The organism is Anaeromassilibacillus sp. An172 (assembly GCF_002160515.1).
Taxonomy (GTDB): domain Bacteria; phylum Bacillota; class Clostridia; order Oscillospirales; family Acutalibacteraceae; genus Limousia; species Limousia pullorum.
In genome coordinates, this window is the sequence record NZ_NFKS01000014.1 from 1 (window position 1) to 57,671 (window position 57,671).

The 57,671-nt window shown below is 40.7% G+C and carries 50 protein-coding genes (1 of these 50 running past the window's edge); 24 read left to right on the plus strand and 26 right to left on the minus strand.

Features of this window, described 5'->3' with window-relative positions; all coding sequences use genetic code 11:
- Window positions 1-456 precede the first annotated feature (456 nt).
- Both B5F08_RS07645 and B5F08_RS07650 read right to left on the minus strand, forming a co-directional pair.
- Window positions 457-1,398, minus strand: coding sequence for a SufB/SufD family protein (locus B5F08_RS07645; RefSeq protein ID WP_242968348.1), 942 nt, complete (start codon window positions 1,396-1,398; stop codon window positions 457-459).
- Entirely contained in the window at window positions 1,395-2,126 is a 732-nt protein-coding gene (locus tag B5F08_RS07650; RefSeq protein WP_087377999.1) for an ABC transporter ATP-binding protein, read from the minus strand. Before B5F08_RS07650 ends, B5F08_RS07645 begins: the two co-directional genes overlap by 4 nt.
- A gap of 288 nt (window positions 2,127-2,414) precedes the next feature.
- Here B5F08_RS07650 and B5F08_RS07655 point away from each other — a divergent pair, with 288 nt between their 5' ends.
- From B5F08_RS07655 to B5F08_RS07675, 5 genes are all read left to right on the plus strand, one after another.
- Complete coding sequence (locus B5F08_RS07655; RefSeq protein ID WP_158096253.1) at window positions 2,415-3,083, plus strand: Crp/Fnr family transcriptional regulator; 669 nt, start codon at window positions 2,415-2,417, stop codon at window positions 3,081-3,083.
- Window positions 3,084-3,094: 11 nt separating this feature from the next.
- A complete protein-coding gene (locus tag B5F08_RS07660) occupies window positions 3,095-3,610 on the plus strand; it encodes a CYTH domain-containing protein (protein WP_087378003.1) in 516 nt (171 codons plus the stop codon).
- A gap of 234 nt (window positions 3,611-3,844) precedes the next feature.
- On the plus strand, window positions 3,845-4,504 hold the full coding sequence (locus B5F08_RS07665) for an HAD family hydrolase (RefSeq protein ID WP_087378005.1): 660 nt from the start codon (window positions 3,845-3,847) through the stop codon (window positions 4,502-4,504).
- Window positions 4,505-4,619: 115 nt separating this feature from the next.
- Window positions 4,620-5,678, plus strand: a complete 1,059-nt coding sequence (locus B5F08_RS07670; protein WP_087378007.1) for a glycosyltransferase family 2 protein — start codon at window positions 4,620-4,622, stop codon at window positions 5,676-5,678.
- A complete protein-coding gene (locus tag B5F08_RS07675; protein WP_087378009.1) occupies window positions 5,675-6,157 on the plus strand; it encodes a GtrA family protein in 483 nt (160 codons plus the stop codon). The genes B5F08_RS07670 and B5F08_RS07675 overlap by 4 nt, the downstream gene beginning before the upstream one ends.
- A gap of 101 nt (window positions 6,158-6,258) precedes the next feature.
- Here B5F08_RS07675 and ymfI read toward each other — a convergent pair whose 3' ends face one another.
- Window positions 6,259-6,990 carry an elongation factor P 5-aminopentanone reductase gene (ymfI, locus tag B5F08_RS07680; protein WP_087378011.1) on the minus strand — a complete coding sequence of 244 codons (732 nt, stop codon included), beginning with the start codon at window positions 6,988-6,990 and terminating at the stop codon, window positions 6,259-6,261.
- Window positions 6,991-7,135: 145 nt separating this feature from the next.
- On the opposite strand from ymfI, the gene B5F08_RS07685 reads away from it, so the two are divergent.
- The 6 genes from B5F08_RS07685 to B5F08_RS07710 all read left to right on the plus strand — a co-directional run bounded on the left by B5F08_RS07685 (window position 7,136) and on the right by B5F08_RS07710 (window position 14,596).
- Complete coding sequence (locus B5F08_RS07685) at window positions 7,136-7,690, plus strand: TIGR00730 family Rossman fold protein (RefSeq protein ID WP_087378013.1); 555 nt, start codon at window positions 7,136-7,138, stop codon at window positions 7,688-7,690.
- Window positions 7,691-7,877: 187 nt separating this feature from the next.
- A complete protein-coding gene (locus B5F08_RS07690) occupies window positions 7,878-10,475 on the plus strand; it encodes a heavy metal translocating P-type ATPase (RefSeq protein ID WP_087378015.1) in 2,598 nt (865 codons plus the stop codon).
- Between the two features lie 34 nt (window positions 10,476-10,509).
- On the plus strand, window positions 10,510-10,770 hold the full coding sequence (locus B5F08_RS07695; RefSeq protein WP_087378017.1) for a metal-sensing transcriptional repressor: 261 nt from the start codon (window positions 10,510-10,512) through the stop codon (window positions 10,768-10,770).
- A gap of 363 nt (window positions 10,771-11,133) precedes the next feature.
- The gene (locus B5F08_RS07700; protein WP_087378019.1) at window positions 11,134-12,411 is read left to right on the plus strand and encodes a hypothetical protein; all 1,278 of its coding nucleotides are present in this window, start codon (window positions 11,134-11,136) and stop codon (window positions 12,409-12,411) included.
- A 21-nt stretch (window positions 12,412-12,432) separates the two neighbouring features.
- The gene (locus tag B5F08_RS07705) at window positions 12,433-12,948 is read left to right on the plus strand and encodes a hypothetical protein (RefSeq protein ID WP_087378021.1); all 516 of its coding nucleotides are present in this window, start codon (window positions 12,433-12,435) and stop codon (window positions 12,946-12,948) included.
- Between the two features lie 259 nt (window positions 12,949-13,207).
- Complete coding sequence (locus tag B5F08_RS07710; protein WP_242968353.1) at window positions 13,208-14,596, plus strand: MATE family efflux transporter; 1,389 nt, start codon at window positions 13,208-13,210, stop codon at window positions 14,594-14,596.
- Between the two features lie 315 nt (window positions 14,597-14,911).
- Here the strand turns inward: B5F08_RS07710 and B5F08_RS07715 are convergent, their stop codons facing one another.
- From B5F08_RS07715 to B5F08_RS07765, 11 genes are all read right to left on the minus strand, one after another.
- Window positions 14,912-15,862 (minus strand): TPM domain-containing protein, encoded by a 951-nt coding sequence (locus B5F08_RS07715; protein WP_087378023.1) that lies wholly within the window; start codon window positions 15,860-15,862, stop codon window positions 14,912-14,914.
- Window positions 15,859-16,977: a hypothetical protein gene (locus tag B5F08_RS07720; RefSeq protein WP_087378025.1), complete on the minus strand. Its 1,119-nt coding sequence runs from the start codon at window positions 16,975-16,977 to the stop codon at window positions 15,859-15,861. The genes B5F08_RS07715 and B5F08_RS07720 overlap by 4 nt, the downstream gene beginning before the upstream one ends.
- A 393-nt stretch (window positions 16,978-17,370) precedes the next feature.
- Entirely contained in the window at window positions 17,371-18,612 is a 1,242-nt protein-coding gene (locus tag B5F08_RS07725; RefSeq protein ID WP_087378027.1) for an SPFH domain-containing protein, read from the minus strand.
- Window positions 18,613-18,925: 313 nt separating this feature from the next.
- Complete coding sequence (locus tag B5F08_RS07730; RefSeq protein WP_087378029.1) at window positions 18,926-19,672, minus strand: zinc ribbon domain-containing protein; 747 nt, start codon at window positions 19,670-19,672, stop codon at window positions 18,926-18,928.
- Between the two features lie 105 nt (window positions 19,673-19,777).
- Window positions 19,778-21,565: an aspartate--tRNA ligase gene (aspS, locus tag B5F08_RS07735; protein WP_087378031.1), complete on the minus strand. Its 1,788-nt coding sequence runs from the start codon at window positions 21,563-21,565 to the stop codon at window positions 19,778-19,780.
- A 439-nt stretch (window positions 21,566-22,004) separates the two neighbouring features.
- The gene (hisS, locus tag B5F08_RS07740; RefSeq protein ID WP_087378033.1) at window positions 22,005-23,300 is read right to left on the minus strand and encodes a histidine--tRNA ligase; all 1,296 of its coding nucleotides are present in this window, start codon (window positions 23,298-23,300) and stop codon (window positions 22,005-22,007) included.
- 138 nt (window positions 23,301-23,438) lie between these two features.
- Complete coding sequence (locus tag B5F08_RS07745; RefSeq protein WP_087378035.1) at window positions 23,439-23,834, minus strand: methylglyoxal synthase; 396 nt, start codon at window positions 23,832-23,834, stop codon at window positions 23,439-23,441.
- 96 nt (window positions 23,835-23,930) lie between these two features.
- Entirely contained in the window at window positions 23,931-24,671 is a 741-nt protein-coding gene (locus tag B5F08_RS07750; RefSeq protein ID WP_158096254.1) for an AAA family ATPase, read from the minus strand.
- Between the two features lie 144 nt (window positions 24,672-24,815).
- Complete coding sequence (gene dut, locus B5F08_RS07755) at window positions 24,816-25,256, minus strand: dUTP diphosphatase (RefSeq protein WP_087378038.1); 441 nt, start codon at window positions 25,254-25,256, stop codon at window positions 24,816-24,818.
- 208 nt (window positions 25,257-25,464) lie between these two features.
- Complete coding sequence (locus B5F08_RS07760) at window positions 25,465-27,531, minus strand: U32 family peptidase (RefSeq protein WP_087378040.1); 2,067 nt, start codon at window positions 27,529-27,531, stop codon at window positions 25,465-25,467.
- On the minus strand, window positions 27,518-28,039 hold the full coding sequence (locus tag B5F08_RS07765) for a cell division protein ZapA (RefSeq protein ID WP_158096255.1): 522 nt from the start codon (window positions 28,037-28,039) through the stop codon (window positions 27,518-27,520). The genes B5F08_RS07760 and B5F08_RS07765 overlap by 14 nt, the downstream gene beginning before the upstream one ends.
- Before the next feature lie 622 nt (window positions 28,040-28,661).
- Here B5F08_RS07765 and B5F08_RS07770 point away from each other — a divergent pair.
- On the plus strand, window positions 28,662-31,061 hold the full coding sequence (locus tag B5F08_RS07770) for a glycogen/starch/alpha-glucan phosphorylase (RefSeq protein WP_087378044.1): 2,400 nt from the start codon (window positions 28,662-28,664) through the stop codon (window positions 31,059-31,061).
- A gap of 85 nt (window positions 31,062-31,146) precedes the next feature.
- A complete protein-coding gene (locus B5F08_RS07775) occupies window positions 31,147-33,012 on the plus strand; it encodes a glycoside hydrolase family 13 protein (protein WP_087378046.1) in 1,866 nt (621 codons plus the stop codon).
- Between the two features lie 364 nt (window positions 33,013-33,376).
- Here the strand turns inward: B5F08_RS07775 and B5F08_RS07780 are convergent, their stop codons facing one another.
- The 12 genes from B5F08_RS07780 to dnaA all read right to left on the minus strand — a co-directional run bounded on the left by B5F08_RS07780 (window position 33,377) and on the right by dnaA (window position 45,931).
- The gene (locus tag B5F08_RS07780; protein ID WP_087378048.1) at window positions 33,377-33,733 is read right to left on the minus strand and encodes a hypothetical protein; all 357 of its coding nucleotides are present in this window, start codon (window positions 33,731-33,733) and stop codon (window positions 33,377-33,379) included.
- A gap of 191 nt (window positions 33,734-33,924) precedes the next feature.
- Window positions 33,925-34,533: a hypothetical protein gene (locus B5F08_RS07785; protein WP_087378050.1), complete on the minus strand. Its 609-nt coding sequence runs from the start codon at window positions 34,531-34,533 to the stop codon at window positions 33,925-33,927.
- Between the two features lie 362 nt (window positions 34,534-34,895).
- Window positions 34,896-37,412, minus strand: a complete 2,517-nt coding sequence (gyrA, locus tag B5F08_RS07790) for a DNA gyrase subunit A (RefSeq protein ID WP_087378052.1) — start codon at window positions 37,410-37,412, stop codon at window positions 34,896-34,898.
- Between the two features lie 431 nt (window positions 37,413-37,843).
- Window positions 37,844-38,272 carry an acyl-CoA thioesterase gene (locus B5F08_RS07795; protein WP_087378054.1) on the minus strand — a complete coding sequence of 143 codons (429 nt, stop codon included), beginning with the start codon at window positions 38,270-38,272 and terminating at the stop codon, window positions 37,844-37,846.
- Window positions 38,273-38,629: 357 nt separating this feature from the next.
- Complete coding sequence (gyrB, locus tag B5F08_RS07800; protein WP_087378114.1) at window positions 38,630-40,582, minus strand: DNA topoisomerase (ATP-hydrolyzing) subunit B; 1,953 nt, start codon at window positions 40,580-40,582, stop codon at window positions 38,630-38,632.
- A gap of 79 nt (window positions 40,583-40,661) precedes the next feature.
- Window positions 40,662-41,009 (minus strand): hypothetical protein, encoded by a 348-nt coding sequence (locus tag B5F08_RS07805; protein WP_087378056.1) that lies wholly within the window; start codon window positions 41,007-41,009, stop codon window positions 40,662-40,664.
- A gap of 6 nt (window positions 41,010-41,015) precedes the next feature.
- Window positions 41,016-41,411 carry a hypothetical protein gene (locus B5F08_RS07810; protein WP_087378059.1) on the minus strand — a complete coding sequence of 132 codons (396 nt, stop codon included), beginning with the start codon at window positions 41,409-41,411 and terminating at the stop codon, window positions 41,016-41,018.
- Window positions 41,408-41,677, minus strand: a complete 270-nt coding sequence (gene remB / locus B5F08_RS07815) for an extracellular matrix regulator RemB (protein ID WP_087378061.1) — start codon at window positions 41,675-41,677, stop codon at window positions 41,408-41,410. Before remB ends, B5F08_RS07810 begins: the two co-directional genes overlap by 4 nt.
- 26 nt (window positions 41,678-41,703) lie before the next feature.
- A complete protein-coding gene (recF, locus tag B5F08_RS07820) occupies window positions 41,704-42,825 on the minus strand; it encodes a DNA replication/repair protein RecF (RefSeq protein WP_087378063.1) in 1,122 nt (373 codons plus the stop codon).
- Window positions 42,822-43,046, minus strand: a complete 225-nt coding sequence (locus tag B5F08_RS07825; protein ID WP_087378065.1) for an RNA-binding S4 domain-containing protein — start codon at window positions 43,044-43,046, stop codon at window positions 42,822-42,824. The genes recF and B5F08_RS07825 overlap by 4 nt, the downstream gene beginning before the upstream one ends.
- A gap of 130 nt (window positions 43,047-43,176) precedes the next feature.
- The gene (gene dnaN / locus B5F08_RS07830; RefSeq protein WP_087378067.1) at window positions 43,177-44,277 is read right to left on the minus strand and encodes a DNA polymerase III subunit beta; all 1,101 of its coding nucleotides are present in this window, start codon (window positions 44,275-44,277) and stop codon (window positions 43,177-43,179) included.
- 325 nt (window positions 44,278-44,602) lie between these two features.
- Entirely contained in the window at window positions 44,603-45,931 is a 1,329-nt protein-coding gene (gene dnaA / locus B5F08_RS07835) for a chromosomal replication initiator protein DnaA (RefSeq protein ID WP_087378069.1), read from the minus strand.
- A 440-nt stretch (window positions 45,932-46,371) separates the two neighbouring features.
- Between dnaA and rpmH the strand changes: the two genes are divergently transcribed.
- From rpmH to B5F08_RS07890, 11 genes are all read left to right on the plus strand, one after another.
- Window positions 46,372-46,506: a 50S ribosomal protein L34 gene (gene rpmH / locus B5F08_RS07840; RefSeq protein WP_087378071.1), complete on the plus strand. Its 135-nt coding sequence runs from the start codon at window positions 46,372-46,374 to the stop codon at window positions 46,504-46,506.
- A 139-nt stretch (window positions 46,507-46,645) separates the two neighbouring features.
- Window positions 46,646-46,987 (plus strand): ribonuclease P protein component, encoded by a 342-nt coding sequence (gene rnpA, locus B5F08_RS07845; protein ID WP_087378073.1) that lies wholly within the window; start codon window positions 46,646-46,648, stop codon window positions 46,985-46,987.
- Window positions 46,988-47,044: 57 nt separating this feature from the next.
- Window positions 47,045-47,281: a membrane protein insertion efficiency factor YidD gene (yidD, locus tag B5F08_RS07850; RefSeq protein WP_087378075.1), complete on the plus strand. Its 237-nt coding sequence runs from the start codon at window positions 47,045-47,047 to the stop codon at window positions 47,279-47,281.
- Window positions 47,282-47,299: 18 nt separating this feature from the next.
- Window positions 47,300-48,217: a YidC/Oxa1 family membrane protein insertase gene (locus tag B5F08_RS07855; protein WP_087378077.1), complete on the plus strand. Its 918-nt coding sequence runs from the start codon at window positions 47,300-47,302 to the stop codon at window positions 48,215-48,217.
- 122 nt (window positions 48,218-48,339) lie between these two features.
- Complete coding sequence (gene jag, locus B5F08_RS07860; RefSeq protein WP_087378079.1) at window positions 48,340-49,155, plus strand: RNA-binding cell elongation regulator Jag/EloR; 816 nt, start codon at window positions 48,340-48,342, stop codon at window positions 49,153-49,155.
- Window positions 49,156-49,691: 536 nt separating this feature from the next.
- Window positions 49,692-51,122: a tRNA uridine-5-carboxymethylaminomethyl(34) synthesis GTPase MnmE gene (gene mnmE / locus B5F08_RS07865; protein ID WP_242968356.1), complete on the plus strand. Its 1,431-nt coding sequence runs from the start codon at window positions 49,692-49,694 to the stop codon at window positions 51,120-51,122.
- A gap of 891 nt (window positions 51,123-52,013) precedes the next feature.
- A complete protein-coding gene (gene mnmG / locus B5F08_RS07870; protein ID WP_087378081.1) occupies window positions 52,014-53,915 on the plus strand; it encodes a tRNA uridine-5-carboxymethylaminomethyl(34) synthesis enzyme MnmG in 1,902 nt (633 codons plus the stop codon).
- A 10-nt stretch (window positions 53,916-53,925) separates the two neighbouring features.
- Window positions 53,926-54,633, plus strand: coding sequence for a 16S rRNA (guanine(527)-N(7))-methyltransferase RsmG (gene rsmG, locus B5F08_RS07875; protein ID WP_087378083.1), 708 nt, complete (start codon window positions 53,926-53,928; stop codon window positions 54,631-54,633).
- A gap of 161 nt (window positions 54,634-54,794) precedes the next feature.
- Complete coding sequence (locus B5F08_RS07880) at window positions 54,795-55,640, plus strand: ParB/RepB/Spo0J family partition protein (protein WP_087378085.1); 846 nt, start codon at window positions 54,795-54,797, stop codon at window positions 55,638-55,640.
- A gap of 625 nt (window positions 55,641-56,265) precedes the next feature.
- Window positions 56,266-57,039 carry a ParA family protein gene (locus tag B5F08_RS07885; protein WP_087378087.1) on the plus strand — a complete coding sequence of 258 codons (774 nt, stop codon included), beginning with the start codon at window positions 56,266-56,268 and terminating at the stop codon, window positions 57,037-57,039.
- Window positions 57,032-57,671 carry the 5' portion of a ParB/RepB/Spo0J family partition protein gene (locus B5F08_RS07890; protein WP_087378088.1) on the plus strand. 230 nt of this gene lie beyond the right edge of the window, so the window shows 640 of its 870 coding nt (coding positions 1-640); it begins with the start codon at window positions 57,032-57,034; its stop codon lies off the right edge, out of view. Before B5F08_RS07885 ends, B5F08_RS07890 begins: the two co-directional genes overlap by 8 nt.

A 57,671-nucleotide genomic window follows, 5' to 3' on the forward strand; every position in this document is an offset into this window, starting at 1 on the left:
CAGGTCGGGCGAGTTTTTTAGTTCCGACGTGCAAAGGTTTTTCTATGAAAGCAACTTCTGCACACGTCGGGCGAAGCGTTAGTTTTAGAAATTACAGTGGCTATGTCACATTTAAGTTTGTGGCATAGCCATTTTTTATTTTGTTTTATGTCGTTTAATAAAAAATAAAACCCAAACCGTAGGGGCGGATATACAATCCGCCCCTACAATTGATAATTACTTAAAAGAAAAATAAAAACAGCCACGGTTAAAAAATAACCATGGCTGTGAAATTATAATTCAAAACTAAACCTTACCAAGAGCGAGCCATTCCAAAGACTTAGGAAAAGGTTTCGCCCGCCTTGAAATGATGTTTATTTTTAAAGCGAAGTCCTGCAAGGCGGAAATAAAAGACTCGCCCGACCTGTGATGATGTTTAATTTTATATCCGCCCTTTGCAGGTCGGATATAAAATAATTAACCGACTAAAAATCCTTCTATTATTTTTTCTTCGGCTTCTTCTTCTGTGAGGCCTAAGGTTCTCAGCTTCAAAATCTGCTCGCCGGCGATTTTACCGATTGCGGCTTCGTGGATAAGTGCTGCGTCGATGTTTCCTGCGAAAAGCTCGGGAGCTGCGCTTACTGTACCGTTTCCAACAAGGATTGCGTCACATTCTGAGTGACCTGTGCAGCGTGTGTTGCCCTTGATTACGGAACGGAACTCCTGGTGTGAGTTGTCCTTGGCAACTGAACGGGAAATAAGGTCGCAGGCGGAATCCTCGCCGTCCATTGTTACGGAAAAGTCTGTGTAAGCTGTCTCGTTTCCGTCGGTCATAATTCTTTCGGTGATGAGAAGCTTTGCACGTGCGCCAACTGTTCCGGAGGTCTTTCTCACGGTGCTGTCAACGCCGCTTATCTGGGTTGTATCCATTTCAAGAACGGAATCCTCATCAAGAGCCACGTATGTTACAGGGTCAATTCTTCTCTGACCGTCGCCCTCGCCGACGCCTATGTGCTTTTCCTTGTAAACAACATGGGCGTTTTTGCCTACGAAAAATCTGTGAATACCGTTGTGGCTTGACTCGCTGTGACCGTCGCTGTGAATACCGCAGCCGGCAACTATTACAACGTCGGAATTTTCACCCACATAAAAATCGTTGTACACAAGGTCCTCAACGCCGCTGTGGGTTACACATGCCGGAATGTACACTGTTTCGCCGATTGTGTTTGGCTTTATGTGGATTTCAATTCCGGGATTGTCGGTTTTTGGTACTATTGAAATATTCTTTGAGGACTGTCTTCCGGCACAGCCGCCGTCCTCTCTTATATTATAGGCTGAATTTTCAAAATCTATTTCCCCGTCGGAGATAAGATTTAAAAGCTCCTTTGTAATGCTGTTCATGTTTGCAACTTCACTCATGCTGTGTACACCTTCTTTCCTTTAGGGCACTGCATTGCCTTTTCGTCTGCCAAAAGCTCGGGCAATACTTCTTCCTTAGTTCCTCTTGTTCTAACCTTGCCGTTTGCGATTACAACAATCTCGTCGGCAATTTCCAAAATTCTCTCCTGATGGGAAATAATCAAAAGGGAATTGTTTGTTTTCTCTTTAAGCTCCTTGAATGCGTCGATAAGACCGGAGAAGCTCCAAAGGTCGATACCTGCTTCAGGCTCGTCAAAAACAGAAAGCTTTGTGTTTGTTCTTGCCAAAACAGTGGCGATTTCAATTCTCTTTATCTCGCCGCCGGAAAGGCTTGCGTTTACTTCTCTGTCGATGTAATCCTTTGTGCAAAGTCCAACTCTTCCAAGGATGGTGCAGTACTTATCTTCAGAAAGCTTTCCGCCGTGGGCAAGCTCCAAAAGATTTCTGACTGTAAGACCTTTAAAGCGGACAGGCTGCTGGAAAGCGTAACCGATACCCTTTAAGGCTCTTTCTGTTATATTTAATTCTGTAATGTCCTCGCCGTCAAGATAAATTTTACCTGCTGAGGGAGTTTCAAGACCTGCGATAATTTTTGCAAGGGAGGTTTTACCGCCGCCGTTGGGACCTGTAATAACAGTAAGCTTTCCCTCCGGTATTTCAAGATTTATTCCGTTTAAAATCTGCTCTCCGCCGGGGACAGACCATGTGATATTTTCAAGCTTTAACATTTGTATTTCCTTTCCGTATTCCCGGTTTAACTCCGGTGTACTTTATTTTATCTGTCAAATCCTTTTTACAAGCCGAATACAAATACAATCAAAGGAAGCTGACAAATTTCCGGCAAAAATGCCATATATATACAGTTTATATTTTATTGCAAAACGCAGATAATGTCAATTTAGTATTTACATTATCCATAAAAAATAACCGTAAAAACTCTATTTACTTTTTTCTGGAAATATATTATCATAACAGAAGAAATAAATCTGTTGCAAATGCAACAAAAGGAGATAAAAATGAATTTTTCCGACAATTTTCTTTTTGAAAATATCAAGGACGGCGACTTTCAAAAAATGATGTGCTGTTTTACTCCGAAAATAGAGAATTTTAAGAAAAATCAGATTGTCTGCGATTTCGGAAAAAATCCGGGAATTGTTGGCATTATCCGTGAGGGAACAGCCATAACCGTGCGAAACGGCATAAACGGAAACCGCACAATTTTGGAAAGCCTTGAGGAAGGGGACATTTTCGGCGAAGCCTTTACCGTCTGCGATAAATTAAGCGACGGAATTTTTGTAATCTGCGAAGAGGACTGTCAGGTTATGTTTATGGATTACAGAAATATTCTGCACCGCTGTTCCTCTGGATGTCAGGCACATAACAGGCTTTTAGAAAACTTTTTCTATATGCTGGCAAGGCGTTCTGTAATGTTAAGCCGCCGTGTGGAGCTTTTAAGCCGCCGCACTATAAGGGATAAAATACTGTGCTATCTCAGCATGGAAAGCTGTTCCCAAAAAACAAGAAAAATCCGCCTGCCCATGAGTCTTTCAAATCTCTCGGATTATCTCTGCGTTGACCGAAGCGCAATGATGAGGGAGATTAAAAAACTCAACGATGAGGGCATAATAAAAAGCGAAAAGAAATTTATAACCATTTTAGACAACAGTATAGATGAGGATATATAAGGAGGACGAATATGTCAAATAACAATCTTGAAATCGAAAGAAAATATCTTATAAAAATGCCCGATATGGAGGAGCTTAGAAAAACCGAAAATTACGACTGGTCGGAGATTGAACAGGTTTATGTAAACGACACAATGGACGGCATGTTTGGAAGAATAAGGAAAAGGGGGGAAAATGGTGTTTATAAATACTATAAAACCTTTAAAAAGGATGTAACCGCCGTAACCCGTGTGGAAATAGAAAGCGAAATTTCCGAAAAAGAATATACAGACCTGAAAAAGCACTGCCGTGAGGGCTTTGGAGTTATAGAGAAAACCCGCCATGTGTTTGATTATAAAGGCTTGACCTTTGAGCTGGATATTTTCCCATTTTGGAACGATAAAGCCTTCCTTGAAGCCGAGGTCTCCTCAGAAGATACAGAAATCCCGATACCTGACTTTATAGAGGTTATAAAAGAGGTAACGGAAGATATAAGCTATAGAAATTCAGCTTTGGCTGTATGGGTTTTTGAAAACACAGACCATTAAAAAATTCCCCTGCAATAACTGCGGGGGATTTTCTGTAATAAATATGTTTTTACAATACTTGAAAGAGATTTCTTATTCTGATAAGATAAAAACAAAAACAAGCTAAATGATAGTGAGCCATTCTAAAGAATAAAGAAAAGGTCTCGCCCGCCTTGAAATGAACTTAATTTTTAAACCAAACCTTTGCAAGGCGGAAACAAAAAAAGCGGAAATAAAAAATAAGGAGTATAAATCATGATTAAGGGCGTTGTGTTTGATATGGACGGGCTGATGTTTGATACGGAGAAAATTGTTTTCCGCAACTGGTCCATTGTTATGAAAGAAAATAATTACGACTACAATATGGATATTTATAAAAAAACCGTGGGTCTTCGCCATGCTGAAACGGAAAAGCTTAACAAGTCAATTTACGGCGAGGATTTTGACTATCAGACACTGAGGACAAGGGTTTCCCGGATGTATGTTGAGTACACCGCTCAGTTCGGCGTGCCGAAAAAAGAGGGACTTACGGAGCTTTTGGAGTTTTTAAAGGAAAATAAAATTCTGACAGCGGTCGCCACCTCCACAAGAGAGGAAAGCGCCTCAAGAACCTTGAAAATTGCAGGGGTGACGGAGTATTTCTCAGCTTTTATGTTTGGAGATACGGTGAAAAAAGGAAAGCCCGACCCGGAAATTTTTGAAAGGGCAAGGCTTTTGATTGGCACGGAAAAGGAAAATACACTGGCTTTGGAGGACAGCATAAACGGCGTTAAATCGGCTTATAACGCAGGCTTGAAAACAGTTATGGTTCCGGATATGCTGGAGCCTGACGAGGAAACTCAGAAGCTTCTGTACGGAAAATGCAGAAATCTTAAAGAAGTTATCACCATTGTTAAAAATGAAAATAACATGTAAAATTCATAAATTCATCACCTGATAAGAGATGGCTGTCCTTGAATTTTATTGAATATTTGATATAATTATTATGTGCAGTATATTAAAGTAATTCTGTTTGCAACGGAGTGATATTTTGAAAACTATTGATATTGTTGTACCATGCTACAACGAGGAAGAAGGACTTGAATATTTTATTCAGGAAACCAATAAGGTCATTGATACCATAGAAAATTACAAATTCAGATACATACTTGTAAACGACGGAAGCCGTGACAAAACATATCTTGTTATGAAAAAGCTGGCTGAAAAATATTTCTTTGTAAAATATCTTTCATTTTCCAGAAATTTCGGCAAAGAGGCGGCAATGTACGCAGGTCTTAAACATTCAACCGCCGACTATGTCATTGTTATGGACGCAGACTTGCAGCATCCTCCTGCAATGTTCCCTAAAATGCTTGAAGCAATTGAAGAGGGTTACGACTGCTGCGCCGCAATGCGCTCTACAAGAAAAGGCGAGTCGAAAATAAGAAGCTTTTTCTCAAGAACCTTTTACAGAATTTCAAATAAAATTACAGATGTTAAAATGCCATACGGAGCGGTTGACTTCAGAATTATGTCAAGACAGATGGTAAATTCCATTTTGGAGCTTTCCGAGGTTCAGAGATTCAGCAAGGGAATTTTCTGCTGGGTTGGATTTAACACAAAGTGGATTCCATATGAGAATGTTGAAAGAGTAATGGGAACAACGAAATGGAGCTTCTGGGGACTTTTCCGCTATGCTATCGACGGAATTACCGCTTTTTCCGTTGCTCCTTTGAGATTTATCTCAGTTCTGGGATTTTTAATAAGCTTAGTTTCTTTTATTTATATAATAGTTACCCTTATTCAGACCTTGGCTTTCGGTATTGATGTGCCGGGTTATGTTACAAACCTCTGCGCTACTCTGTTTTTGGGCGGAATTACCGTGCTTTCAGTGGGCGTTTTGGGTGAGTATATCGGCAGAATTTATATGGAAACAAAGGACAGGCCTATCTACATTTTGAAATATTCAAATTTTGAATGTGATAAGGGCATCTGTACTCCGTTCCCTGAAAAAGACGTGGTTGACCACGATACCGTTGAAGTTGAAGAGCTTACGGAAAATGAAGAAGCTGAAAACCAAGAGTTTGCGGAGGATTCCGAAGAAGAATGAAAGAATTTTTAAAGAAGTTTTTTGACGAAAAGTTTTTTAAGTTTATAATTGTGGGCGTAATCAATACCCTTGTGGGTATGGGAATTATGTTCGGCCTTTATAATCTTGCTAACCTGAAAGCTCTGGACAGCGGCTATCTTTTCGATGATATGGGCTACTGGATTTCCAGTGCTGCCAACTACATAATCGCAAGTATTTTAAGCTACTTTTTGAATAAGCATTTTACTTTCAAAAATAAAGAAAAAGGGGGCAAACCTGTTTTAAGGTTCGCCCTGAATATAGCTGTTTGTTATCTGCTTGCCTATGGAATTGCAAAGCCGCTTACAGTTTTGGTTTTGGGAGGAACTTCCCTTTCTGAGTCATTGCAGACAAATATAGCAATGCTTGCCGGCTCAGTTTTCTTTGTGGGATTTAATTATATAGGTCAAAGATTTTTCGCATTTAAAGAAAAAGAGGATAGTTCTGTAAAAGAAAAATAAATAAAACCCAGCCGAGAGCGAGCCATTCCAAAGACTAAGAAAAACGCCTCGCCCGACCTGTGCAGGTGTTTATTTCTTAGAGTTACCCTTGCAGGTCGGAACTAAAAAATACCGCCGTTGACTTTTAGGGTTACGCCGGTGATGAATGAGGAGCTGTCGTCGGCTAAAAATTCAACGGCTTTCGCAACGTCACGGGGAGTGCCGAGACGCTGAACGGGAGTTTCTTCACGGAGACTTTCCAAAGTTTCCTCGTCGAAACCGCTCATCATGTTGGTCATGATAACGCCCGGGGAAACACAGTTTACTGTAATTCCTGAGGGGGCAACTTCCTTTGCCAAGGCCTTTGTAAGTCCGATAAGTCCGGCTTTTGCGGCGCTGTAGTGGACTTCGCAGGAACCGCCAACCTCACCCCACATGGAAGCGATGTTTATTATTCTTCCGCTTTTTTCGTGTATCATGTAAGGGAGAACCGCACGGCACATGTAAAAAGCTCCGGTAAGATGAGTGTTTATCATGTTGTACCAGTCCTCGTCGGTTATGTCGGTGAAAAGCTTCTGCTGGGCAATTCCGGCGTTGTTTACAAGAACCTGTATTTTTTCAAAGGATGTGGCTGCGGTTTTTACCACGTTGTTTACATCCTCAAGGGACTTGACGTCGCATTTCATAACAAGCACCTGGACGCCGTAATTTTCCCAGATAACCTGGGCGAGATTTTCACATTCCTCACGGTGAGTGTTGTAGGTGAGAACAAGGTGGTATTTCATTTTTGCCAAAGCCACGGCAATGGCTCTGCCTATTCCGCCGGAAGCTCCGGTTACAATGGCTGCGCTCATAATATCAATCCTTTCGCATATATTTTTTAAGGCAATTATAACCTATCGGTTTTATAAATTCAAGTTTTTAAGAGAAAAAATAAGAAATTCAGTATTTATTACTGTTTTATAAATTTAATTAACAAGTCAGACAGGAGAATTTTTAATGAATATTTGTATTTTTGGTTCAGCCAGCAACAGGATTGACCCATCATATATTGAAGCTGTTGAAAGCTTAGGTGAAAAACTTGCAAAGCAGGGTCATGCTCTGATATACGGAGCAGGCTCCGGCGGACTTATGGGAGCTTCCGCAAGGGGATTTTACAGAGGAAAAGGAAAAATAACCGGAATTGCCCCGGAATTTTTCACAGAAACAAAGGTTGACGGAGAGCTTTTCGAGCAGTGCGACGAGATGATTTACACAGACACCATGAGAATCCGCAAGCAGAAAATGGAACACGCCGCAGATATTTTCGTGGTTGTTCCGGGCGGTTTGGGAACCTTTGACGAGGTTTTTGAAATCCTCACATTAAGACAGCTCAGACAGCTCAATAAGGAAATTTATTTTTATAATATCAACGGATATTACGACGAGATGTTTGCTTTTCTGGAAACCTCAAAAGCTAAAGGTTTTATATCCCAGAATTTCGAGGATCTGTTTACGGTTTTCAACGATGAAAAATCACTTTTAGACGCTATTTCCTCTAAAAATAAAGCTTAATTAAAAATTACACGGCTCTGTTACAATAAATCTTGTGACAGAGCCGTTTTTGAATTGTATAATTTTTTATGTAACTCTCTCACATATTATGGGAAAAGCACTTTACAAAATAATTTTGCTGTGGTATTATCTCTATAGACCCCACGGGGGTGGTGTATTTTTAATAAATAATCAAGGGGTGATATAAATGAAAGAAAAATACGATATAACGGGAATGACCTGCAGTGCTTGCAGTGCTCATGTGGAAAAGGCTGTCAAAAAGCTTGAGGGCATGAAAAATGTCAGCGTAAATCTTTTGCAGAATTCCATGACGGTTGAATACGATGAGAGTATTTTAAACTCACAAAATATTATAGATGCGGTAGTTGATGCAGGATACGGCGCTTCCCTTAAAGACAGCGGAAAAAGCACCGGTCCATCTGCACAGACAAAAAAGGAAAACACAGCAGAAAAGAGCGCCAAGGACATGAAAAAACGCCTTATCAGCTCTTTGTGCTTTTTAGTTCCACTTATGTATGTTTCAATGGGGCATATGCTGGGCGCACCATTGCCGCAGATTTTAAGTCCGGAGTTTAATCCCTTAATCTTTGCGCTTGTTCAGCTTTTCCTGACACTTCCTGTAATGTATATAAACCGAAAATATTTTAGAAACGGCTTTAAGACACTTTTTAAAGGCTCGCCAAATATGGATTCACTTATCGCCATAGGCTCGGGAGCTTCGGCGGTTTACAGCATTTACGTTATCTTTAAAATGGCGTATTCAATGGGTTTTGGTGACATGATGACAGCTCATCACCTTGCAATGGATTTGTATTTTGAGTCCGCCGCAATGATTTTGACACTTATCACCTTGGGCAAATATTTTGAGGCACGTTCAAAAAAGAGAACCTCAGACGCACTTACAAAGCTTATGAACCTTGCCCCGAAAACCGCTGTGGTTGAACGAAACGGCGAAGAAATAGAAATCCCCTCGGAACAGGTTACAGCCGGCGACATAGTAATTATAAAGCCGGGACAGAGTATTCCTGTTGACGGAATTATCGTTGAGGGACGTGGCTCTGTCGACCAGTCCGCCATAACCGGAGAAAGCATACCCGAGGAAAAAACCGTAGGCAGTGCTGTTATCGGCGCAACGGTAAACAAAACCGGTTATTTTAAATTCAAAGCCACGAAGGTGGGTGAGGACACAACACTTGCCCAGATTATAAAGCTTGTGGAGGAAGCAGGCGGCTCGAAAGCTCCTATAGCAAAGCTTGCGGACAAGGTCAGCGGTGTTTTTGTGCCCATAGTAATAACCATTGCGGTAATCACAGCCGCTGTGTGGATGATTTTGGGATATCCTTTCAATTTCGCTTTGACAATGGGAATTTCCGTGCTGGTTATCTCCTGCCCCTGCGCTTTGGGACTTGCCACACCGACAGCCATTATGGTGGGAACAGGAAAGGGAGCTGAAAGCGGAATACTTATAAAATCCGCAGAAGCCTTGGAAACCGCACACCTCATAAATACTGTTGTCCTTGACAAAACAGGAACAATAACCATGGGAACACCAACAGTCACAGACGTTATTCCTGTAAAGGGCGAAAGTCCGGAAAGTCTTGTTTCCCTTGCTCTTTCCCTTGAAAAGCTGTCTGAACACCCGTTATCAGACGCAATAGTGAAATACGGAAAAGAAACAGGGGCAAAGCTCTTAGAAACCAAAAACTTCTTTACAAAAGAGGGCGAGGGCATAGGCGCAGAGATTGAAGGCAGAAAAATACTTGCAGGAAATCTCAAAATGATGCATAATAACGGTATAGCCGCCGACAAAGTGGAAGAAGCCGCCTCATCATTGGCACAGGAGGGAAAAACTCCACTTTATTTCGCCGCAGACGGAAAGCTTCTTGGTATTATAGCCGTTGCGGACACAATAAAACCAACAAGCCCACAGGCTGTTGCCGAATTTGAAAAAATGGGAATTGACGTTGTAATGCTTACCGGCGACAACGCAAAAACCGCCGAGGCAATAAGAAAGAAAGCCGGCGTAAAAAGAGTTGTGGCTCAGGTTATGCCACAGGACAAGGCGGCAGAGGTGCAAAGGCTTCAAGAAGAGGGCAAAAAGGTCGCCATGATAGGGGACGGTATAAACGACGCTCCGGCGCTGGCGTCTGCTGACGTGGGAATAGCCATAGGTGCAGGCACCGACATAGCCATAGAATCGGCGGACGTTGTGCTTATGAAAAGCGATTTACTGGACGGTGTAAACGCAGTCAAGCTCAGCAAAGCTGTTATCAAAAATATTAAGGAAAACCTATTCTGGGCGTTTTTCTACAACGTAATAGGCATACCCATAGCCGCAGGTGTTTTCTACTGGGCAGGACTTACATTAAACCCAATGATAGGTGCGGCGGCAATGAGTTTCAGCTCCGTATTCGTGGTTTCCAACGCTTTAAGACTTAAATTTTTCAAGCCTCTTAAATCCTCGGAATACTGCTCAGGCGCTTGCCCCATAAACGAAAAAACAGACAGTTCGGTAAATATTTCATATATTGAAGCTTCAACAGAAAAACAAACCAAAAAAGAAAAGGAGAACAAACAAATGAAAAAGACAATTATCATTGAAGGCATGATGTGTATGCACTGTGTTGCAAGAGTTCAGAAAGCTTTAGAGGACATAGATGGAGTAACAGCCCACATGGATTTAGACAAGAAAGCCGCATATCTCACCCTTGAAAAGGAAGTTTCCGACGAGGTTTTGACAAAGGCAGTTACAGACGCAGGATATCAGGTAGTTACAATTCTTTAAAAGAATAATTCCACAGAGAAAGGCGGTAAGAAAGATGAAAGCGGACAGAAAAAAGGTTGAAATCCTCATAAAAACCGCAAAGGGACAGCTTGAGGGCGTTTTGAAGATGATAGAAGATAACAGATACTGCATCGACATTTCAAACCAGATAATGGCGGCAAACGCCGTTTTAAACAAAGCCAACCGTGAAATCCTCGCCGCCCACATGAAAAGCTGTGTTTTAGAAGCCGCAAAAAGCGACGACGGCGAAGAAAAAATCGACGAACTCATAAAAGTCATAAACAAACTTTTTTAGTTTCTTTTAAATTCTACAGGACAGGCGGATTTTCAATCCGTCTGTTTTAATATATTTTTTTATATTTTTTATAATATATATTGACTTTTTCAAAAAAACATATATAATATAAATTAAAGATACATATCTATAATCTATACTTAAGGTGAGTGTTTCCAATGTACTATTAATTATATTTTATATAAAAATTACAAATTACCTTACTATTTTACTATATTAAATTAAAGTTATTTATTTTTAAAAACACAATTCACATTATAATTACGAATTATAAAATGATATTTAACAAAAAAATTCTATAATAATGTTTCTTAGTTTTAGTAATATTCTAATATTTATTTAAATGAAAGGAAGTGTAATAAAATGAAATTCACAAAAAAAATAATGTCTATTATTTTAGCTTTATTCTTGATGTCCGTTTCTATTAATAGTGTTTTTGCAAGCGAAATAGTTGAGGATAATAGTACGGGTTATATTTATGAAAAGGATATATTAGATTTAACGTCAGAAGAAATTTTAACATACTCTCAGTATCAGCTGAAATTAAATAACGATAATACTCTTTATTCGTATAACGAAAATGAGGATTTTCAGTTTAATAAGTCTTCCATAATAAATTTATGTACATTAAGCAGCACGAAGACTGTTGGTAATCATGTAATTAAAAAATATACATCATCAGGTATTGTTGATTATCTTAATTTTTGTGATTCTATTCCTGTTGTAACAGAAATAGATAAGTTGTTATATATTGAATATAATGATATTTATAACAATAGTGTAATCTTATCTTATTCTGATAATGGAATTAATGAAATTACTTATTACGATGTAGAGAATGATACTTTTATACAGATAACCAAAGACAATAAACAAAAAATAACAAACTATAGAAATGGTTGTCGTTATGAAATGAGTAAAGAAACAGAAAAAATTATAAATGATTATGCAGAAAAAGGTAATATTTACGAATTAAATGGAAAATACAATTTGAAGGTTACTGAAAATAATGATGGAAGCTATTTTATAGAAGAAATAAATAGCATTCCTCAAATTAGTATGGTTGCTGGAATGACAGATGCAAGTTTGATTGCTGATTTAAAAAATGATTTTCCAGAATACACAAAGGTAGTTAAGCATACAACAACACGTTACAGTGGTTCGCTTGGTCGTACTTTAAACATCCAGGTTAAAGAAAGTAGAAATAGTTATACAAAAAAAAGTGCTAACTTTACAACATTCGCAGTTAACACAACTCTTTCGGCCATAGGAACTTATTTATCTGTTCCTGTAGCAACTGTAAATATTATATTGACAGGTTTAAATATTGCATACAGTGCATATGGGTATATTCAAGAAGCTGTTACATTATATAAAAGTGCTAATATAGAGTATAGTGGTCTTCGCATGGGTTATGTTTATGATAATACTGTATATAATGATTATGTAAAAGTTATTGAGCATTATGGTACTGGTGAGTTTCATGGAGGCTATAATAGTTCTGGACAATTTGCATGGATTGAATATTTAAGTTCTTCCGCATATAGTAAAAGCTATAGTACAATAGCTGATCAATCTGCAAATAATTATAGTGCAGATATTGTGATGAATGGTCTTTGCATGTCATATCGACCTGATTAATATAAAAAAGGGGTTGATTTTATGATGAAACGTATTTACTGCGGAATTTTTGCCTTTATTTTGACAGCTCTCCTTTTCTGCGGATGCGGAACACAGCAAGTAAATCAGGAAATAAAAGCAGAGGAAATTGAAAAATATTACTCACAGTACGCACCAAAATTCGGCGAGGATGTAAGGGCGGTTACAAACGAAGAGGTTCTGGCTCTCTGCGCTGTTGATGAGGAAGCCACCGAGCTTTTTAAGAAAAACATCAAGGAAAGCTTCCCGGAATGTACCGTCTACAAGCCAACGCAGGAGCTTTTAAAGATTCTTCCGGACAATGTTATAAACTGTAGAATAGACAAAATGATACTCAAAGAGGGCGGACCCGAGATAGTTTATGTGGATTACACCGACGGCGACCTTACAAGGGTTATCGCCTGCTATTACGAAAACGAACTGAAAACCCTCTCCATATACTTTGAAGCAGATGATTTATTTGTGGAAATTCAGGGCGACGAGGGTTATAAAACAGAAGATTTCCGAAACGGAAAATAAATTAAACTTTAAAAATATTTAAATAAGGCGGCAGTGGTAAAATAATTACTACTGCCGCCTTTCTTTGAATTTAATAGATTAAAATAAATCAATGTGCTATAATTTAATAAGATATAAAGCTAAACAAACCGAGAGCGAGCCATTCCAAAGAATAAACGAAAGGTTTCGCCCGCCTTGAAATGACGTTTATCTATTAAAAAGAAGTCTTGCAAGGCGGAAATAAAAAAATCGGAAATAAAATAAATAAGGAGGGGTTAGAATGGCTGTAAAGCCGTTGAATATGGAAAAAAACGATTTAACTCAGGGCAGTTTGGTTAAAAGGGTGGTGTTTTTCTCGATTCCCTTTTTGCTTGCCAATATTATACAGGCTCTTTACGGGGCGGCTGACCTGTTTTTTATAGGTCAGTACTGTCCGGCGGAAAGCGTTGCGGCGGTTTCCACGGCAACACAGGTGACACAGATAATCACAAGCATTATTTCAGGTCTTACTCTGGGCGGAACTGTGCTGGTGGGTAAATATGTGGGAATGAAAAGGGAAAAAGAGGTCAAGGAAACAATAGGAACTAATCTGACATTATTTTTCTTTGTAGGAATTATTCTTACGGTTCTGCTTTTAACCTTTGCAGAGCCGATACTCTACGCCTTGCAGACACCGGCGGCGGCTTTTGCAAAGGCAAAGGAATACGTGTGGGTCTGCGGTTTCGGCATAGTTTTTATCTGCGGATACAACGCCATAAGCGCAATTTTAAGAGGCTACGGTGACTCTAAAACTCCCCTTATATTCGTGGCTTTTGCAGGGGTTTTAAATATTATAGGTGACTACATATTTGTAAAATATTTTCATATGGACGTAAGCGGTGCGGCTTTGGCGACTATTATTTCCCAGGGCGTCAGCATGTTCTGCTCAATTATATATCTCAATAAAAAGAAATTTATCTTCACCTTTAAGCTTTCCAATTTTAAAATCGTAAAGTCGAGAGCCATAGAGCTTGCCAAGGTGGGAATCCCAATAACATTACAGGAATGTATGGTTAGACTTTCTTTTTTGTATCTAACCTCGGTGACAAACAGTCTGGGAGTTGCCGCCTCCTCAGCGGTGGGAATTGCTTCAAAATACGACGTTTTCGCCATGCTTCCGGCAACATCGGCGGCAAGCGCATTGGCTTCCGTGGTGGCACAGAATTACGGAGCAGGAAAATACGACAGAATGAATAAATCACTTTTGGTTGGCGTGTGCTTTGCATTGCCTATTTCAATGTGCTTTTTCCTGTGGGCGCAGATATCGCCTGAAACAATGATAGGACTTTTCACAAAGGACGCAGAAACCATAAGTGTAGGCGTGGACTTTTTCAGAACATGCAGTTATGACTATATAGCGGTGCTGTTTGTATTCTGTTTCAACGGCTATTTAAACGGCAGAACAAAGACCCTGTTTACCATGGTGAGCTGCTGTTTCGGAGCATTGGCTTTGAGAATGCCTTTAATTTACCTTGTGTGCAAATATTTCCCCGGAACACTGGGAATTATCGGAACAGTAGCCCCGACAGTTTCCGGAATAATGGCGGTTTATACATTTATTTATATCATGCATTTGATTAGAAAACAGAAAAGGGAACAGACAACCGTTAACACTTATGAATTTGAATAAAAACATAATTCTATAAAAGAAAATAAAAACAGCCATGGTTCAAAAATAAAACCATGGCTGTTAAATTATTAGTATTCAAAATGAAACCCAGTTGATGGCGAACCATTCCAAAGATATAGGAAGAGGTCTCGCCCGACCTGTGCAGAACTTAAAGATTAGATGATACATTTACAGGTCGGATATAAAAAACTCGTCCGCCTTGAAACGAACCTTATTTCCAAGCTAAAGCCTTGCAAGGCGGAACTAAAAAATCTCGCCCGACCTGAAACGGAAGGTTATTTTTATATCCTCCCTTTGCAGGTCGGATATAAAAAACTAAAAGCCTCTGCCGCCGCCACCGCCGTGGGTTCTGCCGCTGGAGCTGGTGTGGGTGGATGAACCGCCGCCTGAGCTTCTGCCGGAACCTCCGCCGGTGTTTCTGGGGATTTTTGTAACAACAACACGCTTGTCAACAAATACATCGTTGCGGTTTTTAAGTGATATTCTTTCAACCGCTTCCGGCGCTGTTGAGTTGCCCTGACCGAATTTTTTATACTTCTGTCTTACTGTAATCAAGAATATGGCAATAACAACTACAAGAACTATAAGGGTGGGAAGCCATGTGACTTTAAGACCGGCAAGCCACTTGTGCCAGAAGCTCTCGTATTTTACGTTTCCGTTTTTGTCAAAGCCGTGACCATCAACTATCCAGCGGTTGCCCTCGCCGTCGATTACAAAGCCTTTTTCGTCTGTGTTTTTCGGCAGACTGCTGTTGATAAAGCTGTCCGCAAGACCGTTTACATATTCGTATGCGCCGCCTATGTTGTCGCTGTCTCTGAGGCAGTCCTCAATGCTGTCGTAAATTTTATCCATGTAATCGTCGTTTACACCCTGTATGGCGTTGCCGCAGGTGGAAATGCAGAACTGACGGGAATTCATATCCACTACAAGCAAAGCGCCGCTGTAATTGTCTTCCGCTTTGCCGAAACCGCAGTAATCGTAAATATCATCGGTTATAGCCTGCATATCCCATTGTTCAACTCCTAAGGTGTTGGTGACAATACCGATATCCCATCCGGTAAGGGATTTTACTTTTTCAATCTGCTGATTTAACTCTTTTTCTTGGCTGTCGGTGTAAATATCCGCCAAGTCAAAAACACGATTGTCTGTGTTTGAAGCGTCGATGCCAAGCTCCGCCCAGCGTGACTCAGCGGAGGTAAAAATCATACATGAACACATAAGTGTGAGGGAGATAGCCAAAGCTGAAATTTTTGAAAGTATTTTCATATTATCATACCTCCCACTGCGCCCAATGTAAGAATTATAAGTCCGATTATAAGGGCGGTTATCGCCACTTTTCTTTTTGACAAAGGCAGTTCGCCGTAAACCTTACCTGTCTGACCGTTCATTCCGTATACATAGATTTTTCCTAAATATTTATATGTCACCATCCAAACAGGAAGCAAAGTATATTTCCACTTTCTTTTTCTCAGGTCAGCTACAAAATTCTGCATATATACGGTAGTATAGCCGTTCATTGTGCTGCGCACCAGATTTTCACAGCGTCTTCTTGACTCTGCGTCTATATCGGCTGAAATTTTATCCTTTTCAATATCACGCTTTTCTGCCTGATATCCTGAAAGATATGCCATGGAAAAATCTCTAATTTTTGACAAATCATAGGGGTGAACGTGCTTTAAAAGGAATGCGTCCTCCTTGCTTAAAGCTCCTCTTATCATATTGTCAATATCGGCGTCGCCCTCACGGAAAACCTGATAAATCTGTGTTTCCGTATATCTTGAATCTCCCACAGTCCAGCTTCTGACCTTTTCGCCCCTTGCAGTTGCGTTTATATAGGTTTCGTCATCTGCGTACCAGTAGGGGAAATACACGCCTGTGATTTTCTCAATCTGTTTTTTGTTCCAAAATCCGGTTGGAAGAAACTTTTTCTTTTTGCAGACCTTTGAAAATTCCTCAATAGCTTTTTCCTTTGAAATTTCAAAGGGGATAACGCAGTCCGGCTTAAAATCTCCGGAAAGTCTTCCCGCAAGCACAACCGGATTATGACAGTAAAAGCACTCTGTCGCCGCTGTTGTGTCCGTTGTGACAATCTCTGCGCCGCAGGACGGACAGGTATAGTAAACCGCCTCTTTTTCAAAGGAATCGTCCTGTTTTGTTTCTTCTTTTTGTTCTTGATTTTTTGTCCCGGTATTTTCCTGCTGAGCTTTTTCCGCTCTATCGTTTTCGTTATCTCCAAGAGCCTCGTCCATATCCTTATATTTTTCAATAAGCTCCTGTTCGGTAAACTCGGAATAACAATAGTCGCAGTCAAATTTCTGTTTATCAGCATCAAAAGTCAAAGGTCCACCGCAGTTGGGGCACTTATAACTAACAACCGCCATTCTATGTTCCCTCCCTTATTTTTTATTTCCGCCATGCAAAACTTCGTTTAAAAAATAAACATCATTACATGGCGGGCGAGACCTTTTCCTTATTCTTTGGAATGGCTCGCTTTCTATTGGGTTTACATTATTCTTTTATAGAATAATTATCATGGTATGGGTTACTTTTCATTTAACCCCATAACACACAAAATGTGATTATAAACAACAACCGTGGTTAAAAAGTCAATAACCACGGTTATTCACGGACTTATTTAAAATATTAACTAACCTAAATGCAAGCAAACCATTCTAAGACGCTTGACAAAAGGTTTCGCCCGACCTGTGCAGAATTTTATTTCCTAATACAACCCTTGCAGGTCGGATATAAAAGAAACAGGTCGGATATAAAAATTATAATTTGTTTCCGCAGTTGGGGCAGAATTTTGCTGTTGGTGGAACTTCGGTTCCGCATTCTGTGCAGAAACGCTTTGTGTTTTCCGGCTTTTTGCTTCCGCAGTTTGGACAGAATTTTCCTGTACATTCCGTTCCGCAGGAACAAAGCCAGCCGCCCTCTGCCTGTGGCTGTGACTGCTGCTGAACCGGCTGTGTCTGTTGTGGCTGCTGCGGCTGCTGTTGCTGCATTTGTTGCTGAGCCATATTGTTCTGGTGATATCCGCCCAAAATTCCGGCTCCTGCGTTCATTCCGACGCCCATGCCCATAAAGCCTGCCATTGCGCCGCCTGCGTTGCTTCCGGCATCCTTAAGACCCTCGGAAATATTTGCAGCAACGTAACCCTGCTGAACTGCCTGGTCGGAGAGCATTGCGCCCTTGTTTCTCATGTTGATAAGCTTCTGTGATTCCTCGTCGTAGGAAACCTGAATACTTACAGATCTTATCTCCATACCACGGGCATTGCCCCAGTCCTCATCCAGAGTATCCGCCATATATTTTGCAAGCTCTCTGGTTTTTGAGGTCACGTGAGAAATTCTTATACCGTCCGCAGACATCTGGTTAAATGCAGATGAAAGGGCAGTCAAAAACTCGCCTAAATACTGTTTTCTATTAAGCTCGTTGAAATCAACGGAAAGATTTTCCGTAACAGCGTCCTTGCCGATTGCCTCAGCATAGAACTGCAAAGGATTTGTGATTTCTATGGAATACTGACCATGAGCACGCATAAACAGTTCGCTGTTATAGAAATTATCAAAATAGTTTAATGGATTAGGCGTGCCGAAGTTGATACCTTTAAGCTCCTGAAGATTTATATAGAAAACCCTCTGAGCCTGTGGTGTAACGCCGCCGTACTTAATTCTTGAGAAAGCCTCTTTCAGCGTATCTTTAAACTGGCCGTTAAACATAGACGGCATAGAGCTATTGTCAACCTTATAATATCCCGGCTCGGCTGTATAGTCAACAACCTTTCCTCCGTCAACAAGCATCATAAACTGCTTATCGTAAACGTGGATAATAGAACCGTTAGAAACCGTGTTATCTGTTCCCTTTGTGTTTGAACCTCTGCCGTTTCTTTTGCTCATAAGCTGGCCCGGAACAAAACAGGTGGAATCGCTCATTGGCGCAGGTTCTATAACCTCCAGCCACTGGTCGGCAAAACCTCCCGAAACAGTATCAACCAAAGCCTTTATAATACCCATCAAAAATCACCTCTTTTATTTTTATCTCCGCTTTTTTTATTTCCGCCATGCCTAACCTCCAGATGACGGTTAGGTTCTTCACATGGCGGGCGAGACGTTTATTTTATTTCCGACCTGCAAAGGTTTGTTTAAAAATTAAACATCATTTCAGGTTGGTCGAGTTTTTTATTTCCGACCTGCAAAGGTCATTCTAAGAAATTAACATCATTTCAGGTCGGGCGAGACCTTTTCCTTATTATTTGGAATGGCCCGCTCTTTGTAAACTTTAATAATTCTTAATTTTTAATTCTTAATTATTCATTATGAATTAACTTCATTCTTCTATATCAATAAATTTCCACGTATGGATATTTATTTCTCTGACACCTGTTCCGCAGTAGTCGCAGAACTTCTGGCCCGTTGACTTTATCGGTGCGCCGCAGTTGGGGCAGGTCAGTCCCACTGTTCCGCTTGTATGCTCTAATAGCTCATCCTCGTTTTGAATATGCGCCAAAGTCACCGTAAAAGCGGTCTGGGTTTTATAATTTTTATCGCCCTCAAGGATTTCGCCCTTTTCGTCCTCCACATAATGTATATAGCCCACGGCGCTCTGAAATTCCACATAACAGTTGCCGTTTTTCTTTATGTAGTTGCTTATCTGTGTGTCGTGAATTACGATATTTTTACTATGGACGGTCTTTTTAGAATTTTTTAAATCCTCTATAACCGCCTTAGTCTTATTTTCAAGCTCACGGGCACAGGGCAAAAGCTTTGAAGCGTCCTTTAAAGCCACCGCCGAAATATAGCTTCTCAGCATATTTTCGGATTTTTCTTTGTAATGCTCATAGTGGAACTCTGGAAAATCTCTTTCAATCCGGGGGAGAAATATGCTGGTCATGGCTTTTAAGGACTTAGGGGTTTCCGCAAGCATTTCCTTTTGCTGTCTTAAACCCTGGGCGATAGTGTTTGTGCCGAAAGCCTGTCTGGAAAAATTCCTGACCGCTTTTTTAGCCTTAACCACAACGCAAACCACCGCCAAAGCTATTACAGCCAAAATTACAAGCCACCCATACCAAGGCATAAATCTCACCTCTGATTTTTTTAAATTGTATGACAAATGTTGGAAGAAATTTAGGGATTCCAAAGGAACCACTTATGACCAACTATTGACACAGAGCCTTTTTAATTACTCCTCGTCCTCGGCTTCAACAACCTTAATTCCCAAAATATCAAGGTTAGCCTTATCAACCACAGATGGGCAGGCTGACATAATTTCGCTGGCGTTCTGAACCTTCGGGAATGCTGTAACATCTCTGAGGCTGTCGGCTTCGCACAAAATCATTGCAATTCTGTCGAGGCCTATGCCCATTCCGCCGTGTGGCGGAGCACCGTATTTATAAGCTTCTACAAGGAAGCCGAATTTTGCTTCTATTTCTTCGTCTGTAAGCTTCAAAGCTCTGAACATCTTCTGCTGAAGCTCATAGTCGGTAATTCTTATAGAACCGCTGGAAAGCTCTGTTCCGTTCAATGTAAGGTCATAAGCCTTTGCAATAACCTTGCCCGGGTCGGTATCAAGATACTGCAAGCACTCCTCACGAGGCATTGTAAACGGGTGATGCATTGCAACCCACTCGCCGCTTTCTGAATCGTACTCGAAGAACGGGAAGTCCACAATCCACAGGAAAGAAAATCCCTTTGGAATTATGTCAAGCTTCTTAGCTACAGTAAGTCTCAATGCGCCCAAAACCGGCAGTGTAACTGAATTTTTATCTGCAACCAAAAGCACAACGTCTCCCTTTTCTGCGCCCATTGTAGCAAGGATATTTTCAAGCTGACCCTCTGCCATAAACTTAGCAAAAGAGCAGGTTGGCTTATCCTCAACCCATCTTACAAAAGCAAGACCCTTAGCGCCGATACCCTTTACATATTCGGTGAGCTTATCAATTTCTTTTCTTGTAAGCTTAGAAGCTGCGTTCTTTGCAACAATACCTCTTACGGAACCGCCGTTTTCGATTGCGCCCTTGAACACTCCGAAGTCGCAGTCCTTAACAAGCTCTGAAATATCGCAGATTTCCATGCCGAAGCGGATATCAGGCTTATCAGAACCGTATCTCTCCATTGCATCCTTATATGTCATTCTTGGGAACGGAGTCTCAAGCTCCTGACCCAAAACATCCTTAAACAATCTCTTGAAAAGACCCTCGTTTATCTCCATGATTTCATCCATATCGACAAATGAAAGCTCCATATCAATCTGAGTAAACTCAGGCTGTCTATCGGCTCTCAAGTCCTCGTCACGGAAGCATCTAGCAAGCTGGATATATCTGTCATATCCTGCAACCATCAAAAGCTGCTTATAAATCTGAGGTGACTGGGGGAGAGCATAGAACTTGCCCTTATGAACTCTTGAGGGAACAAGGTAATCTCTTGCGCCCTCGGGAGTTGATTTCATCATCATAGGTGTTTCAATCTCTATAAAGCCGTTCTCATAGAAATAATCCCTTGCAGTCTTGGCGATTTTGCTTCTCATCATTATATTTCTCTGAAGCGGGCCTCTTCTCAAGTCAAGGTATCTATATTTAAGTCTTAATTCCTCGTTTGTATTTGTTTCGTCCAAAATTTCAAAAGGAGGTGTTTCAGCCTTGGAAAGAACTCTGAGGTCTTTTACCTCAACCTCGATTTCTCCTGTTGGAATTTCCATATTTTTAGAGCTTCTCTCTCTTACAACACCCTTAGCTGCCAAAACATATTCGCTTCTTGCAGCAAAAGCCTTTTCAAAAATTGTTCTGTCTGTTTCGTTGTCGAAAGCAAGCTGAACAATACCTGTTCTATCTCTAAGGTCGATGAAAATAAGCTGACCCAAATCTCTCTGTCTTTGAACCCATCCGCACACGGTAACCTCTCTGCCGATGTCGGATGTTCTCAAGTCGCCGCAATAGTCAGTTCTTTTCAACCCCGTCATAAACTCTGCCATTTTTTCTCATATCTCCTTTATTTTAGCTCCGCCTTGGACAGGTTCATCTGTCGGAACACTTCCGCCATGCGGCGGTTTAAACTTCCTTTTCCTGACGAAGTATTTTTTTATTTTTTTATAACCGACGGGGAAAGGTAAAGCTTGAAATTAGCTTCCGTTTTCCGTCGGGCGAGACCTTTATTTTATTTCCGACCTGCAAAGGTCAGTTTAAAAAATAAACGTAATTTCAGGTCGGGCGAGACCTTCCGCTGTTTCCTTTGGAATGGCTCGCTCTCATTTAACTTTTTCTTTTAGTTCCGACCTGCAAAGGTTAGTTTAAGAAATAAACCTCGTTTCAGGTCGGGCGAGACCTTCCGCTGTTTTCTTTGGAATGGCTCGCTCTCATAACACTTTATTCAAACAATAATTTTATTGCTTGACTTGTATAATTAAAAAAAATTTAGTTGTTGATTGTAAACGCATAATCAACGTGGGCTTTCTGGAACTGTATAAGGAAATTATCGTCCAAAGAAACCTCGGTGATTTCGCCGGTTTTCATATTTTTAAGCTTGCCCACATTGTTTTCTATTTCGTCGTCGCCCAAAACCATGGAGAATTTTGCCCCAATCTTATCGGCGTACTTCATCTGAGCTCTGAGGCCTCTGCCCACAACGTCTGTTTCGGCTATAAGTCCGGAGGTTCTCACCTTGCTTGCCAGCTCAAATGCCTTAAATGAGCCTTTTTCACCAAGTCCGGCAATGTAAATATCACAGGTTTCAGGCTTTGGAATTTCAATTCCCAGCTTATCCATAAGTATCAAAAGTCTTTCGATACCCATTGCAAATCCCAAAGAGGGGAGATGCTGACCGCCAAGCTCCTCAACAAGTCCGTCGTATCTTCCGCCGCCGCAGACTGTTCCCTGTGCGCCTATGCAGTCGGTTACGAACTCGAAAACTGTCTTTGTATAGTAGTCAAGACCTCTTACGATTGTTGGGTTTACTGTGTATTCAATATTTGCAGCGTCAAGATATTTTTTAACACCCTCGAAATGCTCACGGCATTCGTCGCAGATGTAGTCAAGAACCTTAGGTGCGTCCTTTGCAATCTCAGAGCATACCGGGCTTTTGCAGTCCAGAATTCTCATAGGATTTCTTTCAAGTCTTGAAAGACAGGTTTCGCAGAGCTGGTCTTTGTACTGCTCAAAATATTCCTTTAATGCCTTGTGATAATTTTTGCGGCACTCAGGACATCCTATTGAGTTTATCTCAAGTCTTAAATTTTCTATATTCAGTCTTTTGAAAACGGAAGCCGCCGCACTAATCATTTCGGCGTCAGCCGCAGGAGAAGAGGTTCCGTAGCACTCCAGACCGAACTGGTGGAACTCTCTGAGTCTGCCTGCCTGTGGTTTTTCATAGCGGTAACAGGAAACAAAATAGCTTGCTTTTACCGGAAGTCCGTCGTTATATATTGCATGCTCCAGCAAGGCTCTTGCAGCGCCGGCAGTTCCCTCCGGACGCAAAGTTATGGAAGCGTCGCCTTTTGTGCTGAAAGTGTACATCTCTTTTTGAACCACGTCAGTGGTTTCGCCGACGCCTCTTGAAAAAAGCTCGGTATGCTCAAAAACAGGTGTGCGGATTTCCTTAAATCCGAAGGCTTGAGCTTCCTTTCTCATAATTTCCTCTACAAACTGCCATTTGTAGCTGTCTTTTGGGAGAACATCCTCGGTTCCCTTAACTTTTTTCGTTATAAGCGCCATACTTTTCCTCCAAATATTAAAAAATCAAATAATAAGCATAATTTAAAATTGAATATTATTAACCTATATAAACAGCAAAGGGACTGCTGAAACCTCAGCAGAACCCCTGTTAATATTTTTTACCTTTATATAATAAGTTTATTTCAAAATATTTCTCCAGTCCAGGTCGCCTCTTTCAAGTCCGTGGATTAAAAGCTCCGCAGTGGCTATATTTGTGGCAACCGGTATATTGTACATATCGCAAAGTCTTAAAAGATTCATGTCGTTAGGTTCGTGAGGCTTAGGATTCAATGGGTCTCTAAGGAAAATAAGCATATCAATTTCATTGCAGGCAATTCTTGCAGCAATCTGCTGGTCGCCGCCCTGCTTGCCGGACAGGAATTTCTGTATTTCCAAACCTGTTGCCTCGGATACAATCTTACCGGTTGTGTCCGTTGCGCATATATGATGTCTGCTCAAAACTCCGCAGTAAGCAATGCAAAACTGTACCATAAGCTCTTTTTTCTCATCATGCGCAATAATTGCGATATTCATAACTATAACCTCCAGTTTCATAAATCTTGAAAAATGTTTCTGTTTATCTATGAAAGACAAAATAAATCTCTAATATGTAATCGGTATGAATTATGTTTACATTCCAAAGGATAAGGGCACGTTTACTCCCATAAGTCTTGAAACAATGCTGTCAAAAACTACGCCTGCCGAAGACCAGCAATTTTTTCCGCATCCGCTCTGCATCAAAGCGGCAATTCTTATATCGTCGGGAACAAGCCCGATAAGCTGTGTCTTACATATGTCTATAACCTCATCCAAATCTCTATAGATTCCCATTGTTCTGAAATTCTTCTCATTAAATCTGTTTATAATGAGTCTTATATCAGTAATACCCTTCTCTGTAAGCTTTTTGCGCACATTAAGACAGCCTCTAACGCTGGTGGGTTCTGCGTTCACCACAATAAGTGCCTTTTGCGCCGGTTCAATAGCGGTGTCAAAAGAACTTCCCACCCCCGCAGGAGCATCAATTAAAATATAATCGTAATTATCCTTGAGTTCGTCGGTTATCTGTTTCATAACCGCCGGACTTACTTCATCCGCAGCATCTATTGGGGCAGGCAAAAGGTACAGTCCCGGAATATCCTCCGCCGAATATATAGCCTTGCTGTAGTCGCAGTTTCCGCAGACCACGTCCGAAACATCGAAAACCACATTCTTTTCGATTCCCAGCATAAGGTCAAGACCTCTCATGCCGCAGTCGCAGTCTATAAGCAAAACATTTTTCCCCTGCTTTGTAAGGGAAACGGCTATTCCGGCAGAAACGGTGGACTTTCCTGTTCCGCCTTTTCCCGATGCCATAACAATTATTTGGCTCATATAATCATACCTCTTATTCATTTTATCACATTCATACAAAATTTGCAACGAGCTTCACGGTTTATTTAATAAAATATATATTAAAAATTTTGTTAAATTTCAATAAATAAAAAAGAATTTTGTTGCTCATTCAACAATATTTGCTCAAAATTTCCCCGTTGAACCGAAACCGCCTGTTCCTCTTTCTGTGGAATTTATATCAATAACCTCTTCATACACTGCGCAGTCTACAGGCATTATAACCATCTGAGCCACTCTTTCTCCCGGCTCTACAGTATAGGAAGTTTGAGAAATATTGCAAAGTCCCACGCAGATTTCACCTCTGTAGTCGCTGTCGATAACTCCGACCCCATTACTTAGGCAAATTCCGTGTTTAATTCCCAGTCCGCTTCTGGCATAAACAAAAGCGGCATAATTCTTATCGGGAATTTCGATAGCAATTCCCGTCTTTATTACCTTTATTTCTCCCGGCTTTATCTCCACCGGCTCATCAATACAGGCAAACAGGTCAGCACCGGCTGACCCCTCAGTAGCCCTCTGAGGAACTACCGCCTTTTCATTTATTTTTTTGACCTTTATTTTCATAGTCGTCTCCTATTTTATTTTTCCTTTTATGAATTTTTCTTGTGGGTGTAAATTCATTTTTTGAAATTTTTTATTAAAAAACTTTCAATACCAGTTTTTAGCAATTTTTTAATTCTCTAAAGAAAAATTATCTGTTGTTTTTTGTTTAACAAGGAAAAGGTTGAAAAGTTTTCCACATACCTATTGTGGAAACCGTTAAAACTTTTCCTTATTTTACCCCTCGAGAATATAATCCATTTGTTTTCCTCACTGTCAACATGGCGAAATCCTTGAATTTCTCAAGGTTTTCCACTGTTTCAACAGAGTTATCAACATAGAAGAGGTAGTATTTAACATCTGTGGAAAACATTGTGGATAACTTGTCAATTAGCGTTAATATTTTACAATTTAGGATTTCACAGGTGGTTCCGTCGCAAAAAACAGCAAAATCCTCGCTTTTTCTGTCACGAATTTTCAGCGTCTTTTTGCAAGTTTTGCAGTCAAGTCCTGCACTTTTGCCGGGACAGTTCCTTGTAAGCATAAGGGGGATTTTTCCGTAAACCATAACGCCTCTTTCAATATCGCCGCCCAAGCCGTTTATCTGTTCCTTTGCCATTTCAATGCTCAGTTCTGCGTCAGCAAGACCCTGCTCCTTAAAGAAATTCAAAGCGTAAGTGTTTGTTATGTTCAAACCAAAACCGCCGTGAACAGTAAATCCCTGCTTTCTTCCAAGATAAACTGCGCCGATATTTGAAGCCAAAACATCTTTAACCCCGATACCTTTAAGCTTTTCCAAGGTTTTCTCGATTCTCTGGTCAAGGGAGAACATTCCTCTGGGGATTTCTGCGCCAACATTTACTCCCTTTTTAATAAGGTTAAGGAAATTTTCTTCAGGAGAAAAAAGCGGTATGAAAACCATATCAAATTCCGAGAAAAACTCCGGAGGCTTTTTGTTTGATTTCCAGACTGCGTAATTTTTGTCCTCGCCTTTTCTTCTGTGGGGAGCAAACTCCGAAAGAGTGACCTCCTCAACAAAAGCATTTTTATTTTCACTGCGGATTTTTGACAGTTCATCAAGGGCGCTTCTTCTCATATTATTTATAACGGAAAGGGGGATAGTCACGTTTTCAGCTATCTGAAAATTTATTTCCTTAAAAAAGTAAGGTGTTCCGCCTGTTTTTTCAAGCTGCTGCTTCACTTTTTCCTCTGTGACGGCGGCTTTTATGGGGATTTCTCCCAAGGCTTCACCCTTTACCGAAACTGTGTTTTTCCCGTCTGTCACCTTTAAAACCGGATATTCTCCGGAAAAAAGCGAAAAATTCCCGGAAAGTCCAACCCTCTTAGGCTGGTCTTTGAAGAGATTTCTAATCTGTGAGAACATTTTCTCAGAAACGGCTGTTACGTCCTCGTGACGTCTTATTCCAAACATATCTTTCCCACGGCGGTCCTTATAATACCCGTCGGTAAATCCCGAACGTGAAAAAACTCCCGTTAAATATTCCCTTGTCTGCTCTGTTACAAAGCCCAAGTCAAGGCTTTCACGGCAGGCACGGACGGCGCTTGCCACATACTCCGGTCGTTTCATTCTGCCCTCGATTTTTGCTGAGTTCACGCCGATTTTTTCAAGCTCCGAAAGATAATCTATAATACTGTTGTCTTTAAGGCTTAAAGCATAGCCGCCTTTTCCGTTTACACCGAAGGGCAGACGGCAGGGCTGGGCGCAGGCTCCACGGTTTCCGCTTCGTGAACCCAGCATTGCGCTGAAATAGCACTGACCGGAAACACACATGCACAGTGCGCCGTGAACAAACACCTCAAGCTCTATTGATGTGGCTTTTCTTATTTCCTTTATTTCCTCCATGGAAAGCTCACGGGACAGCACAACCCTTTTAAATCCCAGTTCCTCCAAAAACTTTGCGCCTGAGGGAGAGTGAACGCTCATCTGGGTTGAGCCGTGGAGAGGAAGCTCCGGCACATACCTTTTAATAAGGGAAACAAGACCGAAGTCCTGTACAATAACTCCGTCAATTCCTGCGTTATAGGCTTTGATAACAGTGTTCAAAGCCCTTTCGCACTCCTTATCAAAAATAACCGTATTGGCGGTAAGATACACCTTAACACCGCACATGTGGCAATATTTAACCGCCTTTTCCATTTCCTCAAAGTCAAAATTGTGGGCGGAGGCTCTGGCGGAAAATTCCTTTGCACCAAGATAAACTGCGTCCGCTCCGCTTTTTACCGCCGCCTCAACGCTTTCCATCCCCCCGCAGGGGGCAAGTACCTCAAGCCTGCTCATTTGTTTCTTCCGCTTTCTTTTTATTTCTCTTTCTGTTGTTTCTGGGCACGTACTCTTTTTTGCCGGGACGCTTGTTTTCCTTTACCTCAGACCCGTGGGACTCCTCGTCGGATTCTGATTTTTCTGAAGAGTTTTCCACATGGTCGCTTTCTGATGTTGAAACTTCCTCGGTTTTTCCGGACTCAAGCTGTGAAATCTGCATTTTAAGTGTCTGAATTTCGCTCATAAGACCCTTAATCTGCTCTGTAAGCACAGAGTTTTTCTCTTTTTCGTCGAAAAGCTCTTTATTTCTTGCGATAATTTCTTTCTGTGCTCTGTTAATATCGTCGCAGAAATCCATGCAGGAGAGGACTGCGGCGGCGGTTATTGAGAAATGCTCGTTTTCTCTCTGAACCAGTTTTATTTTATTGTCTGTCTGGCGGGCGATTTCCTCAACGTAGTTCAAATCCTCCTGATTGATTATTGTAAATATCTGACCCGCAAGGGTGACTGTGATTTTTTTATCCATAGCTGACATCCTTTCCTTAGTCTTTGATTTTTCCCCTTTTATTATAGATTATACAAAGATTTTTTAAGCGTTAAAAAGCTGTAATTTCTGCCAAAAAATCAAAGATTTTACCCTTTATGAAATAAAACAATTATAATACATTCTTCGGTTTACGTCAAACAGATGAAAGGAAAAAAGAGTTTCTTAAAAATGTTTAAAAATCTTTCTAAACATCCAAAATATATAAATCACAGCCTTTACAAAGTTTTTGATTAAACAGTTTTCACAGAAAAAAATCTCCATGAAAACCGGTGATTTCACCCTATAATATAACCTTTATTTTCCTTTTTTACTCACCTTACAATCGTCCTAAAATGATTATATTTGTGCAAACTACACAGTTTTTTTACAAATATTTCTTAGGTTAAAATGTATTTTTTACGTACAAAATCGGTTTTGGGTATTGAATTTGGATTAAACCTATAGTATAATACAATATGTCGCTTTACACTGTTTTCACGTGTTAAGCGTTGACATATATTTCTTTTTATTATTAAAATTTTGTTTTTTCAAATCAATTAAAACGGCGTAGGGTTCGTGAAATTTATAACATAAAAAACGCCGCATTTTTAGGAGGAAGAGTATGAAATACAATCTTACTGTTAAAGAAATCTCAGATAAAATAGGTGCTAAGCTTTCCCACAATTTCGGTGTAGCACCTGAAGAGGCAACCTACGAGCATTTTTACAAGGCTGCTGTTCTTGTTTGCCGTGACCTTATGAGCGAGGGCTACAAGGAGTTCACAAACAAAGCAAACGAGCAGGGCAAAAAGCAGGTTTATTACCTCTGCATGGAATTCCTCATGGGAAGATCACTTAAAAATAACATCTTCAACCTCGGTCTTGAGGACACACTCAAAGAGGCTTTGAAGGGATACGGCATTTCCCTTGACAAGGTTTACGAGCAGGAGCCTGACGCAGGTCTCGGAAACGGCGGTCTCGGACGTCTTGCAGCATGCTTCCTTGACGGTCTTGCATCACAGGCTTATCCATCAATGGGTTATTCCCTGAGATATGAATACGGTATTTTCAGTCAGAAGCTTATCGACGGCTGGCAGACAGAGCTTCCTGATTTCTGGCTTCCTGGCGGCAGCGTATGGCTTCACGCTCATCCTGAAAAGGCTGTAGAGGTTTCCTTTAACGGAAGAGTAAAGGAATTTTGGATTGGCGGAAACCACAGTGTTGAGATTGAGGGCGCAACAAAAATCAACGCTATTCCTTATGATATGCTTGTTTCCGGATACAACGGCAAGGGTATCAGCCGCCTGAGACTTTGGGCAGCAGAATCCAAAATTTTCGATATGGACGCTTTCAACGGCGGCGATTATGTAAGAGCCATGGAGCAGAAGGCTATGTCCGAGGCAATCACAAAGGTTCTCTATCCCGGTGACAATCATCCGGAAGGAAAGAGCCTCCGTCTTACTCAGCAGTATTTCCTTGTAAGCGCAACTGTTCAGGATATCGTAAACAGACACCTGAGAGTTTACAAGACAATGGAAAACTTCGCAGAGAAGGTAACACTCCACTTGAACGACACACACCCTGTTCTTGCTATTCCTGAACTTATGAGAATACTCCTTGACGAGTGCGGCTACAGCTGGGATAAGGCATGGGAGATTGTTACAAACTCTGTTGCATATACAAACCACACAGTTATGAAAGAAGCTCTCGAGTGCTGGGGCATTGATATGTTCCAGAAGCTTCTCCCAAGAATTTATCAGATTATAGAAGAGCTCAACAGACGTTACTGCGCAGAACTTCACGCAAGAGGCATCGACGGCTATCAGGTTGGCAGAATGGCAATCATCAACGAGGGCGTTGTAAAGATGGCAAACCTCGCTGTTATGGCAAGCTACAAGGTAAACGGCGTTTCCGCTCTCCACAGTGAAATCCTCAAGGATACTGTATTCCACGATTATTACACAGTAACACCTGCTAAGTTTACAAACGTTACAAACGGTATCGCTCACAGACGTTGGCTCAACCAGTCTAACCCGAAGCTCGCTTCACTTCTTACAGACCTTATCGGCGACGGCTACATCACAGACGCTTCCAAGCTTGAAGAGCTGAAGAAGTACAAGGATGATTCAGCTGTTCTTGATAAGCTTGCAAAGATTAAATACGAAAATAAAGTTTACATGGCTGACTACATCAAGAAGCACAACGGCATCATCGTTGACCCTAACTCAATCTTTGACGTACAGGTTAAGAGACTTCACGAGTACAAGAGACAGCTTATGAACGCTTTGCATATTCTCTCAACCTATCAGTGGCTGAGAAACAACCCAAATGCAGACTTTAAGCCAAAGACCTACATTTTCGGAGCAAAGGCTGCACCGGGTTACTACTTCGCAAAGAAGATTATTCAGTTCATCATTCATCTTGCAAATACAATCAACAACGACCCAAGAGTAAACCAGAAGCTCAAGGTTGTATATCTGGAGGACTACAGAGTTACAGTTGCTGAAAAGCTTATACCTGCCGCAGAAATCAGCGAACAGATTTCACTTGCAGGAACAGAGGCTTCCGGTACAAGTAACATGAAGTTCATGATAAACGGTGCTGTTACAATCGGTACTTTGGACGGCGCAAACGTTGAAATTCACCAGGCAGTAGGCGATGACAACATTATTCTCTTCGGTATGACAACACCTGAGGTTGACAGAATTAAGAAGCAGAGCTATATTCCATCCAACTACTACAGAAACAACCAGATTATCAGAGCAGCAGTTGACGAAATCAATGCTTCCAAGTTCTCCGATATCGCAACATCACTTCTCAACGTTGACCCATACATGGTACTTGCAGACTTCGGCGATTATTCATTCGCACAGCAGAAGGCTTCACAGATTTACGGCGACCAGAGAAAGTGGAACCAGATGTCACTTATGAACATTGCAGGCGCAGGCATCTTCGCAGCAGACCGTTCAATAAGAGATTACGCAAACAACATTTGGAACCTCAAGCCTGTTGATGAAGACTGATAAAAGTTAATCTTTCAAAATAAATGAAATATCCCGTCACCAGACGGGATATTTCTCTTAAAAGTATTAAACCCGGGGTGATTTTATGTATCCGTTATTTGACTCTAAGTGCTATTTCTACAGAAGTCCATTCGGAGCTGTAGAAGAGGGAACAAAGGTGCATTTTCAGATTCTCGTACCGTCTGAGCTGAGATGCAGCAGGGCGCAGCTTGCCATAAAATACGATGAGGACGCCGACTGGAATTTTATAAATATGCTTTGGCAAATAGGCTTTGACAACACAACAGGTCTGTGGGTCTGCGACTTTACTCCGGAAAAAGAGGGACTGTACTGGTACAGCTTTAAAATAAACACAGCCGAGGGTCAAAGATTTATAGTACCCTCCGACGACCCCAACGAAAAAAGCCAGTTAAGCCGTTCCCCATGGAGGTCATGGCAGCTTACCTGCTATAAAAAGAACTTTAAAACACCGAAATGGCCTGTAGGCGGAGTTATGTACCAGATTTTCCCCGACAGATTTTATTTCAGCGGAGAAAGAAAAAACATAACACGCACCGACCTTACCATAAACGAAAACTGGTATTCCCAGCCAAAATGGTGGCCTAACGAGCAGGGCGAAATAACAAACAACGACTTTTTCATGGGCGACTTAAAGGGAATAACAATGAAGCTTCCTTACCTTGCAGACTTAGGTGTAACCTGCATTTATCTCAACCCCATATTTGAAGCCTATTCAAACCACCGTTACGACACAGGCGACTACAGCAAAATCGACCCCATGCTTGGCACAGAAGAGGACTTCGAGGAGCTTTGCAGCGAAGCCAAAAAGCTTGGAATACACATAATAAACGACGGAGTATTCTCCCACACCGGTTCCGACAGCATTTATTTTAACCGCAGCGGAAAATACGGAGACGGTGGAGCCTTCCGTGACCAAAATTCACCCTATTACAGCTGGTACAAATTCTCAAACTGGCCCCACAATTACAGCTCATGGTGGGGATTTTACACCCTGCCGGAGGTAAACGAAACCGACCCCAATTTCAGCGAATATATAAACGGAAAAGACGGCATAATCAGAAAATGGATGAAAAAGGGCAGCAGCGGCTGGAGAATTGACGTTGCCGACGAGCTTCCCGACGAGTTCATAAAGAACATCAGGGACAATATAAAAGATTACGACCCGGACGCCTTTTTGATAGGTGAGGTTTGGGAGGACGCCTCAAACAAGGAGAGCTACGGCGCAAGGCGCAGATTTCTTTTAGGCGAAGAGCTTGACTCGGTAATGAACTATGTTTTCCGCAACGCAATTATAGACTACATCAAGGGAGCAGACGCCCTTGTGGTTATGAATTCCATAATGACCGTTGTAGAAAACTATCCAAAGCCTGTATTAAACGTGCTTATGAACCTCCTTTCAACCCACGACACAGAGAGAGCAATAACAGTTCTTGCCGGAGAGCCATTAAACGGACGTGACAGAAACTGGCAGGCTCACAAGCTTTTAAACCACGAGGAATACGTTAGAGGTATCAAGCTTATGAAGATAGCCTCCGGTATTCAGTACACCCTGCCCGGCTTCCCATGCGTCTATTACGGCGACGAAACGGGAATGCAGGGTTACAAAGACCCATTTAACCGTCAGTGCTTCCCATGGGACTATGAAAACCAGGAGCTTATCGACTGGTACAAGGGCTTGGGCAAAATGAGAAAAGTCTGTACCGCCCTTTGGGAAGGGGAGATACACAACGCCTTTTCCAACGGAAAATTCCTTTCCTACATTCGCCACGACGAAAACACAGGACTTTTCTGCGGCTTCAACACAGGCGATACTGAAATAGAAATAGATTGTCCTCCGGGCTACGCCTCAGGAACGCCTTTAATGGGCACCCGCATGGAAAACGGCAAGCTCTACATCCCGCCCCTTTCCTCAGCATTTATTTTAATCTAACTCCGCCTTGGATAGGGTCATCTTTCGGAAAACCTCCTCCATGCGGCGGTTTTAACTTCTCTTTCCTGACGAAGATTTTTATTTCCGATTTTTTATATCAGACCTTATTTTTTATATCCGCCTTGCAAAACTCACCTTAAAAATTAGCACCGTTTTTCAAGGCGGGCGAAACCTTTGTTTTTTATATCCGACCTGCAAAGGTTTATCTTAAAATTTAACGTCTGCGCAGGTCGGGCGAGACCTTTTCCTTATTATTTAGAATGGTTAGCCCTCGATTGGGTTTCATTTTTCAATTATAATTTTACAGCCACGGTTATTTTGTAAACCGTGGCTGTTTTTTATTTTTCTTTTATGTAAATATTTGTTACATCGGGTAGGGCAAAATATTATTAACCACCAGCAAATAAATCATTCCTAAAATTACAAAAACAATTATTACCTCTAATAAAAACCTCAATACCACCATAATTGTTGTATCGCTTCTTATATTTACCACCATAGCCAGTAAAAAAATATAAATAAAAAAGGTAATAAAAGAAATCGATATTTGAAATATTCCACCCATATTCTTTGTATACATATCTATATATAAGGATAAAAATATTAAAATTACCGCCAGCACCTTGAATATATAACGAAAAACTCTGTTTCCTGTATAAAGCTTCCAAAACTTGGTTTTTCCCAAGTGCTTTTCCAAAAAATTATATTCCCAGTTATACATATTGACTGTACCTCCTTTCCTCGCCTATAATTCATATCACTTATTGAATAAACGACGAGCTATACGTCAGCGGCACATAATCTTAATATATGATAGAATTAATCATATATTTTAATCATTTTAATTTTTAACTGTATATAGCTTTAAAAACTTTGTCTTTCATTAAAAATTGCAAAATAATTATGAATAAATTATAATCTTTCATAAATTAAGTACGCAGCAGGATATGTAGGTTTAGTGTTTTCAATATGTGTAACTCTAACACAATTTATTTCTCCTGTAAGAATCATAAGAAAAGAATCACGCCACCAATCTTCAGATTTAAATCTTATATTATCAAGCTTATCCAATAAAATTCTTACAGCGGCTCCACTAGGTCCTCCAAAAGCTGAAAACAAAGCTTTTGCTACTACTTCTGCTCCTTTCTTAGCCAAATCATTTAAAAATGATGATGTACCTTTAATTCGGTTATATTCTCTTCCTATATCTTCTTTATACATGTAATTTTGATACATTATTTTACCCTCAGGAAGTGTTCTTGTCTGTATCATACTTCTCTGTGCTTCTTCAATCTGTTCCTGTCTAAATTCTGGGTTTTCCAACATACTTTCATATTCTTCAACATAAGTTTCCGGAACCTGAGCAACAATAGTCAAACCATCGCTGTCAGTTACAACAACATTTACAAGTGTTTCATTAGTTTCGATTTCTTCCGCATTTACTGCTGCAATCTGCAATGGCAAAATGAGAAAAATCATAGCCAAAAATATTGACAATTCACGTTTTTTGATGTTCTTCATTAAAAATCACTCCTTATATTAATAAATTTAGTACCTTAATAATAATACGTTATTTAAATTCTGTCAACACTTTTTTTGAATTTTTTTACTAAATTACTAACTTTGTAGATATAAACAATTTTAAATAATTTTTTTATACCAATTATACAATTATAAAAATTCAAAATATATTCATAAAATTATTACTATTAAGAAAGACTAAATGATAGCAAATACCGACTTTGAATTAAGTTTTATTTATCAATTATGAATTTGCAGTCACAGTTATTTTACAAATTATGTACTCTTCTTTATTTTTCTTTCATTAAACTCCATAAAAAAATCGGCTTCCTTTTCGGGAAACCGATTTTTATAATAAATTATTATTCTGGTGATTCTGTGTTTTCTTCCTCTGAAATTGCTTCTTCCGCTTCGTTTTCGGCAATTTCATCCGGGTCTGTTTCAAGGCTTACAACCTCTTCATCGCTGTCGTGAGGTGCTCTTGCCAAGGTCACAACCTTACTGCCCTCGGAAACCTTCATAACGGTAACGCCCTTACTTGGACGTGAGCATACACGGATTGATGATGCCTGAATCCTTATAATTACACCGTCTGATGAGATAATAATAATATCATCGTCCATGTCAACGACCTTAATCGCCGCAACGTCGCCGTATTTCTCCACATGATAGTTGGTAAGACCCTTACCGCCTCTGGACTGTATTCTATAGTCGCTGAGCTTTGAAAGTCTGCCGTATCCTGTTTCTGAAACAGTGAGAACATAAGCGTCCTCACGGACTGTACTCATGCCGATAACCTCGTCGTCCTCACGGAGTGTAATAGCCTTGACACCTCGTGCCTGTCTGCCCATCGGGCGCACGTCGGTTTCCTTAAAGCGTATAGCCATGCCCTTTTTAGTGGCAACAATAACTTCGCTTTCCCCGTCGGTCATTCTTACCCAGGCAAGCTCGTCGCCCTCGTTAAGCTCAAGTGCAATAAGTCCGCCCTTTCTTGCGGTATTATAGGCGTTAAGCTCTATTCTCTTGACGATACCCTTTCTTGTTACCATAATCAGGTACTTGTTTTCGTCAAACTCATGAACCTTAATCATGGATGTAACATGCTCGTCAGCGTCAATAGGCAAGAGGTTTGCTATATTCATGCCCTTTGACTGGCGGCTTCCCTCTGGAATTTCATAGCACTTAAGTCTATAAACCCTGCCCTTATCTGTAAAGAACAGAACATAGTCGTGGCTGTTTATAATAAACATTTCGGTTGCCACGTCCTCTTCACGGCGTGTCATACCTGCAACGCCTCTGCCTCCACGCTTCTGGGTCTTATATGTGTCGATTGAAAGACGCTTTACATATCCGAACTGGGTGAGAGTGAGAACGCAGTCCTCCTGAGGAATAAGGTCCTCAATATCAACCTCGCCGCTTACGGAAAGAATCTCTGTTCTTCTCTGGTCGGCATATTTATTTCTTACAGCGTTTACTTCTTCCTTAATTATCTGCAAAACTCTTGAATGATTGGAGAGAATATCCTCGTAGTCATCAATTTTAACATGAAGTGCAGCGATTTCATCCTCGATTTTCTGTCTTTCCAAGCCCGTAAGCTGTCCCAAACGCATCTGAACTATTGACTGCGCCTGAATTTCATCAAGTCCGAATCTCTCCATAAGTCTAAGCTTAGCTTCGCCCTGGTCTTTACTTGATCTGATTATAGCTATAACCTCATCAATAAAATCTATAGCGATTTTCAAGCCCTCGAGAATATGCATTCTCTCTTTAGCTTTATTCAAATCAAACTGTGTTCTTCTTGTAACAACGTCAACCTGGAAATCTATATAATGATTTAAAATATCCTTTAAAGTCAAAAGCTTAGGTTCGCCGTTTACAATGGCAATCATTATAACGCCGAAAGTAACCTGAAGCTGTGAATATGAGAAAAGCTGATTTAAAACTATCTGAGGTGAAGCGTCACGCTTTACGTCGATTTCAATATGCATACCGTTTCTATCGGAATGGTCCTCGATATTTGAAATTCCCTCAATTCTCTTATCCTTAACCATATCGGCGATACTTTCAATAAGTCTTGCCTTATTTACCTGATACGGAAGCTCTGTAACAATAATTTTAAATCTTCCGTTTTTCTCTTCAACGATTTCCGCCTTAGCTCTGACAACAATCTTACCTCTACCGGTAGCATATGCGGCTCTTATACCGCTTCTTCCCATAATTGTTGCGCCGGTAGGGAAGTCAGGGCCCGGGATATACTCCATAAGGTCGGCAACAGTTGCGTCCGGGTTATCGATAAGATAATCCATAGCGTCTACAACCTCGCCCAAATTATGAGGCGGAATATTTGTAGCCATACCAACTGCGATACCGCTGCTTCCGTTTACCAAAAGGTTAGGGAAACGGCAGGGGAGAACCACCGGCTCTTGAAGTCGGTCGTCGTAGTTCGGCATAAAGTCAACTGTCTTTTTATCTATATCGGTGAGCATCTCCATTGAGATTTTACTCATTCTTGCTTCTGTATAACGGTAAGCAGCAGGCGGGTCGCCGTCCACAGAACCGAAGTTTCCGTGACCGTCCACCAGCATATATCTCATGGAGAAATCCTGTGCAAGTCTTACCAAAGCGTCGTAAACTGAAGAGTCGCCGTGTGGGTGATAGCTACCCAAAACCGCACCGACAGTATCAGCACACTTATGATAAGGCTTATCGTAAGTAAGGCCTTTCTCAAACATTGTATACAAAATTCTTCTATGCACAGGTTTCAGACCGTCCCTGACATCGGGCAGCGCTCTTGAAACAATAACGCTCATTGAATAATCAAGAAAGGATTTTCTCATTTCTCTCTGTATGTCAACGTCAATAACCCTTGACTTTTCCATCATCTCTTGAAAATTATCCAACTTCCAACACCTCTCTTTTCTTTTATCTCCGCCTTGGACAGGTTCATCTGTCGGAAAACCTCCGCCATGCGGCGGTTTTAACTTCCTTTTCCTGACGAAGATTATTTTACTTCCGACATGCAAAGGTTATTTATAAAAAATAAAGTTCAGCACATGGCGGGCGAGACCTTTTTATTTTTTATCCGACAGGGAAAGGTTCAGCTTTAAATTAGCTCACGTTTTCCGTCGGGCGAGACCTTTTATTTTATATCCGACCTGCAAAGGTACTTTTTAAAAATAAACTTCATTTCAGGTCGGGCGAGACCTTTTCCTCAATCTTTGGAATGGCTCGCTCACATTTACGCTTATCACAATTTTTATTTATCGCACCTACGTAAATTTCTTTATTATAAATTATTCATTTTAAAAATTTAATTTTCTTCCCTTATATCCTCGGAAATTTTCGCAAAAAGTTCGGGAAGCTTTTTCTTTACATTTATCGGCTTAAAGGTTTTTGAGTCAACAAAACCGTGCTCCGTGGTTCCGCTTCCAAGCAAAACACCGTCGCTCTTTCTTTTTACCTCGTAATACAGCACCATTTTTGCCGCAGAAAGCTTTGTGGCTCTGGTTTCAACCACCACAACGTCCTCGTACTTTGCCGGAATACCGTAATGGCAGGTGAGATTGATAAGAGGCATCATAACTCCGGCTGCTTCCATTTCCGTATAGCTTATTCCGAACATTTTTATATAATCGGTTCTTCCTGCCTCGTACCATATTGGGTAAACGCTGTGATGCACTATTCCCATCTGGTCTGTTTCAGCATATCTCACTGTCAATTCAGTTTTAGATATTTTCATTATTTTCGCCTCTGTTTTTTATCAATGTAAATCTAATTTTATCCTTATAAACTATCCGACTGTTTAGATATAATCCCATATCAAACCTTATCGATGGCGAGCCATTTTAAGTCGCTTAAAAAACGCCTCGCCCGCCTTGAAACGGTGTTAATCTTCAAACTAAAGTCTTGCAAGGCGGAAATAAAAAACTCGCCCGACCTGTATATAAGCTAATTTCTTAAACTAACCCTTGCAGGTCAGAAATAAAAGAAACCAACCCAATCGGGAGCGAGCCACTGTAAGTCGCTTAATAAAACGTCTCGCCCGCCGTAAAACGACGTTTATTTCCAAAAATAACCTTTACACGGCGGAATTAAATTACACATCCAAATTTTGAACGTATTTTGCGTTTTTCTCTATAAATTCACGGCGTGGTTCTACCTTGTCGCCCATAAGGATTGTAAAGGTTTCGTCGGCGGCTTCTGCGTCGGAAAGCTCTACCTTCAGCATAAGACGTGTTTCCGGGTTCATTGTTGTTTCCCAGAGCTGTTCGGCGTCCATTTCACCAAGACCCTTGTATCTCTGAACCTCGGTTTTACCCTCGATTGATGCCAAAATTCTGTCACGCTCCACGTCGTCGTAGGCGTAGAAATGCTCCTGCTTTTTGCCTGAGCCCTTTGTAATTCTGAAAAGGGGAGGCTGAGCAATGTATATATGTCCCTGCTCTATAAGAGGACGCATAAATCTGAAGAAAAATGTCAAAAGCAAGGTTCTGATATGAGAGCCGTCAACGTCGGCATCAGCCATGATAATGACTTTTCCGTATCTCAATTTTTCTATGTCAAATTCGTCGCCGATACCGCATCCGAGAGCTGTGATAACAGGAGTCAGCTTGTCGTTTCCGTAAACCTTGTCAAGACGTGCCTTTTCAACGTTGAGCATCTTTCCCCAAAGGGGGAGAATTGCCTGAAAACGTCTGTCACGTCCGCCCTTTGCGGAACCGCCTGCGGAATCTCCCTCGACGATGTAAATTTCTGTAATTTGATTGTCGTTTGACTGACAGTCTGCAAGCTTGCCGGGAAGCTTTGTATTTTCAAGGGCAGTTTTTCTTCTGACACTTTCCCTTGCTTTTCTTGCGGCTTCTCTTGCTCGGGAAGAGGCGAGAGCCTTTTCAAAAATAACCTTGGCCACGCCCGGATTTTCTTCAAGGTAAGCTGAAAGCTTGTCGCTTATAAGCTTATCCACCATTGTTCTGATTTCCGTATTGCCAAGCTTTGCCTTTGTCTGTCCCTCAAACTCAGCTTCCTTGAGCTTTACGCTGATTATAGCTGTAAGTCCCTCACGAACGTCCTCACCGGTGAGATTTTTGTCGGTGTCTTTAAGCTTGTTAAACTTTCTTGCATAGTCGTTCATAACCCTTGTGAGGGCACGCTTAAAACCTTCCTCGTGAGTACCGCCGTCGGTTGTGTGAATGTTGTTTGCGAAAGACAAAATAAACTCATTGTAGCTGTCGTTGTACTGCATTGCAACCTCAACGGAAGCAGTGTCGTCCTCGTTAGTTGCGGCAAAGTACATAACAGACGGATGAATAACATCAAGAGATTTTTTTCTGTGAATATACTCAACAAAGCTCTTGATACCGCCCTCGTAAACAAAGTTGTTTGTTATTATGTTTTCAGGGTCTCTCTTGTCGGAAAGCTCGATATGCACTCCGGCATTGAGGAAAGCCTGTTCTCTAAGTCTTTTTTCAAGAATTTCGTAATCGTAAACGTCGGTTTCCTGGAAAATTTCATTGTCCGCCTTAAAGGTAACCGTTGTACCTCTGTCGGTGGATTTTCCGATTATCTTAATATCGTCGGTCTGTTTTCCTCTTTCAAATCTCTGGAAATACAAGTCCTCTCCGTCGCAGACCTTTACTTCAAGCCAAGTTGAAAGGGCGTTTACAACAGACGCACCAACTCCGTGGAGACCTCCGGAAACCTTATAGCCGCCTCCGCCGAACTTACCGCCGGCATGAAGCACGGTGAAAACAACCGTAACGGCTGAAAGACCTGTTTTTCTGTTTATGCCTACAGGTATACCACGTCCGTTATCCTTAACCTCTATTACGTTTCCCGGCAGAATTGACACATCTATTTTTGTGCAGTATCCGGCTAAAGCCTCGTCGATTGCGTTGTCCACAATCTCATATACAAGGTGGTGAAGACCCTTAGGGCCGGTTGAACCGATATACATACCGGGACGTTTTCTAACCGCCTCAAGACCTTCCAAAACCTGTATTTCGTCAGCGCCGTATTCGTTTTCTACTTTGGTTATTTCGCTGCTGTTAATGTTGTTTGTTTCGTTTAATTCCAAAATTTTGCCCTCCTTTGACAGGACTTGCTATTATTCGACAAACGCTGTTTTTCTTTCATTTTTTCTTCTTTGACTCATTCGATAACTTTTGTTCTGTCTTTTTTATTTTCTTGAAATCTATAAAAAACGGAACGAATATAAATCCTAAGATTACATACGCCACCGTGGAAATAAGTAGTGGGGTAAGGTTTAAAGAATTCAGGTTGTTGAGAATAATCAAATTTGTCACAACAGCCAGTATGAGAACAATCGCCCCCAAAACGACCATTCCCCTTAATCTTTTTACTTTAAATTCCTTTTTGCAGTGATAGCAAACTTGAACTTTTTCTTTTTTGTTTAATTTTCTTACTTTATTGTATCTGTATATGGTATGACAATAGGGACAAACAGGCAATTTGAACATTTTATATCACCTTGATTTTCTTTTGTTTGCGGCTCTTCTTTGAGCTCTTTCTTGTTTTTTTGTCTGTTCAAGGGTTTTAAGTCTTTCGCAGACAACGTCCCTGTATTTAAGATAAGGCTTTAATTTTATATAAAAAGGAATCAACAGATAGAATAACACCATTGGCAGAAAGCTTAAAGCCACCAGTGTTATATTGTCTGTGCTTTGAAAAATCATATTGATAATTATAATCAAAAGTGAAATAAGCAGAGCCGCAAGAAAAACCTTTTTAAGCTTTTGGCTTACACTTATTTTAGACTCTCTTTTACAGCTGCTGCAAACATAGTCGCACTTTGATTTTATCACAAAAGCTCTGAAATAAGGTACTTTTTTCCCGCAGTAGGGACAAGTTGCCAGCTTCATTTTAACATATCCTTTCTCAGCCCGTTGTTCCTTTTCAGTAAGGTTCGGCTTGAAATCTGACTGATATACACAGTGGTTTTATTATTTTCTGAACAAACAATAAATGACTTGGGGAGCTCCGTGGAAACATTTATAACATTTCCCGCCTTTTCGGCTTTTGTCAGATAATCCCTTGTGTTTTTCGATATAGTGGTGGTATCAAGGTCAAAAATTCCTAAAATGCTTTTTGTTGTGACCACCGTATTTTCACCGAGATGCAAATACATTCAGTCTCCGCCTTTCACGTATTTAGTCACAGCGAGGACATAAGGCGCACCTTACCTCTGTCTATTTTAAATATCCTACCGTTTTTAAGCTGTTCTTTGTTTGACTCTTCACAGCAGGTTATAAACACCTGATAATTTTCCGTTTTGTTTAGTAAATAATCCTGACGGCTGTTGTCAAGCTCAGACAAAACATCGTCAAGCAAAACTATAGGATTTTCACCGGTTATTTCACGATGAAGCCTTGCTTCCGCCAGCTTTAAAGACAAAACCGTGCTTCTTTGCTGACCCTGCGAGCCGAAATTCCTTGCTGAAACTCCGTTTATCTCCATATTTACGTCATCTCTGTGGGGGCCGGTTCCCGTATATCCTCTCATCAAATCCTCTTTTACTCCGGCTCTTAATTTTTTCAACATTTCTTCCGCCAACTGTTGAGAAGTCAGGTTTTCTGTTTCAAAATTCGTGTCATAGGTTATCTTTAAGACTTCTCTTCCCGAGGATATTCCATGGTGATATTCTTCCGCACACAAATTCAATTTCTTAATATAGTCAATTCTCTCTTTAATCAGCAGTCCTCCGAGACTGCAAAGTGCGGTATCCCAAATTTCCAGAGTTTCCATAAGCTCACGGTGCTTTGGTATATCTTTAAGCAAAGCGTTTCGCTGGTTTAATGTTTTGTTGTATTTTCCCAAAACGGACGCATATTTTACCTTTTGTCTGCAAATTGCGCTGTCTATAAATTTTCTCCTAAAGGCAGGGCCGCTTTTCACAAGGGTCAAATCCTCGGGAGAAAACACCACAGCGCCGGTTTTTTCCACCAGCTCGGCGGAAGATTTAGGTATAGCGTTTATAAGTATTTCTTTTTTGTCTTTTTTATTCTGTGTGGGATAAAAGTTTATCTGCACATTCTGAACACGGTTTTGTGAGTAAAATTCCGCATAAAGCCGGGCTTTTTCACTGTTAAAGCCCACAAGCTCGCTGTCCTTTGCGCCTCTGAAAGAGTGGGCGCCGCACAAAACCCAAACCGCCTCTAAAAGATTGGTTTTACCCTGAGCGTTTTCACCGTAGATTACATTTACTTTTTCTCCCGGCTCGATAAATCCGTCCTCAAGATTTCTAAATCCTTTAAAGTTCAGTTTTAAAAGCTTCAACTTTTACACACCTCAACAGTAACTCCATTGCATACGGCGGTATCGCCCTCACGCATTTTTTTGCCTCTCATTGTGCAGACCTCACCGTTTACTGTAACCTGGCCGCCCTGAATCATAACCTTGGCGTGGCCGCCTGTTTCCGCAGCTCCTGCAAACTTCAGCAAATTATCCAGACGGATAAACTCCTCCCCGTCCTTCAGCTCAATTTTTTCATATCTCATAAATAATTAACACACCATCTTTCTTTTATACCCGCACAAGACCTTGGAGGACGCTGTCCTCCAAACCACCTGCAAAAGGAACCGATATCCCCTTTGAATCCCAAAATTTTGATTTGATAATATATAAAAATTACGCCAATCTCATTGGAACTACCAAGAACAGGAATGAATCTCCGGATACAGGTTTTACAATCATAGGGGAGAGGCCGCCGTTTATCACAAGTCTAACCTCGTCTGTGTCGGCATTTTTAAGTGCGTCAAGCAGATATTTATGATTAAAACCGATGGTTACATCGTTTCCGGCAATGGTTGTTCTCAAAACATCAGTTGCTTTTCCCACTGCGGTTGAGCAGGAAAGTCTGATTTCATCACCTGTAAAGGTGCATTTAACAGGGCTTTGAATTTTTTCGCTGGTGATAAGAGCCATTCTTTCAACAGCGCTTATCAAAACTCTTGTGTTTATATTTACAACTGTTTCTTCACCCTTAGGAATTGTGGTTTCGTAATCAAGGAATGTTCCCTCGATAAGTCTTGAAATTATGGAATATTCCTTAACCTTGAACATTACATGTCTTTCGCCAACAATTATTGAAACCATTTCCTCTTCGTCATTGCCCAAAAGCTTTAAAAACTCTGACTGGGTTTTTCCCGGAATAACAAACCTTGTGTCACGGTCATAGTCGATAGCTTCTGTTCTGATAGCCATTCTGAAACCGTCAACTGCTACAATTCTCAGGTTTTTGTTTAAAATCTCAAAGAGAGAACCTGTATAGATAGCCTTAGCGTTGTTTTCAGACACAGCGTAAATGGTTTGCTTTATCATATTTTTGATAAGACCTTCTTTTATTATAATCTCATCTGTTGTTTCAAAGGTAGGAAGGTCAGGAAATTCAACGGAGCTAATACCTACAATCTGGTAATCAGCCTGTCCGCTGGTTATATATGTTATAAGTCTTTCGTCTGTTTCCATTGTGACAACTTCTTCAGGAAGCTTTCTCACAATTTCAGAAAAAAGTCTTGCCGAAACAACTATTTCTCCCGGTGTAAGCACGGAAGCTTCTATTTTAGTGGTTATTCCTATTTCCAAATCATAAGCTGAAAGGATAATATGTCCTTCTTTTGCTCTTATAAGTATTCCTTCAAGGGCAGGAATTGTTGTTTTGCTTGAAACCGCTCTTGAAACATTGGTTACAGCGTTGGCAAGATCTGTTCTTGAACAGTTAAACTTCATTGTTTTTATCTCTCCTTCTGTTTCAACATTCCTAAGAGGCTGCAGGCCTCTTTCATATCATATGATATGTTATGATTATGATTAAATTAGAGTAGTAGTAGTAGGGGGTGTTGAAATGTTTAAGACTAAAAAAAATTAAGTATTCATCGAAAAAATTCAAGTAAAAATTTTACTTCCTCGGATTTTGAGGAATGTTGAATACTTATCAACATTTCAACTTGTTTTCCACATATAAACAACGCGTTTAATTATGTGTGTTGAATGTTGAAACTTTTGTGGATAAAATAACCCCTTGTTTTTTCACAAATTCAGTCAAAAACGGTCATTATCTGTCTCGAATATTCTTGATAATGTCCTCTACTGTTTCTCTTACTTTTGAATCGTTTTTCATTTCGTCCTCAACCTGCTGAACGGTGTAGACAATTGTAGAATAATGTCTGTTGCCGAACTCTTCGCCGATTGCCACCATTGAAAGAGGAGTGAGCTCTCTTACAACATAGATTGCAATCTGACGTGCGTGGTTGATGTTTGCCTTTCTGCTCTTTTTGGAACGGATATCCTCGGGAGCAACTCCGAAAGTTCTTGCAACCTCGTCCACTATCTTCTCAACTGTAAGCTCCGGCGGAACATCGTTGTTGAGAATGTCGGAAATAATCTCCTGAACTGTGGCGATTGTCGGTCTTTCTCCGTTCAAAAGGCTCTTGGCTTTCAGCTTTTTAACTGTGCCTTCAAGCTGACGGATATTTGTCTTGATTTTTGAAGCGATAAACTCGCAAACCTCGTCCGGAATTTTAAGATCGAGGAGTTGTGCTTTTCTTTCTATAATAGCGATACGTGTTTCGATGTCCGGCGGCTGGATATCTGCCAAAAGTCCTGACTCAAAACGTGAACGCAGACGCTCGGAAAGAGTTTTTATCTCTTTCGGCGGACGGTCAGATGTCAAAACTATCTGTTTTTTGTCGTTGAAAAGAGTATCGAAGGTATGGAAGAACTCTTCCTGGGTTCTTTCCTTGCCGCCGATAAACTGAACGTCGTCGATTAAAAGAACATCTGTCTGTCTGTATTTCTGACGGAACTCAGCGGTTCTGTTCATCTGAATGGATTCGATGAGTTCGTTTGTAAAGTCGTCGCCCTTTATATAAAGTATATGGCTTTCAGGGTGAGTCTTTTTAATATCGTTGCCGATAGCCAGCAAAAGGTGGGTTTTTCCAAGACCTGAATTTCCGTAAAGGAATAAAGGGTTGTAAGCCCCTGCCGGATTTGCGGCAACTGCCAAAGACGCCGCATGGGCGAACTTGTTTGAAGAACCTACAATAAAGGTGTCAAAGGTATACTCATAGTTTGTATCAAGGAAAGTATCCTCCGGTTCTTCTTTTTTTGTGTTGTTTTCTTCTCCAACTTCACTTGGAATTACGAATTTGACGGTAAAGCCGATTCCAAAAACGGCGTTGAATGCTTCATTGAGCAATACCGTATAACATCTTATGAGGGTTTGGCGATGAAAATCATTTGGAACCAGCAAAATTGCTTCGCCTTTTTCGAAATCGAGATTTTTGGGAACAATTCTGCTAATCCATGTTTTGTAGGCAACATCTGTAATCTTAGTTTTACAGTAATCGCATATGATTTCCCATGCCTCGTTAAAGGATTCCATATAATACCTCCAATATTATTTTTAGTCGCACTTATTAAGCCGAAAAAAAGCGTATTTTTTCTTTCGGTTTTTTCTGTGCATATAAAAAGCGGAAAAAAGGCGATACCCCTCCACTATTTCTCATAATATATTGTAGCAAAAAAAATTTACCTTGTAAACTTATTTTTCAATTTTTTTCAAGGGGGTATAAGCTTTAAGATATAGGAAAAACGGGGTTAAATTTTGAAATTTTTATTGAAAGCTTAAAAAATCACCGGCTTTAGAGGCTGATTTTTTCAAATAACCTGAAAAAAAGGGAAAAAATCTCATTTATACACAAAAAAATATTCTTTTTTTTGCCTTAAACAGTGGAAAAATCGAGGTAAAACCCTTGACGTATTTTTAAAAGTAATATATAATGCTAAGGTGCAAGGTTATGTATCCGAAGGGAGGATTTTTAAATGCTGAGAACTTACCAGCCAAAAAAGCTTCACAGAAAAAAAGAGCATGGCTTCAGAAAGAGAATGTCTGACAGAAACGGACGTAAAGTATTGGCTCGCAGAAGAGCAAAAGGCAGAAAGAGACTGACCTACTAATAAAAAATAAAGCTTAAAATACAGGCCACCGTTGAATGTGGTCTGTATTTTTAAAAATTATTATTTAGGCGAAGATAAGCGGCAGAGTTCTCTGCTGCTTAAACGTGCTTAAAAAAGTTTCCGGTTTAAGGTGATTTTAATGAGTGATGCCCTCACTTTAAAAGAAAAAAGAGAATTTTCCAGAGCTTATAAGAGAGGCAGATCTTTTGTAAGCCCTTTGCTTGTGACATATGTAATTAAAAATAATTCAAATAACCTGCGTTACGGAATCACTACCGGTAAAAAAATCGGAAAAGCTGTCCAAAGAAACAGAGCCAGAAGAGTGATAAGGGCGGCTTTTTATATGCTTGAGGGAAATCTCAAACAGGGGTACGACATTGTCTTTGTTGCCAGAGGCAAAACACCCTATGTAAAAAGCACGGAAGTTTTAAGTTGTATGCAAAGTCATTTGAAAACTGCGGGATTGATTATTGAAGACTAAAGGTCGCTTATTTAAGATTATAAAATTTCGGATTGTTTGGTTATTAAGACTTTGGTTATGAAACAGATTCTATTACAGCTTATAAAATTTTATAGGAAAAATATTTCTCCAAGGACTTCTCCTAAGTGCAAATATTATCCCACTTGTTCCCAGTACGGACTGGAAGCTATAGAGCGTTTCGGCGCTTTTAAAGGAAGCCTTCTCACCGTTTGGAGAATTTTAAGATGTAATCCTTTTTCAAAGGGCGGGTATGACCCCGTTCCGGAAAAGAAAAATGAAAAAAGGAAAAGCTAAATGTGAGGTAGTTTAACCATGATGCAAATTTTTAACTACATTGGTTTTATACTGGGCTACTTGCTGTGGTGGCCTTTGCTTATCGTTAAGAACTTCGGTATAGCGATTATTATCTTTACATTGATTATTAAGATAATCACATTCCCGTTTTCTATTAAACAGCAAAAATCTATGGCGGCTAACCAGAAGCTTCAGGAAAAACAGAAGCTTTTGAGAGAAAAGTACGGAAACGACAGAAACAAGCTTAATCAGGAAATGCAGAAGCTTTACGAGAAAGAGAACACCTCTCCTATGAGCGGATGTATTACTTCCATTTTGCCTATGCTTGTACTTTTGGGCGTTTTCTACAGTGTTGCCTATCCTCTTACAAATACACTGCATCTTTCATCGGATTCAGTAAACCAGGCTATTGACTTTATGAATTCCATTCCGGGACTTCAGCAATCGTCAAACGCATTCTACAGACAGATTGAATTTGTAAATATATTCCCTGCAATTCAGAATTCAAGCTTTGTTCAGGAAATTTTCTCTGCTTCAGAGATTGCAAACATTTCCATGTTTAACCAGAGCTTTAATTTGCTGGGCTTTGACCTTTTGTCAACTCCAAGTGTTGCCGGCGGAATTTATTATGCAATTCCTGTTTTGTGTCTTTTGACTTCAATCGGTTCACAGTTCTTACTTACAAAGATACAGGGAAATCAGATGCAGGGATGCATGAAGGTTATGCTTTTTGTGCTGCCTCTTTTCTCAGCATGGATTGCTCTCAATGTGCCTTCAGCCGTTGGTTTTTACTGGATTGTATCAACCGTACTCAGTTTTGTTCAGACACTTGTGCTTCAAAAATTCTATAACGCTACAAAAATGGGCGGAAAGATGGAAGCTCAGCATGTTGCACTGCTCCGTTTACAGGAGAAAAATGCTCAAAAGTTGCAGTAAAACAGCGAACAAAACAAATATTTTTTAAATAGGAAATTTATCCGAGCATTCGGATTATATACAGAAAGAAATTTAAAATCTGAAATTCATAAATTCATGATTTGTTCCGAGAAGGTGAAATTTTGATTAAGGAAGCTATCGGAGTAGGAGCAACTGTGGATGAAGCAAGAGAAAACGCTTGCAGAGAACTCGGCGTAGAAACCTTTGAAACCGAGTTTGAAATCCTCAAAATGCCCGAAAAGAAGAAATTAGGATTATTTGGCGGCAGCCCTGCCAAGGTAAGAGTTTACATAGAGATCAGCCCTGTTGATACAGCAGTTGAGTATCTCAAAAATGTGCTCGACGCTATGGGGGCTAAAAATCTTACAGTAGAAAAACATGACAAGGAAGACGGTGTAGAAATCTCCATCGAGGGAGAAGACGTAGGGTACGTTATCGGCAGAAGAGGGGAAACTTTGGACGCATTGCAGTATCTTACCGGACTTGTTGCAAATCATGTTGACAACAACTATTACAGAATTACTCTGAATACAGGAAACTACAGAGAAAAGAGAGAGGAAACTCTCGCTATTTTGGGCAGAAAACTTGCCTTTAAAGCTGTTAAAACCGGTTCAAAAACCTCTTTGGAGCCTATGAACCCTTATGAGAGAAGAATAATTCATACAGCGGTTCAGAAAGTAAACGGCGCAATATCCTGGAGTGAGGGAGAAAACGCCGCCCGCCACGTGGTAATCGGTCCGGATCCAAAAGCACCGAAGCCACAGCGCAGAAATCAGAGAGGCGGAAAGTACGGTCAGAAAGGCCGTTATAATAAGTTCTCCGGTTCTAAAAGGGGCAGCTTTGATAAAAAGCGCACCGACACAGACAAGCCGGCAGTAGAGCGCAAGCCTTTAAACGAAGGCGGAGCAACCGGACTTTACGGCAGAATTGATAAATAATTATTAAGGACGGAGATGAAAAACATTTCCGTCCTTATTTTTTAATTCCGCCGTGTTTTTTATATCCGCCGTGGGAAGGGTTTGTTTTAAAGGTTGGATTGTGCGCACGGCGGGTCAAAGGGTTGGTTTTACGTTTTGGAGTGGTTATCTCTGAGTTAGAATATTATACTATTATATTTAATATAAATATATATATTCAAATAGGAAATATCAGAAGTATATAATAAACGATTATTTAGAGAGAATATTAAAGTGTGAAATTTAGTGTTTCACGTGAAACATTGTATTTGATTTTTATTGACAGATTAGCCCTATTAGTGAAAGAATATAGATGAGAAACAAATAAATAGATAATAAAACTGTTTCACGTGAAACAAAAAAGTCAAATAAGAGCGAGCCATTCAAAAAATAAGAAAAAGGTTTCGCCCGACCTGGAATGATGTTAATTTTAAGAATAGGCTTTTGCAGGTCGGAAATAAAAATCTTCGTCAGGAAAAGGAAGTTTAAACCGCCGCATAAAAGAGGTTTTCCGACAGATGAACCTGTCCAAGGCGGAAATAAAAGAGACGGAATTAAAAATAAGAAAGGAAAATATTATGAATGAGTTTGATACTGTTGCGGCTATAAGTACGGCGCAGGGTGCCGGCGGTATAGGCGTTATAAGAATTTCCGGCGACAGTGCCGTTGAAATTGCAGATAAAGTTTTTAAATCAGCAGGCGGAAAGAAGCTTTCAGAACTTAAAGGTTATACCGCACTTTACGGAAAGGTGTACGACGGGGAACAGTGTATCGACGAGGTTGTTTCACTTGTTTTCAAAGCCCCTCACAGCTATACCGGAGAGGATGTTGTGGAGATTTCCTGCCACGGCGGAATTTTTGTAACCCGTGAGGTTTTGAGAACTGTTTTGAAAAACGGCGCAAGACTTGCCGAAGCCGGAGAATTTACAAAAAGAGCTTTCCTGAACGGAAAAACAGATTTGACAGAAGCTGAATCAGTAATGGATATAATCGGCGCAAAAAGCCGAGCTGCCGCAAGAGCTGCGCTTTCCGTTCGTGAAGGAGCTTTGAGAAAGAGAATAGACAAGGTAAAAGAGGATATCTTAACCAGAACAGCACATTTGCAGGCTTGGGCAGATTATCCCGAGGAGGATATTCCGGAAGTTTCTTTTGAAGCATTGGAAAACAGCATAAAGGAGTCTGAAAAGGAACTCAATGACCTTTTGAAAACCTATGATGTAGGACAGGCGGTAAAAGAGGGTATTGACACAGTAATTGTTGGAAGACCGAATGTAGGAAAGTCAACAATAATGAATCTCCTTGCCGGCTGTGAAAAGAGCATTGTCACAGAAATTCCGGGAACAACCAGAGATATCATAGAAGAAACTGTGGTTTTGGGCGATGTTATTTTAAGACTCAGCGACACCGCCGGAATAAGAGATACCGACAACAAGGTTGAACAGATAGGTGTTTCAAGGGCAAAGGAGAGAATAAAAAACTGCGGACTTGTTTTAGCTGTCTTTGACAACTCATCAAAGCTCAACGATGACGACATGGAGCTTTTAGAAGAACTGAAAGGAACTCCATGTATTGCAGTTGTAAACAAGACCGACCTTGAAAAAGAACTGGACGACAACATTATAAAGGACTATGTAAAGAAGATAGTCTACATTTCAGCCGCCAACAACACAGGACTTGAAAGTCTTACAGAAGCAGTAACGGAAATCTGCGGAGCTGAAAACTTTGACCCATCCCAGGGAATACTTTCCAACGAAAGACAAAGGGACGCTGTATTAAATTCTTTAAAATCCTTAAAAGAAGCGAAAGAAGCCTTAGAAATGGGAATGACCTACGATGCAGTTACAGTTTCCCTTGAGGATGCAATCTCCTGCATCTTGGAGCTGACCGGCGAGCGAGTAAGCGAAACTGTAGTAGACCGAGTATTCCACAACTTCTGTGTCGGCAAATGATTTTTAGCTCCGCCTTGGATGACTTTTCTATGGCAGTCACCGTTCGTTTGTGCGGCGGGTAAGAGTTTGATTTATTATTGGGCATAGCTATTCTCTTTTTTAACTCTGCTTTTTTTTAGTTCTGCCTTGGATGACTTTGCATTGTCAGTTGGTGCACGTTATGGGTTGGGCGAGTGTTTGTTTCATTATTTAGAGTGGCTATTCTCGCAATTAAGTTTTTTATTAACATTGTATTAAAGAAATGTTGATAAAAAATCGATTTAAAATCAGCGATGTTACTTTGTAAAAAATAAACCTCAGCCGTAGGGGCGGATTGAAATATCCGCCCGGTCGCAGTAGGGTTTATGATAAAAATAAGTCAGGTTATTAAGATAATTTTAATTTAAAGATGAACCAAATCCACATTTATTAAAAAATATTTTGTGGGTTTGGTTTTGTTATATGACATCATCTTTGTAAATGGACATAGTTTTATCATTTACCGTTGTATTACCGGGCGGATATATAATCCGCCCCTACAAATATTATTCTATAAAAGAATTATAGTAAATAAAAGTTTCCACATTGTATTGAAGCAATGTGGAAAAAATTTTAAATAACAAAAAAGAAAGCTAACTGAGAGCGAACCATTCCAAAGATTGCAGAAAAGGTCTCGCCCGCCTTGGAACGAAAGTTGATTTATACTTTAACCTCTGCAAGGCGGAAATAAAAAATACGGATATAAAATTATTGATTAAAAAACATTTTTGTTGTATGATTGTGTAAGTAAAAAAGTTAAATGAGAGAGAGCCATTCTAAAGATTAAGGAAAAGGTCTCGCCCGCCTTGAAACGACGTTTATTTTTAAATTAAACCTTTGCAAGGCGGATATAAAATAAAAGGAGAGTAGAGGATGAATTATTTTGGTGGAAGTTATGATGTGGCTGTAATTGGTGCAGGTCACGCCGGAATTGAAGCAGCACTTGCTGCTGCAAGGCTTGGCTGTAATACAGTTGTGTTTACAATAAATCTTGACGCCGTGGGCAACTGCCCCTGCAATCCCTCTATCGGAGGTACAGCTAAGGGTCACCTTGTACGTGAGGTTGATGCTTTGGGCGGTGAGATGGGAAAGACCGCAGATGAAAGCCTTTTGCAGATGCGTATGCTCAATAGAGGCAAAGGCCCTGCCGTTCACTCTTTGAGAGCACAGATTGACCGCCGCCAATATGCTCAGATAATGAAACACAAGCTGGAGCTTCAGCCGAACCTTGAATTGAAGCAGGCTGAAATAGTTTCAATTAAGAAATCCGATGATTTTGAAAATGACGGTATGTGGGTTCTTGAAACAAGAATGAACGCAGAAATTTATGCCAAAACCGTTATTATAGCAACAGGAACATTTTTGGGCGGCAAAATATTTATCGGTGAGGTTTCCTATGAGAGCGGCCCGGACGGAATTTTCCCGGCAACATTTTTGGGTCAGAGCCTTAAAGAATTGGGACTTCCCCTTAGAAGATTTAAAACAGGAACTCCTGCACGAGTGCTTAAAAGAAGCATAGATTTTTCCGACTTGGAGGTTCAGGAGGGCGACGAGCCTGTTATTCCTTTTTCCTATGAAACAGAAGAGGGAAGCCTTGAAAATAAGGTTGTCTGCCATGTAAGCTGGACAAACCTTGAAACAAAAAAGATTATCTTGGACAATATCCACCGTTCACCACTTTACGGAGGAAAGATTGAGGGTGTAGGCCCACGTTACTGCCCGAGCCTTGAAGATAAGATTGTAAGATTTTCAGAAAAGGAAAGACACCAGCTTTTCATAGAACCATGCGGAATTGATACAGAGGAAATGTACTTGCAGGGAATGTCCTCGTCATTGCCGGAGGAGGTTCAGCTTAAATTTTATCATTCCATAAAGGGACTTGAAAACGCTGTTATAATGCGTCCGGCTTACGCCATTGAATACGACTGCGTTGACCCGCTGGCAATGAACGCAACACTGGAATTTAAGGATTTTCCGGGACTGTACGGAGCAGGACAGTTCAACGGTTCAAGCGGATATGAAGAGGCGGCAGCTCAGGGACTTGTTGCAGGTATCAACGCAGCAATGAAGGTTTTGGGAAAAGAAAGCCTTGTGCTTGACCGTGCTTCCTCATATATAGGAACACTTATAGACGATCTTGTAACAAAGGGAGCAAACGATCCATACAGAATGATGACATCCCGAAGCGAATACAGACTTATTCTCCGTCAGGACAACGCCGACGAAAGACTTACACCAATCGGCAGAAAGATAGGACTTGTAACCGACAGCCGCTGGGAAAGCTTTTTGGAAAGACAGAAAATCAAGGCTGAGGAGATGAAGAGAATAGAAAAGGTTGTTTTCTCACCTTCAGAGGAGTTAAACAATATACTTGTTTCACGTGAAACATCTCCTGTAACCTCAGGTGTAAGAATGATAGACCTTTTGAAAAGACCGCAGATTGATTATAAATGCCTTGAATCTCTTGATACAGGAAGACCGAATATAAGCGAAAGCATATTCAGTCAGGTTGAAACCGAGATTAAGTACGAGGGTTATATTAAGAAGCAGATTGCCCAGGTTGAGCAGATGAGAAAGCTTGAAAGCAAAAAGCTTCCTACAGATGTGGACTATAAAACAATTATAGGCTTGAGACTTGAGGCTCAGGAAAAGCTCAATAAGGTAAAGCCATTGAATATAGGACAGGCTTCCAGAATTTCCGGAGTTTCTCCTGCTGATATAAGCGTTCTGCTTATTTGGCTTGCTCAGAGAAAAAACAGAAAAGCAGATAACTAAAGGTGAATCTATGAGTGAATTTACAGATATTTTAAAAGCAAGGGGAGAGGAAAACGAAATTGTATTTTCCGAAACCCAGCTTCAGCAGTTTGAAATATATTTTAAAACTCTGGTGGAATGGAACGAGTTTATGAACCTTACCGCCATAACCGATATGGACGGAGTGGCTTTAAAGCATTTTGTGGACAGCGTTATAATGCTGAAATATGCGGAAGTTCCTCAGAACTGCAAAATGGTTGACGTGGGAACCGGAGCGGGATTTCCATCTGTTCCACTGAAAATCATGCGGCCGGATATAGAGCTTACATTGCTTGATAGTCTTAATAAAAGACTTAAATTTTTAGCGGAGCTTTGCGAAAGGCTGGGTATTACCTGCGAGATAGTACATTCAAGAGCTGAGGACGGGGGAGCAACCGAAACCTATCACGAAAAATTTGATATGGCTGTTTCCCGAGCGGTTGCCGTCATGGAGAAGCTTTCCGGCTATTGTCTGCCCTTTGTAAAGAAAGGCGGAAGGCTGGTTGCTTTAAAAGGCCCTGCATTATCCGAGGAGCTTGAAAAGGGAAAAGCAGAAATTGAAAAGCACGGGGGAAAGGTTTCTGCCGTACATGAATACGAGCTGAAAGACGCAGGGGAAAGAACCATAGTTGAGGTTCAAAAAATAAGAAGCGTACCCGTTGCCAAAAAAGGCTCAAACAAAAAGAAGAAAAAAAGATAATGAAAAACCTTATGTCATTGATATTCAGCGGCATAAGGTTTTTTGAGTTTATTCATTATAAAAGAACAAAAAACAATTTTTTATTTGCACAGGGAACGACAGAAAATTTGCTTCCGATGGTTTATTATATACCTGTAACATTCCTGCGGAGGTGAAAGCGGTTGAACTTTATTTCAAAAGACGGCAATAAGGTAGTGGACATACCTATAAGGCAGATCCGACCAAATCAAAGTCAGCCGCGAAAAACCTTTAAGGACGAAGAGCTGAACTCCCTTGCCGCTTCCATAGAGGAAAACGGCATACTCCAGCCCCTGACAGTAAGAAGACTAAATCTTCAGGAATACGAGCTGGTTGCAGGAGAGCGCAGGCTCAGAGCGGCAGTGATTGCAGGTCTTAAAAGAGTTCCATGTATTGTGATAAAATGCACAGACAGGGAGTCGGCGATATTTGCGCTTCTTGAAAATCTGCAAAGGTCTGACTTGGGAATGTTCGAAGAAGCAAGAGGAATTTCACGGCTTATAAGGAAGTACAACCTTACACAGGAGGAAGCGGCGGCAAAGCTTGGAAAAAAGCAAAGCACCGTTGCCAACAAGCTCAGGCTTTTAAAGCTTACCATGGACGAGCAGGACTGGATAAATCAAGCCGGTCTTTCTGAACGCCACGCAAGGGCTCTTCTGAGAATAGCAGATGAAAATCTGAGAAAGGAAGCTCTAAGCAAGGTTATAAGCGAAAGTCTGAACATAAACCAAACCGAAGAGCTTGTGGACAACATCATCAGCAGCAGTTTTATCGCCGTTGACGACAAGCACAGAAAGAAACGTGTTGTCATAAAAGATGTGAGAATTTTCATTAACACCATAAACAAAGCCGTTGACACAATGCGGCTGGCAGGTATCAACGCCGTTAGCAAGCGTGCAGAAAACGACGATTACATCGAATACACGGTAAGAATTCCAAAAAATATATCTTCCAAAAAGGACGACGCAACAGACAACAAAACAGCCTAAATTTTTTACTGTGTACAAGCTTAAATTCCTCAACTAATATGCGTACACCTATTTAATATATCTGATTGGGCATCTGCCCTGTCATAGCCACTCATACCCATTTCCTTATCTAACCCCTTGTTAAAGGCCTGTGTTCCCCAAAAGCACAGGTCTTTACTCTTTTATATCCGACGGGGAAAGGTTAAGCTTGAAATTAACTCACGTTTTCCGTCGGGCGAGACCTTCTGTTTAATCTTCGGAATGGCTTGCTCACATAAAGCTTTTTATTACTCTTTTATATATAAACACACTTTGTATTGGTGGATTATTTTTTGTCTGGCGGTTAAACTCCCATATAAAAAATAAACTGGCGTTGTCAGCTGGGTGAACCCCTTTCCTTATTTTTGGGAATTGCTCGTCCCTACGGTGGGGCATTGATTTATCAGACACTTGTGTATGTACTGTTTCACGTGAAACAAATATATAAAAATATGTTTTTAATCAGGAAAAGTTTCACGTGAAACATTTTTTCTTCGATATGAATAACTAAATAATAAAAATTTAGTGTGTTGTATATGGAAATACCGCATAATGTGTGGTATAATTACGGGTAGAATATTGGAAGAATGAAATTTGAGGTGAGATTTTGGCAAAGGTTATTGCAGTGGCTAACCAAAAAGGCGGAGTTGGAAAGACTACAACTGCCGTAAATTTGGCAGCCGGACTGGGTTGTTTGTCAAGAAGAGTTTTGCTGGTGGATACCGACCCTCAGGGAAACTCAACAAGCGGAGTGGGAATAGACAAAAGGTCTGTTAAGATGTCAACCTACAATATTTTTGTAGACGGCGCAAAAGCCAACGACATTATTATGAACACAAAATTTCAGAATCTGCATTTAATGCCGGCAAGCATTGATTTGGCGGCGGCAGAGCTTGAAATGGCGGATATTCCTCACAGAGAGCAAAGACTTAAAACTTCCTTTGCTCCCATAAAGGAAAACTACGACTACATAATTATAGACTGTCCTCCCTCTTTGGGACTTATAACCACAAACGCCCTTACAGCGGCTGATACAATTCTTGTTCCTATTCAGTGCGAATATTATGCGCTGGAGGGACTTTCACAGCTTATGAGTTCGGTTAGAAGAGTTAAAAGACAGTACAACACAAGCCTTGAGATAGAGGGAGTTCTGCTTACAATGTTTGACGGCAGACTTAACCTTACTCAGCAGGTTGTGGCAGAGGTAAAGAAGTTTTTCCCGGGAAAGGTTTTCTCCTCGGTAATACCCAGAGGCGTAAGACTTTCAGAAGCTCCGGGATTTGGTTTGCCGGTAATGTATTATGATAAATCAAGCAAGGGCGCACTTTCATATATGTCACTTGCAGAAGAAATAATAAGAAAGGAACGCAACTATGGCTAAGAAGCTGGGGGGTCTTGGAAAAGGACTGGACGCTATTTTTATGGAAAACGAAAGTGAAAGTAAAAACAGTACGGTCACACTTAAAATATCAGAGATAGAACCCAACAGAGACCAGCCACGGAAAGATTTTGACGAGAGCGCATTGGCAGAGCTTGCCCACAGCATTTCTCAGCACGGAGTTTTACAGCCCCTTTTGGTTCGTCCACTTATCGGCGGAGGATACCAGATTGTAGCTGGTGAGAGAAGATACCGTGCATGCAGAATGGCAGGGGTTACGGAAGTTCCCGTAGTTATAAGGGAATTAAGCGACAGCGAAACAATGGAGCTTGCTCTTATTGAAAATCTGCAAAGAGAAAACCTGACGCCTATTGAAGAGGCGAAAGGCTTCGGCGTTTTGGTGGACGAGTACGGAATGTCACAGGAAGAGGTTTCCCAGGTTGTGGGACGCTCACGTTCCGCAGTGGCAAACTCTTTAAGACTTTTAAATCTTCCTAAGGAAGTTTCCGACATGGTGGAAAGGGGAGAAATCTCCGCCGGTCACGGAAGAACTTTGCTTGCCCTTGGAAGCGAGGAAGAGATGATAAATGCCGCAAAGCAGATTTATGAAAAAGAGCTTTCCGTAAGGCAGACAG

Coding starts and splice junctions, on each gene's coding strand:
- B5F08_RS07645 (WP_242968348.1), bottom strand. CDS start 1,398: ATGAGTGAAGTTGCAAACATGAACAGCATTACAAAGGAGCTTTTAAAT.
- B5F08_RS07650 (WP_087377999.1), bottom strand. CDS start 2,126: ATGTTAAAGCTTGAAAATATCACATGGTCTGTCCCCGGCGGAGAGCAG.
- B5F08_RS07655 (WP_158096253.1), top strand. CDS start 2,415: ATGAATTTTTCCGACAATTTTCTTTTTGAAAATATCAAGGACGGCGAC.
- B5F08_RS07660 (WP_087378003.1), top strand. CDS start 3,095: ATGTCAAATAACAATCTTGAAATCGAAAGAAAATATCTTATAAAAATG.
- B5F08_RS07665 (WP_087378005.1), top strand. CDS start 3,845: ATGATTAAGGGCGTTGTGTTTGATATGGACGGGCTGATGTTTGATACG.
- B5F08_RS07675 (WP_087378009.1), top strand. CDS start 5,675: ATGAAAGAATTTTTAAAGAAGTTTTTTGACGAAAAGTTTTTTAAGTTT.
- ymfI (WP_087378011.1), bottom strand. CDS start 6,990: ATGAGCGCAGCCATTGTAACCGGAGCTTCCGGCGGAATAGGCAGAGCC.
- B5F08_RS07685 (WP_087378013.1), top strand. CDS start 7,136: ATGAATATTTGTATTTTTGGTTCAGCCAGCAACAGGATTGACCCATCA.
- B5F08_RS07690 (WP_087378015.1), top strand. CDS start 7,878: ATGAAAGAAAAATACGATATAACGGGAATGACCTGCAGTGCTTGCAGT.
- B5F08_RS07695 (WP_087378017.1), top strand. CDS start 10,510: ATGAAAGCGGACAGAAAAAAGGTTGAAATCCTCATAAAAACCGCAAAG.
- B5F08_RS07700 (WP_087378019.1), top strand. CDS start 11,134: ATGAAATTCACAAAAAAAATAATGTCTATTATTTTAGCTTTATTCTTG.
- B5F08_RS07705 (WP_087378021.1), top strand. CDS start 12,433: ATGATGAAACGTATTTACTGCGGAATTTTTGCCTTTATTTTGACAGCT.
- B5F08_RS07710 (WP_242968353.1), top strand. CDS start 13,208: ATGGCTGTAAAGCCGTTGAATATGGAAAAAAACGATTTAACTCAGGGC.
- B5F08_RS07715 (WP_087378023.1), bottom strand. CDS start 15,862: ATGAAAATACTTTCAAAAATTTCAGCTTTGGCTATCTCCCTCACACTT.
- B5F08_RS07720 (WP_087378025.1), bottom strand. CDS start 16,977: ATGGCGGTTGTTAGTTATAAGTGCCCCAACTGCGGTGGACCTTTGACT.
- B5F08_RS07725 (WP_087378027.1), bottom strand. CDS start 18,612: ATGGGTATTATAAAGGCTTTGGTTGATACTGTTTCGGGAGGTTTTGCC.
- B5F08_RS07730 (WP_087378029.1), bottom strand. CDS start 19,672: ATGCCTTGGTATGGGTGGCTTGTAATTTTGGCTGTAATAGCTTTGGCG.
- aspS (WP_087378031.1), bottom strand. CDS start 21,565: ATGGCAGAGTTTATGACGGGGTTGAAAAGAACTGACTATTGCGGCGAC.
- hisS (WP_087378033.1), bottom strand. CDS start 23,300: ATGGCGCTTATAACGAAAAAAGTTAAGGGAACCGAGGATGTTCTCCCA.
- B5F08_RS07745 (WP_087378035.1), bottom strand. CDS start 23,834: ATGAATATCGCAATTATTGCGCATGATGAGAAAAAAGAGCTTATGGTA.
- B5F08_RS07750 (WP_158096254.1), bottom strand. CDS start 24,671: ATGAGCCAAATAATTGTTATGGCATCGGGAAAAGGCGGAACAGGAAAG.
- dut (WP_087378038.1), bottom strand. CDS start 25,256: ATGAAAATAAAGGTCAAAAAAATAAATGAAAAGGCGGTAGTTCCTCAG.
- B5F08_RS07760 (WP_087378040.1), bottom strand. CDS start 27,531: ATGAGCAGGCTTGAGGTACTTGCCCCCTGCGGGGGGATGGAAAGCGTT.
- B5F08_RS07765 (WP_158096255.1), bottom strand. CDS start 28,039: ATGGATAAAAAAATCACAGTCACCCTTGCGGGTCAGATATTTACAATA.
- B5F08_RS07770 (WP_087378044.1), top strand. CDS start 28,662: ATGAAATACAATCTTACTGTTAAAGAAATCTCAGATAAAATAGGTGCT.
- B5F08_RS07775 (WP_087378046.1), top strand. CDS start 31,147: ATGTATCCGTTATTTGACTCTAAGTGCTATTTCTACAGAAGTCCATTC.
- B5F08_RS07780 (WP_087378048.1), bottom strand. CDS start 33,733: ATGTATAACTGGGAATATAATTTTTTGGAAAAGCACTTGGGAAAAACC.
- B5F08_RS07785 (WP_087378050.1), bottom strand. CDS start 34,533: ATGAAGAACATCAAAAAACGTGAATTGTCAATATTTTTGGCTATGATT.
- gyrA (WP_087378052.1), bottom strand. CDS start 37,412: ATGGAAAAGTCAAGGGTTATTGACGTTGACATACAGAGAGAAATGAGA.
- B5F08_RS07795 (WP_087378054.1), bottom strand. CDS start 38,272: ATGAAAATATCTAAAACTGAATTGACAGTGAGATATGCTGAAACAGAC.
- B5F08_RS07805 (WP_087378056.1), bottom strand. CDS start 41,009: ATGTTCAAATTGCCTGTTTGTCCCTATTGTCATACCATATACAGATAC.
- B5F08_RS07810 (WP_087378059.1), bottom strand. CDS start 41,411: ATGAAGCTGGCAACTTGTCCCTACTGCGGGAAAAAAGTACCTTATTTC.
- remB (WP_087378061.1), bottom strand. CDS start 41,677: ATGTATTTGCATCTCGGTGAAAATACGGTGGTCACAACAAAAAGCATT.
- B5F08_RS07825 (WP_087378065.1), bottom strand. CDS start 43,046: ATGAGATATGAAAAAATTGAGCTGAAGGACGGGGAGGAGTTTATCCGT.
- dnaN (WP_087378067.1), bottom strand. CDS start 44,277: ATGAAGTTTAACTGTTCAAGAACAGATCTTGCCAACGCTGTAACCAAT.
- dnaA (WP_087378069.1), bottom strand. CDS start 45,931: ATGGAATCCTTTAACGAGGCATGGGAAATCATATGCGATTACTGTAAA.
- rpmH (WP_087378071.1), top strand. CDS start 46,372: ATGCTGAGAACTTACCAGCCAAAAAAGCTTCACAGAAAAAAAGAGCAT.
- rnpA (WP_087378073.1), top strand. CDS start 46,646: ATGAGTGATGCCCTCACTTTAAAAGAAAAAAGAGAATTTTCCAGAGCT.
- yidD (WP_087378075.1), top strand. CDS start 47,045: ATGAAACAGATTCTATTACAGCTTATAAAATTTTATAGGAAAAATATT.
- B5F08_RS07855 (WP_087378077.1), top strand. CDS start 47,300: ATGATGCAAATTTTTAACTACATTGGTTTTATACTGGGCTACTTGCTG.
- mnmE (WP_242968356.1), top strand. CDS start 49,692: ATGAACCTGTCCAAGGCGGAAATAAAAGAGACGGAATTAAAAATAAGA.
- mnmG (WP_087378081.1), top strand. CDS start 52,014: ATGAATTATTTTGGTGGAAGTTATGATGTGGCTGTAATTGGTGCAGGT.
- rsmG (WP_087378083.1), top strand. CDS start 53,926: ATGAGTGAATTTACAGATATTTTAAAAGCAAGGGGAGAGGAAAACGAA.